Consider the following 57,671-nt stretch of genomic DNA (forward strand, 5'->3'; position numbering starts at 1 on the left):
AACCCACCAAATACTTATATAAATACTTACACAAATATTTATATTGTTTAATCCCTCTTTAAGTTTAATTGGTTATACTTTCATTTCCTTTTTTGAAAAAAGGACTTAAAATCTTTTAAATTATAAAGTTTCATTAGCTTACGTAGATTTTATAAATTAACTTTATTTTAGATTTTTTAAGTTTTTAAATTATTTGAGTTTTTAACTTTCTTAATTTTTTAATTTAAAGCTAAAAAGTTTTATTTATAAATCTTAGTTTTTTAATTTAAAAACTTTTCTTTTAAAAATGATTTTTTGTTTTGTTCTTTTAACTTAGTATTGTTATTCAAATCTTATTAGTCAATCTTTGAAATCTAAATAAGTGATCGATTGAGCCAGAAAGATTTAGGCATAAGCAATTATGTAAAATCTATTCAATCTAATTTAAAAAGATTAAAAGCTTTTCTTTTAATCTTTTATAACTTTTTCTTTGAAGAAAAAGATTAAACTATCTATAAAAGTAATAAGGTTTATCTCTTTAATACAATCTAAGTAGTTTATCTATTAGGTTGGCGGGGTAGGCCTTTAGCTTGCTTCTTAGTCAAGGCTTTGCCTTGATGCTAAAGAAGGTTTATTATGGAGAGTTTGATCCTGGCTCAGAGTGAACGCTGGCGGCGTGCCTAATACATGCAAGTCGAACGATGAAGCTTCTAGCTTGCTAGAAGTGGATTAGTGGCGCACGGGTGAGTAAGGTATAGTTAATCTGCCCTACACAAGAGGACAACAGTTGGAAACGACTGCTAATACTCTATACTCCTGCTTAACACAAGTTGAGTAGGGAAAGTTTTTCGGTGTAGGATGAGACTATATAGTATCAGCTAGTTGGTAAGGTAATGGCTTACCAAGGCTATGACGCTTAACTGGTCTGAGAGGATGATCAGTCACACTGGAACTGAGACACGGTCCAGACTCCTACGGGAGGCAGCAGTAGGGAATATTGCGCAATGGGGGAAACCCTGACGCAGCAACGCCGCGTGGAGGATGACACTTTTCGGAGCGTAAACTCCTTTTCTTAGGGAAGAATTCTGACGGTACCTAAGGAATAAGCACCGGCTAACTCCGTGCCAGCAGCCGCGGTAATACGGAGGGTGCAAGCGTTACTCGGAATCACTGGGCGTAAAGGGCGCGTAGGCGGATTATCAAGTCTCTTGTGAAATCTAATGGCTTAACCATTAAACTGCTTGGGAAACTGATAGTCTAGAGTGAGGGAGAGGCAGATGGAATTGGTGGTGTAGGGGTAAAATCCGTAGATATCACCAAGAATACCCATTGCGAAGGCGATCTGCTGGAACTCAACTGACGCTAAGGCGCGAAAGCGTGGGGAGCAAACAGGATTAGATACCCTGGTAGTCCACGCCCTAAACGATGTACACTAGTTGTTGGGGTGCTAGTCATCTCAGTAATGCAGCTAACGCATTAAGTGTACCGCCTGGGGAGTACGGTCGCAAGATTAAAACTCAAAGGAATAGACGGGGACCCGCACAAGCGGTGGAGCATGTGGTTTAATTCGAAGATACGCGAAGAACCTTACCTGGGCTTGATATCCTAAGAACCTTATAGAGATATGAGGGTGCTAGCTTGCTAGAACTTAGAGACAGGTGCTGCACGGCTGTCGTCAGCTCGTGTCGTGAGATGTTGGGTTAAGTCCCGCAACGAGCGCAACCCACGTATTTAGTTGCTAACGGTTCGGCCGAGCACTCTAAATAGACTGCCTTCGTAAGGAGGAGGAAGGTGTGGACGACGTCAAGTCATCATGGCCCTTATGCCCAGGGCGACACACGTGCTACAATGGCATATACAATGAGACGCAATACCGCGAGGTGGAGCAAATCTATAAAATATGTCCCAGTTCGGATTGTTCTCTGCAACTCGAGAGCATGAAGCCGGAATCGCTAGTAATCGTAGATCAGCCATGCTACGGTGAATACGTTCCCGGGTCTTGTACTCACCGCCCGTCACACCATGGGAGTTGATTTCACTCGAAGCCGGAATACTAAACTAGTTACCGTCCACAGTGGAATCAGCGACTGGGGTGAAGTCGTAACAAGGTAACCGTAGGAGAACCTGCGGTTGGATCACCTCCTTTCTAGAGTACAAAGTAATAAGTCTCACCACTATTACTTCAATATATAAACTCAATTGATTCTTGTTTAGATTTCAAAGATTGATGATAAAGCTAATTGTTTATGGGGAATTAGCTCAGCTGGGAGAGCGCCTGCTTTGCACGCAGGAGGTCAGCGGTTCGATCCCGCTATTCTCCACCATTTATTAAGGGCCTATAGCTCAGCTGGTTAGAGTGCACCCCTGATAAGGGTGAGGTCACAAGTTCAAGTCTTGTTAGGCCCACCATAAAAAAGATTTGAATAAAAAAGCTTTAAAATCTAAAGCAAGTATATAAAGTAGATTAAATATAAAATATAAACTCTATACTTAGATTTATTTTTATCTTTAGCTATAAAAGAATATACTTTAAATAGATATAAGTAGCATATACATTATGTATTTATATTTATAATGATTATATTAATATATATATATACTTCCTTTAGGTTTTAAACCTAAATGTTCTTTTTAATTATCATTGTTAAGAGTCACAAGCAAGTTTTAATAAAAACAATTTTACAGGACTTGTTAAAGGATAAAACCTATTTATCTTTTCTTTGGTTTAACTTATATCTTTTAATTATCTTTATTTCTATAATAAAGAGAATATTAGATTTAAGATTTGTAAATTAAAGACAAGTTTCAAACTCACAGCTTAGTTAAGACTAAATCATTTAGTTCTATATTAAGTGTTTGAATGCTTTCCGTCTTAAGATAAAGAAGTCTTATCATAAAAACTTTAACAAGGAAGTGATGCGTTTTAGAATCAATAAAAAAGGTAGAAGTTAGGTTATATCTAACTTTTATGCAAATTGTTTTTTTAGCGATTAAGAATTGAAGCTTTATCTACATTAATTTTTTAATGAATGTTTAGTTTATTTCGTTTTAAGCCTAATATCTTTTAGGTTGGCGGGGTAGGCCTTTAGCTTTGGTTCTTTAGGATGAGCTTTGCTCATCTGCTAAAAGAACATCAAAAGGTAAGCTACTAAGAGCGAATGGTGGATGCCTTGACTGGTAAAGGCGATGAAGGACGTACTAGACTGCGATAAGCTACGGGGAGCTGTCAAGAAGCTTTGATCCGTAGATTTCCGAATGGGGCAACCCAATGTATAGAGATATACATTACCTATATAGGAGCGAACGAGGGGAATTGAAACATCTTAGTACCCTCAGGAAAAGAAATCAATAGAGATTGCGTCAGTAGCGGCGAGCGAAAGCGCAAGAGGGCAAACCCAGTGCTTGCACTGGGGGTTGTAGGACTGCAATGTGCAAGAGCTGAGTTTAGCAGAACATTCTGGAAAGTATAGCCATAGAGGGTGATAGTCCCGTATGCGAAAAACAAAGCTTAGCTAGCAGTATCCTGAGTAGGGCGGGACACGAGGAATCCTGTCTGAATCTGGGTCGACCACGATCCAACCCTAAATACTAATACCAGATCGATAGTGCACAAGTACCGTGAGGGAAAGGTGAAAAGAACTGAGGTGATCAGAGTGAAATAGAACCTGAAACCATTTGCTTATAATCATTCAGAGCACTATGTAGCAATACAGTGTGATGGACTGCCTTTTGCATAATGAGCCTGCGAGTTGTGGTGTCTGGCAAGGTTAAGCAAACGCGAAGCCGTAGCGAAAGCGAGTCTGAATAGGGCGCTTAGTCAGATGCTGCAGACCCGAAACGAAGTGATCTATCCATGAGCAAGTTGAAGCTAGTGTAAGAACTAGTGGAGGACTGAACCCATAGGCGTTGAAAAGCCCCGGGATGACTTGTGGATAGGGGTGAAAGGCCAATCAAACTTCGTGATAGCTGGTTCTCTCCGAAATATATTTAGGTATAGCGTTGTGTCGTAATATAAGGGGGTAGAGCACTGAATGGGCTAGGGCATACACCAATGTACCAAACCCTATCAAACTCCGAATACCTTATATGTAATCACAGCAGTCAGGCGGCGAGTGATAAAATCCGTCGTCAAGAGGGAAACAACCCAGACTACCAGCTAAGGTCCCTAAATCTTACTTAAGTGGAAAACGATGTGAAGTTACTTAAACAACCAGGAGGTTGGCTTAGAAGCAGCCATCCTTTAAAGAAAGCGTAATAGCTCACTGGTCTAGTGATTTTGCGCGGAAAATATAACGGGGCTAAAGTAAGTACCGAAGCTGTAGACTTGCACACAACTTAGATTATTTAAGTTGAGAATATAAAAAACTAAGTTATATGTTTTAAGTTATATTTTTACTGATTTTTATAGAGTAAAGATAGAAATAAAACTTAGTAAAATCAATAAAAATATTCTTAGGCTAAAGTTAAGTAGTTTAAGTTGTGTGCAAGTGGTAGGAGAGCGTTCTATTTGCGTCGAAGGTATACCGGTAAGGAGTGCTGGAGCGAATAGAAGTGAGCATGCAGGCATGAGTAGCGATAATTAATGTGAGAATCATTAACGCCGTAAACCCAAGGTTTCCTACGCGATGCTCGTCATCGTAGGGTTAGTCGGGTCCTAAGTCGAGTCCGAAAGGGGTAGACGATGGCAAATTGGTTAATATTCCAATACCAACATTAGTGTGCGATGGAAGGACGCTTAGGGCTAAGGGGGCTAGCGGATGGAAGTGCTAGTCTAAGGTCGTAGGAGCTTATACAGGCAAATCCGTATAAGAACACTCCGAGAACTGAAAGGCTTTTTGAAATCTTCGGATGGATAGAAGAACCCCTGATGCCGTCGAGCCAAGAAAAGTTTCTAAGTTTAGCTAATGTTGCCCGTACCGTAAACCGACACAGGTGGGTGGGATGAGTATTCTAAGGCGCGTGGAAGAACTCTCTTTAAGGAACTCTGCAAAATAGCACCGTATCTTCGGTATAAGGTGTGGTTAGCTTCGTACTAGGATTTACTCCGAAAGCGAAGAAACTTACAACAAAGAGTCCCTCCCGACTGTTTACCAAAAACACAGCACTCTGCTAACTCGTAAGAGGATGTATAGGGTGTGACGCCTGCCCGGTGCTCGAAGGTTAATTGATGGGGTTAGCATTAGCGAAGCTCTTGATCGAAGCCCGAGTAAACGGCGGCCGTAACTATAACGGTCCTAAGGTAGCGAAATTCCTTGTCGGTTAAATACCGACCTGCATGAATGGCGTAACGAGATGGGAGCTGTCTCAAAGAGGGATCCAGTGAAATTGTAGTGGAGGTGAAAATTCCTCCTACCCGCGGCAAGACGGAAAGACCCCGTGGACCTTTACTACAGCTTGACACTGCTACTTGGATAAGAATGTGCAGGATAGGTGGGAGGCTTTGAGTATATGACGCCAGTTGTATATGAGCCGTTGTTGAGATACCACTCTTTCTTATTTGGGTAGCTAACCAGCTTGAGTTATCCTCAAGTGGGACAATGTCTGGTGGGTAGTTTGACTGGGGCGGTCGCCTCCCAAATAATAACGGAGGCTTACAAAGGTTGGCTCAGAACGGTTGGAAATCGTTCGTAGAGTATAAAGGTATAAGCCAGCTTAACTGCAAGACATACAAGTCAAGCAGAGACGAAAGTCGGTCTTAGTGATCCGGTGGTTCTGTGTGGAAGGGCCATCGCTCAAAGGATAAAAGGTACCCCGGGGATAACAGGCTGATCTCCCCCAAGAGCTCACATCGACGGGGAGGTTTGGCACCTCGATGTCGGCTCATCGCATCCTGGGGCTGGAGCAGGTCCCAAGGGTATGGCTGTTCGCCATTTAAAGCGGTACGCGAGCTGGGTTCAGAACGTCGTGAGACAGTTCGGTCCCTATCTGCCGTGGGCGTAAGAAGATTGAAGAGATTTGACCCTAGTACGAGAGGACCGGGTTGAACAAACCACTGGTGTAGCTGTTGTTCTGCCAAGAGCATCGCAGCGTAGCTAAGTTTGGAAAGGATAAACGCTGAAAGCATCTAAGCGTGAAGCCAACTCTAAGATGAATCTTCTCTAAGCTCTCTAGAAGACTACTAGTTTGATAGGCTGGGTGTGTAATGGATGAAAGTCCTTTAGCTGACCAGTACTAATAGAGCGTTTGGCTTATCTTTAATAAAGCATCACTTCCTTGTTAAGGTTTTTATAAAGCTTTGAATGTTTTATATGAAATATTTATATAAACATTATGTTTTTAAGCTAATAAAATCTTTCAAGTAAAGTTTATATTAGAACTTGCTCTTAACATTGTTTTTTAAGTATTCTATATAAAAACTTATCAAAGATAAAAGATAAGTAAAGAAGAAAGAAAAACAAAAGAAGAAAGAGAATAAAGAAAAAAGTAAAGAAATAAAAAGATTAAGCTTTATTTTTTAAATTCAATCTTTCAAAGAATATTTAAATAACAATGTCCGTGATTATACAGATGTGGAAACGCCTTGCTCCATCCCGAACCAAGAAGCTAAGCACATCGTGGGTGATGATACTACGCCTTACTGGCAGGGGGAAAGTAGCTCATTGCGGACTTGTTAAATGTCTTCATTACTTACTTTATATATAAATCCTATGTTTATTTTTATTGTTGTTTTAGATGACACTTAGAATAGTGTTTAAAAAAGAGTTTGTTGCTGGTTAGGGTTTTTTTGTATGAAAAGTAAAATAAATTAAATTTTATTCACACATTCTTTAAAGACTTTTCCACGCTCTGCGTAAGAGTTGAACTGATCTAAACTTGCACAAGCGGGACTTAAAAGAGCCACTTCATTGTCTTTTAAGTGATTTGAAATTTCATTTACAGCTTTAGATAAAACTTCACATTTATAGGCTTTCAAATTCGCTTTTTTTGCATAATCAAGCATTTTTTCGGTACTAATACCTATAGCATAGAGTTCTATATCAAATCCTTTCATAAAATCAAATAAATTGCTAAGATCTACACCCTTATCATCTCCCCCTATGATGAGATGAATTTTTTTCTCTTTATAGCGACTAAGTGCAGCCATTACCGCACTTTCATTTGTAGCTTTAGTGTCATTTACCCAAAGCCTATTTTGACTGTCTTTAAGCTCTTCGAGTTTATTTTTTTCCATTACAAAGCTATTTAAAAGCACATAGCTTAAAGTATCAAGTAGAATTTTTTCTATAGCTAAAGCCATGATAGCATCGAGTAAAAAAGGACTTTTAAAGGAAATTTTTTCCGTATCAATGCCAAATTTAACAGCTAGATCTTTTTCATCTTCATAGCTTATTTTATGAGCTTTTGTTGGAGTATTTGCATAAATTTTAGGCAGTATTGCTACATCACATTCATTCATTCTTTTTAAAACGCTTAGCTTATCTTGAACATAATTATCAAAACTTCCATGCCAAGAAAGATGATCAGGACTTATAGGTAAAAGTGCATAAATTTCAGGTTTAGCTTTATGAGTGTAGTGTAGGGTGAAAGATGAAGTTTCAAGTATCCAAAGTTTTGCATAAGGATCAAGCTCTGCTAAAGGAGTTCCAACATTTCCACCCATAACAGCACCAATGTGTGATAATAAATGTGTAGCCATTTGAGTGGTAGTAGTTTTGCCATTGGTTCCGCTTATCCAAACGGATTTTGGCATGATATCATAAAAAAAGTCATATTCGCTTTGTAAATTTTTTGCTTTTTGAATGAGTTTGTGCTTTGGTGGAAAACCTGGACTAGGAATTTCAATATCGCTTAAATTATCATCAAAATCATTAGGATTTAAAAGTAAATTTCCTAGTGTATCTTTTTTTGTTTCTGTAAAATGATCATCATAGATATCAAAAGGCCCAAATTTATCTACCAAATTTTCAGCAATAGCACGTGTGGTTTTTCCGTATCCAAAAAGTGAAATTTTCATTATCTTAGCTTTATTGATGCAAGTGCAAGTAAATTTGAAAGTAGGGCTATCATCCAAAAACGCACTATAATTTTATTTTCTACCCAGCCAACTTTTTCAAAATGATGATGAATAGGTGCCATTTTAAAGACTCTTTTATTAAAAATTTTAAAACTTCCAACTTGTAAAATTACAGAAACAGTTTCAAGAACAAAAACAAAACCTATGAGTAAAAGTAAAATTTCATTTTTGCTAATGATAGCTAAAAATCCTATGAATCCACCTAAAGCTAAACTTCCGCTATCCCCCATAAAAACCTGCGCAGGATAACAGTTGTACCATAAAAATCCCATTAAAGCACCGATTAATGCAGCGCAAATAATCACCACTTCACCAAGTCCTTGAATTTTTGGCAAAAGTAAATATTCACTATAATTTAAATTTCCGCTCAAATATAAGAATATCCCTAAAGTAGATAAAGAAAAAATACTTGGAACTGTAGCTAAGCCATCAAGTCCATCAGTTAAATTTACAGCATTAGAGCTAGAAATTAAAACCAAAATCCAAAAAGCAATGGCAAAAATTTCCATATCAAAAAGAGGGTGTTTGTAAAAAGGTATAAAAAGTTCCGTGCTAAGCTCTGAACTAAAATATAAAGGTAAGATGCAAATAAGTCCAGCGATGATTTGTGCTAAAAGCTTCATTCTTGGACTAAGTCCTGAATGATTGTCTTTTTTTAGAACTTTGCCTAAATCATCTATAAGCCCTATTAAACAAAAAAGTATCAAACAAAGTAAAGCACTTATAGCAAAAATATTATCAAATTTGATACAAAATAAACTTGCGATTACTGCAGAACTGATGAAAATAAGCCCACCCATGGTTGGAGTATGGCATTTGGTTTTATGAGTTTCTGGGGCGTATTCGTAAATAGGTTGACTAGCATTTTTAGCTTTTGCCCAAGTAATAAATTTAGGCATTAAAAATAAAGACAAACATAAAGCGATAAAAAATGCAAATCCTGCACGCACACTAATATAAGTAAAAAAAGCATAATGACTTAAATCTGAAAGATAATACAAAACCTAGCCTTCTTTTTGGTTTTTAAAAGTTTAATTTTAGTAAAATCTAACCAAAAAAATTCTTATAAAAGAGAGAAAAATGAAGCAAAAATGCGTTTTAATTATTACAGATGGAATAGGGTATAATAAGAATAGTAAGTTTAATGCTTTTGAAGCAGCTAAAAAACCAAGTTATGAAAAGCTTTTTAAGGAAGTCCCAAATTCTTTACTAAAAACGAGTGGTTTAGCTGTAGGTTTGCCAGAAGGACAAATGGGAAATAGTGAAGTAGGGCATATGTGTATAGGCAGTGGGCGTATTATTTATCAAAATTTAGTGCGTATTAATAAAGCCATTGAAAACAAAGAACTTGAAAAAAATGAGAATTTACAAAAACTTTTAGCAAAATGTAAAAGAGTGCATATTATAGGGCTTTATAGCGATGGCGGGGTGCATTCTATGGATACGCATTTTAAAGCCATGCTTGAAATTTGTGCGAAAAATGGCAATGAAGTTTTTGCTCACGCAATCACTGATGGGCGTGATGTAAGTCCAAAAAGTGGCTTAAATTTCATAAAAGATTTAAAAGAATTTTGTGAAAACCTAGGCGTGCATTTTGCTACGCTTTGTGGGCGTTTTTATGCTATGGATAGAGATAAGCGTTGGGATAGGGTGAAAGAATATTATGAGTGCTTGTTAGGTAAGGCTTATAAAGTGCCAAATTTATTAGAATACCTACAAAAATCTTACGATGAAAATATTACTGATGAGTTTATTAAAGCAGCTCAAAATGAGAATTACAAGGGCATGAGAGAAGAAGATGGCATTATCTTTATCAACTTTAGAAATGATAGAATGAAACAACTTGTTGAAGTGTTAAATTCCAAGGATTTTAAAGAGTTTGAACGCGAAAAAATCTTTGAAAATTTACTTACTATGAGTGTTTATGATGATAAATTTAAACTCCCTGTGCTTTTTGAAAAAGAAAAAATTGAAAATACTTTAGCTCAAGTGATTTCTAAAGCAGGACTTAGTCAGCTTCATACCGCAGAAACCGAAAAATATGCTCATGTAACTTTCTTTTTTAATGGCGGAAAAGAAGAGCTTTTGGAAAATGAAACAAGGGTTTTAATCCCAAGCCCCAAGGTAAAAACTTATGATGAAAAACCCCAAATGAGTGCTTTTGAAGTGTGTGATGTAGTGAAAAAAGGCATAGAAAAGGGTGAGGATTTTATAGTGGTAAATTTTGCAAATGGAGATATGGTTGGACATACAGGTGATTTTAATGCTGCTATAAAGGCTGTTGAAGCGGTGGATATTTGTTTGGGCGAGATTGTAGAATGTGTAAAAAAGCATGATTATGCTTTTATCATTACAAGTGATCATGGAAATTGCGAGGCTATGCAAGATGAAAAAGGAAATTTGCTCACCAATCATACCACTTTTGATGTTTTTGTTTTTGTGCAAGCAAAGGGAGTTTCAAAGATTAAAGATAATATGGGGCTTAGTAATATCGCTGCAAGCGTGCTTAAAATTTTAGACTTAGAAATTCCAAAAGAAATGAATGAGGCTTTATTTTAGTTTGTTTGCCTTTTTTATAAGAAATTTGTTAAGATTGCAATTTTTAAAATTAAACTTATTAAGGATAGATAATGAAATTTAGTGGAAAAAATGTTTTAATTACTGGAGCAAGTAGGGGAATAGGTGCTTCTATCGCAAAAACTTTGGCGGGTTTTGGACTTAAAGTTTGGATTAATTATCGTTCAAAACCTGAACTTGCAGATGCTTTAAAAGATGAAATTATTGCAAGTGGTGGCGTTGCTGCTGTGATTAAATTTGATGCAAGCAAAGAAGATGAGTTTGAAAATGGTGTAAAAACCATAGTGGAGAGCGATGGAGAGTTAAGTTATCTTGTAAATAACGCAGGCGTTACAAATGATAAACTTGCTTTAAGAATGAAATTAGAGGACTTTAGTGGCGTTGTGGATACGAATTTAAGCTCAGCTTTTTTAGGTTGTAGAGAAGCTTTAAAAACTATGAGTAAAAAACGTTTTGGTGCTGTTGTAAATATCGCTTCTATTGTCGGAGAAATGGGCAATGCTGGACAAGTAAATTATTCTGCTAGTAAAGGTGGAATGATAGCTATGACTAAATCTTTTGCTAAAGAAGGAGCAAGTAGAAATTTACGCTTTAACTGTGTAACTCCAGGTTTCATAAAAAGCGATATGACTGAAGTTTTAAGCGATGAAATCAAACAAACCTATCAAGATAATATCCCTTTAAAACGCTTTGCAGAACCTGAAGAAGTGGCTAATTGTGTAGCATTTTTACTTAGTGATTATGCCTCTTATGTGACAGGCGATGTACTTAAGATCAATGGTGGTTTATATATGTAAGGAAAAATGATGGATTTAAAAGAAATAGCACAATTTTTAGATGATAATGCACCGGCATTTTTAGCCACTTTAGGAACTTGTGGAAATCCTAGAGTGCGTCCTATACAAAGTCCATTGCTTGTGGGAGATAAAATTTATTTTTGCACAGCAAACACAAAAGGACTTTTTAAGCATATAAAAAATTATAATGGTATTGAATTTTGTTCTTGTGCAAAAGATGGGACTTTCTTAAGACTTAGAGCTAATGCAGTTTTTGAACCAAATTTAGAAGTTAAAAAAAAGATGTTTGAAAAATATCCTTATCTTGTAAATCTTTATGAAACTCCGCAAAATTCAAAATTTGAAGTTTTTTATCTCGATAATCTAAGCGCTAGAATGCAATTTATGAATGGAGAATTTAAGCTTTTTAAAGCTTAATGATTTGATAATTTTATTAACTATATATTAATTAAGATAAATATTATCTTAATTAATATTAACTTTTTGTTATTTTTTTAAGGTATAATCATTCCGTTTAATTTGCAAGGAATAGATTATGATATATTGCAAAAATTTTTTAATATTTATTTTATTATATTCATCTATCTTCTTTGATTACTTATCTTATGCTTTTTTATATTTATTAAATTATAAATTTATTTTTAATCCATTTTATATTGAAAGGAGAGTTTGTTTTTGGATTTTTGGCATGCGGTTATGTAAGATTGACTTACATTAAAAATTATTATTAATTTTTTAAATAAGGAGAATGATATGGGTGAATTTTCTAGAAGAGATTTTATAAAAACAGCCTGTATTAGTGTAGGAGCTTTAGCTGCAAGTTCAAGTGGAGTTTATGCTTTAGATGATTCATCTAAGATGGATAAAGATACAAATTTACCTTCTTGTGATGTTTTGGTAATTGGATCAGGTGGAGCAGGTTTGCGTGCTGCAGCCGCAGTGAGAAAAGAAAATCCAAAATTAAGCGTTGTAGTAGCTACAAAGATGATGCCATCGCGTAATGCAACTTGTATGGCAGAGGGTGGAATTAATGGAGTTACTGATTTTTCTAATGGAGATTCCTATAAATTACATGCTTATGATACTATCAAAGGCGGAGCTTATTTGGTAGATCAAGATGCGGCTTTAAAATTTTGTGAATTAGCTGGAAAGGCTATTTTTAATATGGATTTTATAGGAACCTTGTTTTCAAGAAATGAACAAGGTGGAGTAGCTCAGCGTTTAATGGGAGGAGCTTCTAAGAAACGCTGTAACTATTCTGCAGATAAAACAGGTCATATTTTAATGCATTCTTGTTTAGATGATGCTATTAGTAGCGGTGTGAAATTTTTAATGGATCATGAGCTTTTGGATATAGGTGTTGTGGATGGAAAATGTGAAGGTGTCGTTTTAAGAGATATACAAAGCGGTGGAATTTATCCTGTGTTATGTAAAGCTTTGGTAATTGCTACAGGGGGATACACAAGGATATTTTATAATAGAACTTCAACTCCTTTTATTGCCACAGGAGATGGTGTGGCAGCTGCTCTTAGAGCAGGACTTGGTTTTGAAGATCCTGAGATGATACAATTTCACCCAACAGGAGTTGCAAATGGTGGAACTCTTATTACAGAAGCGGCGCGCGGTGAAGGGGGATATCTTTTAAATAATCGTGGTGAGCGTTTTATGAAAAATTACCATGAAAAAATGGAGCTTGCACCGCGAGATGTGGTTGCGCGTGCTATAGAAACAGAAATTCGTGAAGGTAGAGGTTATGGTGAGGGACTTGGAGCTTATGTTTTGTGCGATGTACGCCACTTAGGAAAAGAAAAAATTTTAAAAGATTTACCAAAAATTCGTCACACTGCAATGCTTTTTGAAAATATTGATTTAGTAGATACTCCTGTACCTATCCGTCCAACGGCGCATTATTCTATGGGTGGAATTGAAGTGGCTAAATTTGAAGATATGAGTACTAAAATTGCTGGAATTTATGTAGGTGGAGAAGCTTCTTGTATTTCTATACATGGAGCTAATAGACTAGGGGGAAATTCTTTAGCCGATGCAGTTGTAACGGGGCATTTAGCAGGTATTGGTGCGACAAATTATGCCAAAGATGCAAGTTTTGGAAAAGGGGCAAAAACTCATGAACTTGCTCAAAAATGGCAGGCTAGATTTAAAGAAATTACAAATAATGGCGGAAATGGTCAAGAAATGTATGAATTGCGAGAAGAGCTAGGAAGTCAAAATTGGGATAATATGGGGATTTTTAGAACTCAAGAAAAACTCGATCTTCTAGCAAAAAATTTAGAAGATATACAAGCAAGATATGAAAAAATTCGTATTCCAAATCCTAATGAAGTGATGAATACTGCTTTTACAGATTATGTAGAGCTTGGTAATTTGATTTTACTTTCTCGCTGTGCTTGTTTAGCAGCTAGAAATAGACTTGAAAGTCGTGGGGCTCATACTAGAGAAGATTATCCAAAGCGAGATGATAAAAATTTCTTAAAACATAGCATTGTAAATTTAGAAAATGATGAATTAAAGCTTAGTTATAAAGATGTCGTGGTAACTGAGTTTTCACTTGATGGAAGGAGAGTACAATGAAAATCATCATAGATCGTTTTAATGGCAAGGAAAAATATGAACAAAGTTATGATATTGATGATAAGGATATACAAGGAAAAACTCTGCTCTCTCTTTTGCTTTTTATCAAAAAAACAAAAGATATTACTTTAAATTTTACCGCCTCTTGTCAATCTGCAATTTGTGGGGCTTGTGCAGTTCGTGTGAATGGGCATTCTTATCTTGCTTGTGATACTAAAATGCAAGATTTGTTAAAAGAATATGATAATCCTTCAAGTATACGCATTTCTCCGCTTGGAAATTTTAGAATAATTTCTGATTTAATTGTGGATTGGGAGCCTTCTATAGAAAATTTAAGAAAAATTCGTCCTGCCATGGTGGCAAAAAATGAATTTTCAGCGGAAAAGGGCTGTAAACAAAGTCAAGAAGAATTTGATCGTATTAGCAAGCAATGGGATTGTATTTTATGTGGTAGCTGTGCTTCAGAGTGTAATAAATTAGAAGCAGATAGTAGCGATTATATGCAACCTTTTGTTTTTACTCATGCTTGGCGTGCAGCGGCAGACTCTCGAGGTAAGGATCCTATGTTGCATGTAAAACCTAGTGTAATGAATGGACTTTGGCTTTGTGTTCATTGTCAAGAGTGCGCTGATCGTTGTCCAAAGGGTATAAGTTCAGTAAGTGATATAGCAAATTTAAGAGTGATGGCGATTAAAAAAGGTTTAAATGAAGGCTTAGGGCCTGATCATGCTGAAGCTTTTTATAAAGATTTAGTTGAAGGTTCAGGACGCTTGAATGAAATTTATCTTGCTTTGCGTTCTGAGGGTGTTATAGGTTCTATGGGCAAAACAGATATAGCTTTTAAACTTATGCGCGCAGGAAAAATGAATCCTATGCATGTTTTTGGTGAGGATGAAATAGAAGGGCATAAAGATTTGGTTAAAATGATAAAGGCGGCACAAGAAGCTGCTGTTAAGGAGTAAAATATGCAAAAAGAATACGCTTTTTTTCCAGGTTGTGTTTTATCTCAAGCTGCAAAAGAATCTAAAATTTCACTTGAAGCTATTGCACCTATTTTGGGTTGGAAATTAAATGAAATTAAGGGATGGAGTTGTTGTGGGGCTTCTCAAGCGCAGTGTGTTGATCCTATTGCGACTTTGGTAGCTAATGCAAGAAATATTGCTTTAGCAGAAGAGATGAAAATGCCAATGCTTACAACTTGTAGTACTTGTATGCTAACTTTAACTAAAGCAAAAAATACTCTTGATAAGGGTGCAAAAGAACGCATAAATACTTTTTTAGCACAAGGTGGAATGAAATATCAAGGTTCAACACCTATTACAAGTCTTTTGTGGGAGCTTTATGAGGATTTGGATAATTTAAAAAGCAAGGTGAAAAAGCCGCTTTCAAATTTAAAAGTAGCTTTATTTTATGGTTGTCATAGTTTAAGACCTGAAGATGCTTTCGGTAAAAAAGAAAGTTCAACCAATCCAAAAAGTTTTGAAAGTGTAGTAGAAGTTTTAGGGGTTAAAATAGTTCCTTTTGAAAAACGCCTTGATTGTTGTGGTTTTCATGCTTCTTATCCTGCAGAAAAATCTGTGAAAAAAATGTCTAGTCAAATTGTCAATAATGCAAGTGAAAATCAAGCTGATTGTGTTGTAACACCTTGCCCACTTTGTCAAATGCAGCTTGATATCTATCAAGAAAGATTTCAAGATTATACTAATTCTAAAGCAAGATTGCCTATTATTCATTTATCACAATTAGTAGGACTTGCATTAGGACTTTCTAAAGAAATGGTTGGTTTAGATTATAATATTATTGATGCAAGTAAAATTGCATAAAAACATGGGCAAAAAGCCCATGTTTAAAGATTTAATTCCATTCTTAAAGAATGCTCCCAAAAAGCCACTTCTAAGCGTGTTACAGTATGAAAAATTTCGCTGAGTTTTTGGAATTTTTGTGCACTAACACTTGAAGTATAAGAATTAACAAAATCTTCAAATTCTTTAGCTTCATTTTGAAAATTTTCACTTCCATAGGTCAAAATCCATTCCTTGTAAGGATGATCTTTTAAATTTTCATTTTTTAAACGATTTATAATTTCAGCACCTATTTTTGCATAGCCTATAGCGCAAGCACTAAGAGCAACTAATATATCTAAAAAATCTCCATTTTCACCTACGCTTAACATATAACGCGAATAGGCTATATTGACTAAACTTTCATCTTTTATATCGAGTTCATCTGCATTAATGCCAAGAGATAAAATTGCACGATGAAGCTCCATTTCTCCTTCAACTATATAATTTTGAAATTTTATAGCAAAACGAAGTTCTTTTGCGGTATTTGAGTTAAGTGCTAATCTTGCATAACATTTTGCGTAATTAAGCAAATAAATATAATCTTGCTTGAGATAAAAAAGAAAATTTTCTTGCTTTAGGCTTTTATCTTCCAATTTTTTAACAAAATCATGATGTAGATAAGCATTCCAAATTTTTTGATTTTCTTTGATTAAATTAGAGAAAAGCATCATTTTTCCTTTATGTTTTAATATTTTATTTTCAAGTATAATGAAAAACTATAAATATTTTAAGCTTTTTATAGTAAAATACGCTTTATTTTAATTTTTTGAAGGAGAACAAATGGCAACATTTGATGATGTAAAAGCGGTAGTAGTAGAGCAATTAAGTATTGATGCAGATGCAGTTAAAATGGAATCAAAAATTATTGAAGATTTAGGTGCTGATTCTTTAGATGTTGTAGAGCTTATTATGGCTTTAGAAGAAAAATTTGAAGTAGAAATTCCAGATAGTGATGCTGAAAAATTAATTAAAATTGAAGATGTTGTAAATTATATTGACAATCTAAAAAAATAATTTTTTTCTTGCAAGGAGCTTATTCTTGAAAAGAGTTGTAGTTACAGGTATTGGTATGATCAATGCCCTTGGTTTAGATAAAGAAAGTTCATTTAAAGCAATTTGCAATGGAGAAAGCGGAGTAAATAAAATTACTCTTTTTGATGCCACAGACTTTCCTGTTCAAATTGCAGCTGAAGTTAAAAATTTTGATCCATTAGAGGTTGTTGATGGCAAAGAAGTAAAAAAAATTGACCGTTTCATACAACTTGGAATTAAAGCAGCAAGAGAAGCAATGCAGGATGCTGGATTTAGTGAAGAATTAGACAAAGAAGAATTTGGCATTGTTTCGGCTGCTGGTATCGGAGGTTTGCCTAATATAGAAAAAAATTCCATTATTTGTTCCGAGCGAGGTCCGCGTAAAATTTCCCCTTTTTTCATACCTTCAGCACTTGTAAATATGTTAGGAGGTTTGATTTCTATAGAGCATGGACTTAAAGGGCCAAATATTTCTTGTGTTACAGCTTGTGCAGCAGGAACTCATGCTATAGGAGAAGCTTATAAAAGTATAGCTTTGGGAAATGCTAAAAAGATGTTAGTCATAGGTGCAGAAGCTGCGATTTGTCCTGTGGGTATAGGTGGTTTTGCTTCAATGAAAGCTTTATCAACTAGAAATGAAGATCCACAGCATGCTTCAAGACCATTTGACAAAGAAAGAGATGGTTTTGTCATGGGAGAAGGTGCTGGAGCTTTAGTTTTTGAGGAATATGAAGAGGCTAAAAAACGCGGTGCTACAATTTATGCTGAATTAATTGGATTTGGAGAAAGTGCAGATGCGCATCATATTACTTCACCAACTTTAGATGGGCCTTTAAGAGCTATGAAAAAAGCTTTAAATATGGCAGGGAATCCAAAGGTAGATTATATCAATGCACATGGAACTTCAACCCCTGTAAATGACAAAAATGAAACAGCAGCAATTAAAGAGCTTTTTGGCAATAATATCCCGCTTATAAGTTCCACCAAAGGACAAACAGGTCATTGCTTGGGTGCTGCAGGTGCAATTGAAGCAGTTGTTAGTGTTATGGCTTTAAGAGATGGGGTAGTTCCACCTACAATCAATCAGCTTGTAAAAGATGATGAATGTGATCTTGATTATGTTCCAAATATATCAAGAAAAGTAGATTTAAAAGTGGTGATGAGTAATTCTTTTGGTTTTGGTGGCACAAATGGCTGTGTTGTATTTAAAAAAGTAGATTAATATGGCTTCTTATTTAGATTTTGAAAAAAATATTCAGCAAATTGATGAGGACATTATCAATGCTCAGATTAAAGGAGATACTGAAGCTGTATCGATTTTAAAGAAAAATCTTGAAAAAGAAATTTCTAAAACTTATAAGAATTTAAGCGATTTTCAACGTTTGCAATTAGCGCGTCATCCAGATCGCCCTTATGCTCTTGACTATATTGAACTTATTTTAAATGACGCTCACGAAATACATGGTGATCGTGCCTTTAGAGATGATCCTGCTATTGTTTGTTTTATGGGTTATTTAGGAGAGAAAAAAATAATTGTAATTGGTGAGCAAAAAGGACGTGGAACAAAAGATAAAATCGCTAGAAATTTTGGGATGCCACATCCTGAAGGATATCGTAAAGCCTTAAGAGTAGCAAGACTTGCAGAGAAATTTCAAATTCCTATTTTATTTTTAATAGATACTCCAGGTGCTTATCCTGGAATAGGTGCTGAAGAAAGAGGGCAAAGTGAAGCTATCGCTAGAAATTTATATGAATTAAGTGATTTGAAAATACCGACCATTGCTATAGTTATCGGAGAAGGTGGTAGTGGCGGGGCGTTAGCTATAGGGGTTGCAGATAGACTTGCAATGATGAAAAATTCTGTTTTTTCAGTAATTTCTCCTGAAGGTTGTGCTGCAATACTTTGGAATGATCCTGCAAAAAGTGAAGCTGCAACCAAGGCTATGAAGGTAACGGCTGATGATTTAAAATCTCAAGGTTTAATTGATGATGTTATAGATGAGCCTACAAATGGTGCACATCGTAATAAAGAAGCTGCAGCAGTAGCTATTGCTGATTATGTAAAAAAATCTCTAAATGAACTTGAAAATATTGACGTACGAGAACTTTCTGCAAATCGTATGCAGAAAATTTTAAAGCTTGGAGCCTATCAAGAGGCTTAGGCTTTTACTTCGCTTTTTTAAATAATTTTATTATTTATAATTGTTATCAAAATTAAGTTAATTAAAAGTATTCTTTTTTTATACTTCAAAAATGATTTTAAATATCAAAATAATTATTTTTTAAAGGAATTAATTTGACTCAAATTAAAAATATGAAATTTAAAAAAAGTTTACTGTGTTTTTTAATTTTATCTGGAGCTTTGTTAAAAGCAGAAGAAAAATATCAACTTAATGATGTTGTGGTTAGTGCTAGTGGTTTTGAACAAGATTTGGTTGATGCGCCTGCTAGTATTTCTATCATTACAAAAGAAGAGCTTGAAAAAAAGCCAATTAAGGATATAGGGGAGGCTATAGGAGATATTCCAGGTGTAGATGTGACTATGAATAAAACAGGCACTTATGATTTTAGCATACGAGGTTTTGGTAGTTCTTATACTCTAGTTTTAATTGATGGAAAACGTCAAAGTGTTGCAAATGGGTTTTATGATAATGGTTTTAGTGGCAGTGAGTCAGGATATCTACCACCTTTGTCTATGATAGAGCGTATTGAGGTTATACGTGGTCCAGCTTCTACACTTTATGGCAGTGATGCTGTAGGTGGTGTGATAAATATTATCACTAAGAAAAATCCTGATAAGACTGAGGCAAATATAGAATTTAACACTCTTTTACAACAGCACTCTAATCACTATGGCAATGCTGGGGGATTTAATGCTTATGTGGCAACTCCTTTGATTGAAGATACATTATCAATTTCTGCAAGGTTGAAGTATTATGATAAGGCAACTTCTGATTTAAAATGGCCTACACCGGTTTGGAATAGTAGTCAACAAAGACCTGATAATTATCAAATTGCTAGTCATAGTCCAGGTGCTTTTACTAGTTTAGGTTTTGGTTCTAGGCTTAATTGGACAGTAAATGATAAAAATAATATATATTTTGATATAGAACGATATATTAATGAAATTTCAGTGAATTCTACAAGTAGTAGGGCTATTAAAAGCGAAAGACAACTTTTTAAGGATAATATTGTTTTAAATCATGATGGTAACTATGATTTTGGTTCAACTAACTCATATTTACAATATGGTAGTACTAAGGATAAAGAATTACATAGTCAAATTTGGGTAGGAGAAGGTAAGGTTGTTTTACCTTGGAATTTAGGTCAGTACGGTAATTTAGTAAATACCTTTGGTGTAAGGATTGATTATGAGATGTTAAAAAATGATCAAGCAAGCGCAGGTAGTCAAATAAGAGGTAAAAATCTTGATCAAACCACGGTTGCGCTTTATGGGGAAAATGAGTATTTTATAACAGATGATTTGATTTTTACTACAGGTTTACGTTATATTTATAGCGATTTGTTTGATTCTGAATTTACGCCTAGGGTTTATTTGGTTTATCACTTAAATGATAATATAGCCTTTAAAGGAGGTGTTTCAAAAGGCTATAAAACTCCTGCTGCTAAGGAGTTGACAAATGGATATTATAATTATAGCAATGACAATGCTTATTTTGGAAACCCTGACTTAAAACCAGAAGAAAGTATAAATTATGAATTGGGTGTTGATTTTAGGATATTTGATTTTGCACATTATTCTATCACAGGATTTATTACTGATTTTACAAATCAAATCAGTAGTGAAGATTTAACAGGTCTATTAAATGGTATTAATTGCGATGATAATACTTGTACGCGTCCTATTAATCTTGGAAAAACACAGACTAAAGGTGTAGAATTTGCATTTAATACCAAAACTTACAATGGCTTTAGCCTAAATTCAAGTTATACTTTTATGGATAATCACTACAAAGATGGTCAAAAAAATTGGTTTGGTGGTGATAGAATAGAAAATTTACCAAGGCATATAGCAATGTTAAAATTAAACTATGAGCGAGGTAAATTTAGTTCCTATATTAAAACACGGGCAAGACTTGATACTATAGCTAAAGCAAAAGGTGGTGGTAATGGTAGTCTGCCATGGCAAAAATATAAGCCTTTTTATATAGTAGATTTAGGGATAAATTATAAAATTAATAAGCAATCTAGCTTAAGTTTTGCAGTGCAAAATCTTTTTGATAAAAATTTCTTCGATCCTCAAGTTACTAAATGGGATGGGGCTAATCCTGCTGGATATGCAAATCGTTATCAAGACTATACAGAAGGAAGGAGTTTTTGGTTGAGTTATAAATATGATTTTTAATTTTTTAAGGCTTTAATCATCTTTATATTTTCAAAAAAGCAAAAATAAAGTACAATGTGAAAAATAAATAAAAGGTTTTATTATGGCGTTTAAAAATTTAAAAGAACTTTCTTTTGAAAAATCAAATTATATTAAGCCTAAGAGATTTGCTTATGAAAGTAATGGCAAGTTTTGTACTTGGGATTTTATAGAATCTAAAGATAGTGTTTCAGTGCTTTTGTATCATAAAGAATTAGAAAGTTTTATTTTTGTACGCCAATTTCGCATACCACTTTGGTATCATCAAATGCATGATAAAGATTATGTAAAAGATGATAATATGGGCTATACTATAGAGCTTTGTTCTGGGCTTGTGGATAAAAAATTATCTTTAGAGGAAATAGCAAAAGAAGAATGTATAGAAGAACTAGGATATGCTCCTAAAAATTTAGAAAAAATAGGAGATTTTTATACAGGGTTTGGTTCAGGTGTAAGCAAGCAAAGCTTTTATTTCGCAGAAGTTGATGAAAAAGATAAAATTTCTTCTGGAGGTGGAGTTGATGATGAAGAGATTGAAGCTGTTTATGTTAAGGTGCAGGATTTTGAAAAAAAATGTAAAAATATGATAAGAACGCCTTTGCTTGATTTTGCTTATATGTGGTTTTTAAAGGAAAAGTGGGGAAAATTAAAGATTATTTAGGTTAAACCTTAAAAAGGTTCAACCTAGGATTTTAATGATCTGACTCATCAAGCATTTCTTTAAATACATTGAAAAGATCAAGCGATGCATTTTCAGCAACTTCACATTTATTAATTATGCTGTGTTGAGTAATATCTTTGCTAATATCTTCTGTATTTGCTATTGTTATAGCATTATTCATATTTTCATGAACTTTTTCATGTGGCTCGTTAATTTTTAAGAAGCTTTTATTTTGCCCAAATCTTTCTTTTCCTGTGCTAGCAAGCCATTTTCCTAAGCGACAAGATGTATGATCGGCTAATTGCTTTCCTGATTTGGAAAAAATTTCTTTATAACCATTTAATTTAAAAGCTATATGATCTAGTTTTGCTAAAGATACGAAAGCTTCTGAAGCGATACCAACTGCATTTGAATTAGTAGAATGCGCTTCATTTACTAAGTGAGTAAATTTTTCGGAAAAACTCATAATATGAGCATTAGAATCTATAGAAATTTTTTCAACTTGCTCACTTTGAGTATACATTTCATTTGCATTTTGCTTTAGAAGGTTGATATTCATTTCAACTTCTGTGGTTGCTTTTTGTGTTTTTTCAGCTAGTTTTCTTACTTCATCGGCAACAACAGCAAAACCACGCCCATGTTCACCTGCGCGTGCAGCTTCTATAGCAGCGTTAAGGGCTAAAAGATTAGTCTGATCAGAAACATCTTTAATTAGATTAATTACATTAGTAATTTCATCTACACTTCTATGCAATGTTCCTGCAACATCTCTTGTTTTATTGGCTGATTCTGTAATATCTCCTAAGGAAGCATTGATAGAATTAGCAATATGGTTAAGTTCATCCATTTCAGCAAGAGAAGTTTTAGAATAGCTAGAGATAACTTCTGCCTTATTTACATTTTCTAACATATCGCCTTGAACAATAGTAATATTTTTTAAAACCCCAGTTAATAAAACATTTAAAAGATCTGTTTTAAGTTTAGACTCTAAAGCCGCTTGTTCTAATGATGTAATTTTATTTTTTAATTCTAAATTTTCCGATTGAAATTTTTCAATTTTATGTGCAAGATTTTTATTTTCTTCTTCAAGTTTTTGAAGATCAGAATGGTTTATTTTACTTCCAAACATTGTTTTGCCTTATTTTTTATAATTTGCTAGATATTGGCTAAGTTCATCTTTTACATGAAGCTTTTCTTTTTTTAAGGTTGAAATTTCCATGCTGCTAAGAGAAGTTCTACCTTCTTCTGCATCTTTAATCATGTCATCAAGTTCATTGTGACGATCAAATAGTTTATCAAAATGAGCGTCTTTTCCTTTTAGCTCTGACATTAATTCTCTATATTCATGTAGCATAAACTCTCCTTGTATTAGTGAAATTTAAAATTCATTTAATAAGGTATTTTACACTATTAAAAGATATTTTTGGCTTAAAAAATAATAAAATTAATAATAATTTTTAAATGTGTGTTATATAAGTGATTTATTAAAGTTTATTTTTAAATTTGAAATATTAAAATTGAGGAATAAATCCTCAAAATTATTTAGAATTTTGTTTTTTTAGAGTTCTTAGAGTAGAAGCTGCGATTCTCATTTTTCTCGTGGTGCCATCTTCTAAAGTTACACGAACTGTTCTGAGATTAGGTAAAAAGCGTCTTTTTGTTTTATTGTTAGCATGGCTGACATTATTACCCACCATTGGACCCTTGCCTGTGATTTGACATACTCTTGCCATTTTCTTGTCCTTATGAAAATTTTTAAATGGAGATTTTATCAAAATTAAGCTTAAAATATTCCATAATTTATAGTTTTTTTAATATATAAGTCGATAAAATATTATTTATCACATTTATATATAGTTTAAGGTTTTGATCATGTATGTAGCTCCAAGTTTATTGTCTGCAAATTTTTTGAAATTAGAAGAAGAAGTTAAAGCTATTGAAGCTGCAGGTGCGGATCTTTTACATATTGATGTAATGGATGGACACTTTGTTCCAAATTTGACTTTCGGACCTTGCGTGATCGAAAAAATTTCAACTATTAGTAAGTTGCCATTAGATGTGCATTTGATGGTTAAAGATGTAAGTAAATTTATAGATCTTTTTATCCCTTTGAAACCAAAATTCATTTCTTTTCATATGGAAAGCGAAGTTCATCCTATAAGACTTTGTGAATATATAAGAAGTCAAGGAATCCATCCTGCTATTGTTTTAAATCCACACACTTCTATTGATTCTATTAAACACATGCTAGAATTTGTAGATATGGTACTTTTAATGAGTGTTAATCCTGGATTTGGTGGACAAAAATTTTTACCTTTGGTACATGAAAAAATCAAAGAATTGCGCCAAATGATTGATAAAAAAAATGCTAAAGTTTTTATAGAGATTGATGGTGGTGTTAATGGTTTAAATGCTAGCGATTTAGAAGAATCCGGAGCTGATATTTTGGTGGCTGGAAGTTATATTTTTTCTTCTAATGATTATAAAACTGCAATTTCATCTTTAAAGCTTGAATTTTGAGTTTACAGCAAATTGATCAGATTATTTCTATATTAAATAAGCAAAGCAAGCCTTATGATTGGGTGATGCAAGAGTTTGCCAAAGTTGAAGAATTAAAAAATTTTGATTTAGATTTGGAAACTTTTGAGCTTTTGGGTTTGGGTTTAACTTTGAATAAAGATAATATTTTTACCCTTAAAACACGCACAACAAAAATTAAAGATGAAATTTTTTGCATAGTAGATATAGAAAGTACTGGCGGCGTAAGTAAGGGGGAAATTTTAGAAATTGGAGCAGTAAAAATTCAAAATTCTAAAGAAATTGGACGCTTTCAAAGTTTTATTAAAGTAAAAGAAATTCCAGAAAATATAACCGAACTTACGGGTATTATTTATGAGATGGTGGAAAATGCTCCAAGTTTAGCAAAGGTTTTAAGTGATTTTAGGCTTTTTTTAAAAGACAGTATTTTTGTAGCGCATAATGTGCGTTTTGATTATAGTTTTATTTCTAAGGCTTTAAATGAGTGTGGTTTTGGCATTTTGCTTAATCGTCGTATTTGCACTATAGAATTTGCACAATGTTGTATAGAAAGTCCAAAATATAAACTAGAGGTTTTGAAAGAATTTCTGGGCGTGGAAAATACGCATCATAGGGCCTTAGATGATGCTTTGGCAGCTGCTGAAATTTTTAAATATTGCCTTGGAAAACTTCCTTATCATATAAAAACTACAGAAGAACTTATAAATTTTACAAAGACTGCACGCATAAAGCAAAAATAAATATTTAAAGTGTATAATTAAAACATAAATGACGGGAGCTTGTGTAACAGGCTGAGAGTAAGCTAAAAGCTTAGACCGAACCGGATCTGGATAATGCCAGCGTCGGGAAGATTTATAAATTTCAATACTTTAAAAATTTATACTCACCCTTCATTTATCCAAATTTTTTAAAGGATAAATTTATGAAAACTCAAATGAATTATGCCAAAGAAGGTGTTTTTACTAAAGAAATGCAGATTGTTGCACAAAAAGAAAATTTAAGTAAAGATTTTTTGCTTGAAAATATTGCTTGCGGTAAAATTATTATCCCTGCAAATATTAATCATAAAAGTCTTGATCCAAATGGTATAGGTTTTGGACTGCGTACTAAGGTTAATGTAAATTTAGGAGTTTCAAATGATTGCGTTGATTATAGCGAGGAAATGAAAAAAGTAGAGCTCGCTCATAAATTTGACATAGAAGCGATTATGGACTTAAGCAATTATGGCAAAACAAGTCGTTTTAGAGACGAGCTTGTTAATGTTTCAAAAGCTATGATAGGAACAGTTCCTGTATATGATGCGGTAGGATTTTTAGAAAAAGATTTAAAACAAATTAATGCTAAAGACTTTTTAGATGTTGTATATCATCATGCTAAAAGTGGGGTTGATTTTATGACAATTCATGCAGGTATTAATTCTCGCGCAGCGCATATTTTTAAACAAAGTAAAAGACTTACAAATATAGTTTCAAGAGGAGGCTCTGTGCTTTATGCTTGGATGATGATGAAAGATGCTGAAAATCCTTTTTTTGAGTATTATGATGATTTGCTTGACATTTGTTTAAAATACGATGTAACTTTATCTTTGGGCGATGCTTTGCGTCCTGGCTCTACTCACGATGCAAGTGATGGGGCGCAAATTTCAGAGCTTATAGAATTATCACTCCTTACTCAAAGGGCTTGGGATGTTGGGGTTCAAGTAATGATAGAAGGTCCAGGGCATATGGCTATTAATGAAATAGAGGCAAATATGCAATTAGAAAAGCGTTTATGCAAAGGAGCGCCTTTTTATGTCTTAGGACCTTTGGTAACAGATATTGGCGCAGGGTATGATCATATTAGTGGTGCTATTGGAGGAGCTGTGGCTGCAGCTAATGGTGCTGATATGCTGTGTTATGTAACACCTGCTGAACACTTAAGACTTCCAAATTTAGAAGATGTTAGAGAGGGTATAGTTGCGACTAAAATTGCAGCTCATGCGGGAGATATAGCTAAACTTCCAAAAGAAAGAGCAAGAGATGATGAGATGAGTAAGGCTAGGCAAGAGATAGATTGGGAAAAAATGTTTAAACTCGCTATTGATGGAGAAAGGGCCAAAAAAATGTTTAATGAGCGTCGCCCTGATGATTTAAACTCATGTTCCATGTGTGGAAAAATGTGCGCAATGAATACTATGAATCAAATTTTAAAAGGTGAAGATGTGAGTTTAGCTTGAATAAACTTTGAGAGTAAGATCTATAGAGATGCCTTGCTCTCCTGCTTTAAGATTAAGTGGATAATCAAGCTTGATTAAGTTATTATAGTTTTTTAGAGCATCAATAAAATCATAAAGCCTTCTAGGATTGTTCATTGTCGCTTTAATGGCTAAGCGGTTTTTTAGATATTTTTCTTGTTTTTCGGACTTAGTTTCTTGAATTTTTACATTTTGAAAATATTTTTGTAAAAAAGTATCAAAATTTCCTATATTAAAATTTTGCTCAAATTGCTCTAAACTTTTGCTGTTTTCGCTTCTTAGAGTTGATATTTTATCTTTACTAAAGTCAAATTTTGATTTAGCGGCTTTTAAGATAGCAAGTTGTGAGTTTTCTCTAAGATTTGCTTGTTTGTAATTTTTTAATGTCGGTAAAAGTAAAAATAAGATCAAGGCTGTGCAAACGCTTATAAAACTTAATACGCAAATGATAAGCTTTAATAAATCAATTTCTTCTAGACTTTTATCTTTCATCTGCAACTCCTGGAATTTGTTTACTAATACTAACAAAACGATACCACCCATTATCTAAGCGATAATAGGTTGTATAGCTTTGATCAAAGATGCTTTTTAAAGGGGTTTCTAAAAGTAGAGTAAACATTTCTCTTGTAGGAGTGACTCCGATAAGTTTTAAGGAATATTCGTCTTGTTCAACACTTTCAAGAGTAATGTTATCAGTTTTTACAATAATATCAAATAGATTTCTTAAGCTTTCTTTAACAATTTGATTTTGAGTGTTAAAATTTTTCGCTATTTGGCTTTGATCAAATAAAATTTCATAAAGCATTTCATTTTGCTTAGTTTGATTTTGAAGCACTATAACTTGTTGTTTTTCATCATCGATAGAGCTATTGATTAATGCAATTTTTATTGTATATGTAAAATATACTAGCAAGATAAATAATATACTAAAACCAAAAAGTCCTAGCCAAATTTTATCAAAGAGTGTGAAAATAGGTTTTTTTCTTGGCTGTATGAAGCTATAAGTCATTTAAGCTCCTTTCGCATCAACTCTATCATAAGATCTAAGGTGTTGATTTGTTTTGTTTTTATCTCTAAAAAAGTTTCACTTTCTAAAAAATCAATAGCGCTTATGTTAATATCTGATTCGCTATATAATAAAATACCATTGATAAATACCCCAGCATATTTATCATCATTATAAAATTTTTCAATGCTCGTAATAATATAACGGCAAAGTTCCATATCATTGCTAAATTGATTTAATTCATCAAGATTAAAATTATCATTATTATCTAAAGTTTCAAGATTATTTTCTTGATCAAGTAGGTCAAATTTATTATTTAAGACTTCATTGAAGTTATCTAAGGTAACTTCAGTATCATCGTTGTTGTTTTGAATTTCTTGATTATCTTCTGATGGAAGTTCAAGCTCTAAACCTAATTCTTGCTCAAATATTTTAAAATCACCGTATAAAATAGTATTGCCTTTAGCAACAATAATTGCCAAAAGATGTCCTTGTTTAAATCCATAAAGTAAAATTTGATCATCAGGCTGTTTTTCTTTTTGTATATTGTAGTAAAGAAGGGCAAAAGGGGAATATAAAAAATCTAAACCTCTATATTCTTCAAAAAGCTCGCTATAATATTCCACATGTTCGGTAGCCGTATAAACAAGGGCATTATTAAACAAAATATGCTGTAAGCTGATTTTTCCTATATTAAAGTGCTCACAATCTTGAATATTTGTACTAGGTATTAATCCTTGTTCTTTGGCATCTAAAAATAAAGCAGTGTGGTAAAATAAGAAATGCTTGCTTAAATTTTTTATGTATTCTAATAAATTTTCACTTTTATCAAAAGTTTTTTCATTGCTACTGATTAGTTTATTTCCTCTGTAAATAGAAGCTTTTACAATATTTTTTTTATCTTCTAAAATAATACTAATAAAAAGTTGTGGAAATATTTTTTTAAGTAAAAATAACATTTCATTCCTTAAATTGATCAGCTAAGCTAATTTTATCAAATTGTTCCATTAGAAATTCTTTAGCTTTTTTTTTATCTAAAGATAAAATATCCAAAGGTTCACTTAGACTATAAGTAATCTTACTAAAAGGTTTTGGCAAGATCATCTTATCCCAACTTTTAAATTCCCAAAAACGATTTGCTTCATAGTTTAAAATTCTTATCTTTAGTCCTTTTTTTTGAGCTAAAATGATAGAACCATCTGAAATACTATGATAAGGCCCTCGTGGACCATCAGGCGTGATAACTATATCGTCATTTTGTTCTAAAACTTTAAATGCAGCTCTAAGTGCACTGCTAGCGCCCCTTGAAGTGCTTCCTCTTACAGTATCAAGACCGAAAAGCTTGATGATTTTTGCAATTTGTTCTCCATCTTTATGGTGAGAGATCATGACATAGGCTTTTTTATTTTTTTGTCTATAATGTCTAAACGCAAAAGGCATGAGTGCTAATTTTCCATGCCAAAAAAGTATCACACCAGCTTTATGGTCAACTTTTTCACCTTTATAGTGCTTTTTACAGCTTAAAAAAATAAGCCATTGCAAGATGAAAATTATATATGTTAAGCAATGGATTTTAAACGATTTCCCCATATAAAACCATACGCTTTGCATTAGTGATTTTTACTTCTTTAAATTGCCCTAAAAGTTCTTCGCTACCTTCAACTTGAACTAAAAAATTATTATCTGTTCTTCCAGCAATGCTATTGCCTGCTCTTAATTCTTCAAATAAAACTTTAAAAGTTTTATTTTCTTGTTTTTTTACAATTTCATCTAAAATTTCACTATGACGATTTTGTAAGGTGCTAAGTCTTCTTGAAGCTGTTTCTTCATCGATTTGATTAGGCATGGTTGCGGCTTTTGTTAAAGGGCGTTTGGAGTATTTAAAAGAAAAAATTTGTTCAAAACGCACTTTTTCCAAAACATCCATAGTTTCTTCAAAATCTTTTTCACTTTCCCCTGGAAAAGCTACAATAATGTCTGTAGAAATGCTAACATTTGGACAAAGTTCTCTAAGTTTTAAAGCTCTATTTAAATACCATTCTTTAGTATAGCCACGCTTCATAGCTTTTAAAATTTCACTTGAGCCGCTTTGTAAAGGCATGTGCATGGATTTGCAAACTTTTGGATTATTGGCAAAAACTTCTAAAAATTTATCATCCATATGCAAAGGATGTGGACTTGTAAAGCGAATGCGTTCCAAACCTTCTATAGTGCTAAATTCTTCTAAAAGATCTGAAAAGTCCATTTTTTTATGTTCGTTTCTAAATCTTTTGCCGTAGTTATTGACATTTTGTCCTAGCAAGAAAATCTCTTTAGCGCCTTTTTCAACGGCTTTTTGAGCTTCTTTATAGATAATATTAAAAGGTATGGAAATTTCATCTCCTCTAGTATGTGGCACTATACAATAAGTGCAGTGTTTATCACAACCTATGGAGATATTAATATAGGATTTATAAATACTATTTCTAAAATCTGCAAAAGCAAATTCACTTTCATCATAGTCTATGTCCACGCCCATAAATTTTGGAGTTTTTATAGCTTGAGTGATTTTAGAAATATTTCTTGCCCCTAGAACAAAATCCACATAAGGAGCACGTTTGAAAATTTCATTTCCCAAATGCGATGCAGTACATCCACAAACTCCTATTTTAGCACCTTCTTTTTTAACTTTTTCAAAACCACCTACTTCTGAGAAAAGTTTATGCACAGGTTTTTCACGCACTGAACAAGTGTTGATGAGAATAAGATCTGCTTCTTTGATATCTTCTGTTAGTGCGTAATTTTCTTTTTGTGTTAATTCTGCGATCATATGCTCAGAATCTCTGACATTCATCGCACAACCTAAAGTTTGGATAAAAAGTTTTTTAGCACTCAAAGAATATGTACCTCATACATAAAATCATTATCATCAAGTCCGTATTTTACGGTTCTATGATAAATGCTTACTCCTTTTTTTTCAAAATGATTTACAAGGGCAATGAGTTGTTTGTGTGTATTATCTTTATCAAAATAAAAAAACTTTTGTCCTTCTTTTTCTATAGCCTCTTCGATTTTTTCTAGGCTAATATTTTTAGGTTTTTCATTAATCAAAGTTCTTGCCAATTTTAATTCCATAGCTAAATCCTTAAGAATTTTCATTTTAATCTATAATTTTAGCAAATTTTACTTTTAATTAAACTTATTAAGGATATAATTTTTATCTACATTTTTAAATTTCCCACAAAAAAAGGTTTTATAAAATATGGAAAAGATAGCAGATATTATCGAATCTATTGCTAATGAAAAAAATTTAAACTTAGAGAATGTAAAAGAAAAAGTAGCTACCGCTTTAATCAATACTGCAAAAAGAATTTATGGACAAGAATATGAGTTTTTTGTAGATCCTAAAAATTTAAATCTTTATCAAAAAATTACCATAGTAGCAGATAATGACGAGAGATTACAAAATAAAAGTGAGAGTTTTATCGCGTTAAGTAAGGCAAAATCAGAAGCTCCAGATGTTGAAATAGGAGATGAATTAACTTATGAATGTTCTTTGGAAAATTTAGGAAGAACTGCGGTAAATACCTTGCATAAAGAACTTGAATATCATATACAAAAATTATTAGAACAAACTATTTTTGAAAAATATAAAAACAAAGTAGGGCAAATGGTTTTTGGTACAGTTGTTAGAGTGGATAATGAAGAAAATACTTTTATTGAAATAGATGAATTAAGAGCTTTTTTGCCAAGAAAAAATCGCATTAAAGGGGAAAAGTTTAAAATAGGTGATGTGGTAAAATCGGTGATACGCCGTGTTTATACAGATAAGGGTATTAAAATCGAGCTTAGTCGTACAAGTCCTAAATTTTTAGAATGTTTACTTGAAGCTGAGGTTCCAGAAATCAAAGATGGTTATGTCAATATTATAGGATGTGCTAGAATTCCAGGTGAAAGAGCAAAAATCATTCTTCAAGCCAATGGAGCAAATATCGATCCTGTAGGTGCTACAGTAGGTGTTAAAGGTGTAAGAATTAATGCAGTAAGCAAAGAGCTTCATAATGAAAATATTGATTGTATAGAATTTACAAATGAGAGTGAAATTTTAATTTCTCGTGCCTTGGCTCCTGCTATTGTAAATTCTGTAAAAATTGAAGATAAAAAAGCTATTGTAAGTTTAAATAGCGAACAAAAAAGTAAAGCTATAGGAAAAAATGGTATTAATATTCGTCTTGCTTCTATGTTAAGTGGTTATGAAATAGAGCTCAATGAATTAAGCTCGTCGCAGCTAAATAATGCCATCAGCAATGAAGAAGCAATGAAAAATCTTCAAGATTTGTTTAAAATTTAAAATATTTGTGAATTTTCACAAATATTTTTTATAAAACCACTTCCAATAAAATGCCGCAAAGATAAAAATCATACCCAATAAACTTGTAATCAGTTCTAAACTCAAGCCTATTTCAAATAAAAAGCCCATAAGCATTGAAATAATAGCGCTAAAACTAAGATAAATCATATCTGTATAAGCAATTACTCTGCCATGATATTCTTTGTCGGCATTTTTTTGTATCATAGTGTAGGTATAAGCCCAAAGCGCTGAGGTAAAAAAACCTGCACCAATTAAACCTAAAAAAGAAATATAAAAATTAAATTGAGTTAAAGCCCAAAGTATAATACCAAAACCTTGACCAAGATACATGTAAAATAAATTTTTATCATTAATAAATTTGCTTAAAACCATAGGTCCTATAGCTAAAGAACAAGCACGTACTGCATTTAAAAACCCTATTACTAAAGCAGCGGATAAAACTTCTTTATATTGATGTTGTGCTAAAAGCGTAACCAAGGTTTCATAAGCAGTTAAACCTATAAAAGCGTGAAGCAAGATAAGATGAAAAATTATCTTATTGTTTAAAACATAGAAAAATCCTTCTTTTATCATGGTAAAAAAGCGACTTTGTGTTTTTTGATGAAAATCAGGAATGCTTAATCTTACTAAAAAAGAAATGCCTATGAGTATAAGTACACAGTCAAATAAAAAAGCGGTTTTAACTCCTAGAAAATAAATAAAAATTCCCGCACTTGCCATACCTGCTGTATAAGAAATCGCCCAAATGACACTGTGCATTTCATTAGCAAGTTTAAGTTCTTGAGGGGTTAAAATTTTAGCCAATAAACTCATTTCAGCTTGAAAATAAATCGAAGCAACGCAAAGTCTTATGAAGATTAAAATAAACAAAAGCCAAAGCATGCTGAGACTTGTGACAAAAATAAGACAAAAAATAGAAATTAATTCTATGCTAATCATACTGAGTAAAAGTTTTTTAGGTTTATTTTTCTCTACTATGACGCCATTAATAGGAGCAAGTAAAACTCCAGGTAAAAAAGCAAGCATAGCACTTGTAGCTGTTGCCCAAGTAGGAGCATTAAGCTCGACTAAAAGGGTAAAAACTCCAGTTTGAGAAAACCATGCTCCAAAATATACTATAAACTGAACCGAAGCTAATATTCTGATATTTTTATTATTTTTTAATAGTTCAATGTAATTCATAAGCGAAACTATAGCATAATTTATATTTTAAATGCTATAATTATTTTAATTATGTAAAAAACAAGGAAAAATTTTGAAAAGACTGGATAAAAAAGAAGCTTTAGATTTATTACATCATGCGAGTTTAACAGAACTTGGAGAAATGGCTTATAAAAGAAAATTAGAACTTCATCCTGAAAAAATCACCACTTTTGTTGTGGATAGAAATATTAATTATACCAATGTTTGTTGTATTGATTGTTCTTTTTGTGCTTTTTATCGCCATCATAAAGAAGATGATGCTTATATTTTAAGCTTTGAGGAGATAGGCAAGAAGATAGAGGAGCTTGAAGCTATTGGGGGTACACAAATTCTTTTTCAAGGTGGGGTGCACCCAAAATTAAAAATAGAATGGTATGAAGAATTAGTTTCTTGGATAAAAGAACATTATCCAAATGTCACTGTACACGGTTTTTCAGCAGTTGAAATCGCTTATATTGCAAAGGCATCTAAAATTTCCATCACTGAAGTGTTGCAAAGACTGCAAGCTAAAGGTTTATTTTCTATACCAGGAGCGGGAGCTGAGGTGCTAAGCGATAGAGTACGTGATATCATTGCACCCAATAAATGCGATACATCTACTTGGTTAGAAGTACATCGCCAAGCTCATAAAATCGGTATGAAAAGTACAGCTACCATGATGTTTGGAACGGTTGAAAATGATGAAGAAATCATCGATCATTTTGAGCATTTAAGAAAGTTACAAGATGAAACAGGTGGTTTTAGAGCTTTTATTTTATGGAGCTTTCAAAGTGATAATACTGCTTTAATCCAAAAACATCCAAAGATTATGAAACAAAGTTCTAATAAGTATTTAAGACTTTTAGCTTTAGCAAGACTTTATTTAGATAATTTTAAGAATTTGCAAAGTTCTTGGGTAACTCAAGGCTCGCTTATAGGTCAACTTGCTTTAAAATTTGGGGCTAATGATTTAGGCTCAACCATGATGGAAGAAAATGTAGTAAGTGCCGCAGGAGCAAGTTATAGAATGAATCAAGATGAGATGATAAGGTTGATTAGAAGTTTAGGCGAAAATCCAGCTAAACGCAATACCGCTTATGAAATTTTAGAAAGGTTTTAATGCAGTATTTAGAGAGTAGGGGTGTTAAAATCCCTTTTATTTTTGAAAAAAATTCTGATTTTCCTATTGTTGTTTTAAAGCTTGTCTTTAGAAATTGTGCTAGAAGTTATGATGAAATAGCAGGCTTAGCTAAGATGTTTTCACGTATTTTAAATGAAGGCGTGGATGATAAATTTTTTAAGGATTTAGAATTTAGAGCGATAAATTTAGAGGCAAGTAGTGGTTTTGAAAGCTTGGAAATCAATCTTTCTTGCTTGAAAGAAAATTTTGATTTTGCTTTAAAGAGTTTAGAAAAATTGCTTTTAAAACCAAGAATAGAAGAAAAAACTTTGCAAAAATTAAAAATCAATGCCTTAGGTGAGCTCGCGAGTAAAAATAGTGATTTTGATTATTTAGCAAAAAATTTACTCAATGCTCAAATTTTTAAATGTAAAGAATTTCAAAGTCCAAATGATGGAGATGAAAAAAGTATAGAAACTTTGTCTTTAAAAGATTTGCAAAATTTTTATAAAAATTTTATCCATCTTAGTGATTTGGTTGTGATTTTAGGAGGAGATTTAGAAGAAAAACAAGCCAAGGAAGATCTTTTAAAACTCTTATCAAAACTTCAAATAGGTAAGAAAAATACTCCAAAAAAATATGAGTTAAGCAAAAACATCAAAGATGAAATTTTGCTACGCCCAGAAAGTGAACAAGCTTATATTTATTTTGCTACGCCTTTTTTTGCCGATTTTAAAGATAAGGATTTATATCTTGCAAAAATTACTTTATTTGTGCTAGGACAAGGGGGATTTGGTTCAAGGATTATGGAAGAAATTCGTGTTAAAAGAGGTCTTGCATACTCAGCTTATGCTATGCTTGATATGAATATGTCTTTTTCTAGAGTTTTTGGATATTTACAAACTAAAAATGAAAGCGCTAAAGAAGCTAAAAAAATTGTAAAAGAGCTTTTTGAAGATTTTATAAAAAATGGCATGACTCAAAACGAACTTGATCAAGCTAAAAATTTTCTCATAGGATCAACTCCTTTGCGTTATGAAAGCTTAAGCAAGCGTTTATCTATGGCCTTTAATGAATTTTATCAAGGTTTAAATTTGGGATATTATAAAGAAGAGTTAAAACTTATGGAAAAGGTTAAACTTGAAACCATCAATGCTTATATTAAAAAACATCAAGAGCTTTTAAATATAAGTTTTGCAAGCATACAAAATGAAAATTAAAGAAAGTGATTTTGAATTTTTTAAAAAATTAAAAATTAGAAGTGCTATTGATTTAGCGCTTCTTTTACCTAAAAAAATTGAAAATTTAAATCCAAGTAAAAATCCTAAAGAAAATGAAATTTGCACCCAAAAAATCACTATAAAAAGCGTTAGTTCAAGAAAAAATCAACTTTTTGGTTTAGGTTTTTGTGAAGAATGGCAAGAAAATATTTCTTTTGTATTTTTTCATCCTAGAGCTTGGCATTTTGGGGTTTGCAAGGTAGGAAAAGAGCTTGTTTTTAATGCTAAACTCTCGCGTTTTAATCACACTTGGCAATTTAACAATCCTAAAATTTTAACTTCTTTTGAGGGTTTTAGTCCAAAGTATCAAATTTTAGGTTTAAAAGATACAAAAATTGCCGCTTTTATACATAAATATCTTAATTATGAAAATTTAAAAGAAAGTGGCATAGAGGATAAATATATACATTTTCTTTTAAATTTACATGCTTATGATGAAAAAAGTTTTTTTATGTTTGAAAATTTGCAAAATTTTAGCAAAGATTTAAAATATATAGAAATATATAATTTTTTAAAGCGTTTAAAAGCTAAACAAACGCATTTTAAAGCTCATCAAATCAATGTTTTTAATATAGCTAATTGGCTTAAAGATTTGCCTTTTTCTCTTACTAAAGATCAGCTTAACGCCTTAAAAGACATAGAAAAAGATTTACACTCAAAAGAAGCTAAAAGGCGTGTGATTATGGGTGATGTGGGATGTGGTAAAACCTTGGTTTTACTCGGTGCTGCTTTGATGGTTTATCCTAAGCAGGCTATTTTAATGGCACCTACTAGTATTTTAGCGTATCAGCTTTATGAAGAGGCTAAGAAATTTTTGCCTGATTTTATGAATATTTTGTTTATTAAAGGGGGCAAAAAAGAAAAAGATTTAGAACAAAATATTCAAAAAGCAAATCTTATTATAGGCACTCATGCTTTAATTCATTTAGAAAGCCATAATGCCGTACTTGTAATGATAGATGAACAACATCGTTTTGGATCAGCTCAGCGTGAGAAAATTCATTCTTTAAATAAGCAAGAATTTGCCCCTCATTTTATACAGTTTTCGGCTACACCTATTCCAAGAACTTTAAGCATGATACAATCTGAACTTTTAAATTTTAGTTTTATTAAACAAATGCCTTTTAAAAAAGATATTACAACTTATTGTATACAAAATGAAGGTTTTTCTAAGCTTAGCGAGAAGATCAAAGAAGAAATTTCTAAAAATCATCAAATTATCATTATTTATCCCTTAGTGAGTGCTAGTGATAATATTCCTTATCTTTCTTTGGAGCAGGCTAGGGGGTATTGGCAGAGTCATTATGAAAAAGTTTTTGTAACTCATGGAAAAGATAAACAAAAAGATGAAATTTTAGAGCGTTTTAGAGATGAGGGAAATATTTTATTAAGCACTACAGTGGTGGAAGTGGGCATTTCTTTGCCAAGATTGAGTATGATAGTGATTGTAGGAGCGGAACGTTTAGGACTTGCTACCTTGCATCAACTTCGTGGTCGTGTAGGTCGTGTAGGGCTTAAAAGTACTTGTTATCTTTATACTAAGCTTAAAGAAATTCCAAGTCGTTTAAAAGACTTTGCTAGTACTTTAGATGGGTTTAAAATAGCAGAGCTTGATCTTAAAAATCGTTTGAGTGGAGATTTGCTCGATGGTTTTATGCAACATGGAAATGAGTTTAAATTTTTTGATTTTTCTAAGGATGAGGAGATTTTAGAAAAGGTAAAAAAAGATTTGGCAAAAAAATTGCCAAATTAATGTCCACCATACTTATAAAGCATATTTTGAAAATGTGAAGCTATCATTTGTGCACGCTGTAAAATGACATTTTTCATTTCTTCATTATAAACCATATTTAAACTTTCTTCAAAAAGTCCTAGCCAAACTTCAAAAAATTCTTGAGGAAAAGGAGGTAGATCTAGATGCTTTTTTAAGGGTTGTCCATTATAATCACCTTCTCCTAAAAGCATACCTGCCCAAAAATTTCCTATTTTTGCTTTATGTTCTTTCCATTCTTCATCACTTGTTCCAATAGCATTGTTAAAAATAGGACCTAAATCTTTATCTTTTCTAACTTTTTCATAAAATATTTCCATGAGTTTTGCTATGCTTTCTTGATTAATTGTTTCAAATTTCATATAAGCCTTTCTTAAATGTTAATTTTATGGCGTTAATATAGCAAAAATAAGATAAATTAAATTTAACATAAGTTAAGAATGGAAAATGTATATAATGAAAGATTATTTAGAACTTTTATCTAGTGTAGGAAAATTAAAAAAATTTCAAAAAAATAGTATTTTATTTTATGAGGGCGAAGAGGCTAAAAAATTTTTTATTTTACTTAAGGGAAAAATACGCATTTATAAAAGTACAGCAAGCGATAAAGAAATTACTTTGCATTATTTTAATCCTCCAAATTTTATAGCAGAAATGCCTGCTTTTAAAAAATTAAATTATCCTGCTAATGCTATTTTTGAAGAAGATGGAGAAATTTTGGAAATTGATTTTATTAATTTTCAAAATTTATGCAGTGAAAATAAAGAATTCAATTTTTTACTTATCAGTTCACTTTTTGATAAAATTAAAATTTTAGAAAAGAAATTATCTCAAAATGCATTAGATTTAAGGACGAGATTATTAAAGTATCTTTTGGAAAATGAAAAAAATTTAGATACAATTTCACAAAAACAAATTGCAATTGATTTAAATGTTAGAGCACAATCTTTATCTCGAGTGTTAAAAGAGCTTAAAATTTCAGAACTTATTGATACAAAAAAAGGTAGAATTGAAATTTTAAATAAAGATATGATCATGAAAGAACTTTGGTAAAAATTTAAGGTAGGGAATGGATTTTGATTTTATATTAGCTCAAGCTCCTGCTTTTTTAACGGCTGCTTGGCTTACGATAAAACTAAGCTTTTTTGGAATTATTTTTTCTTTGATAATAGGTTTGTTTTGTATTTTAATGAGTTATTTTAAAATAAAAATTTTAGAAAATATTTGCAAGCTTTATATAGAGTTTTCAAGAAATACGCCTTTATTAATTCAACTTTTTTTCTTATATTATGCTTTACCTAAATTTAATATACATTTAGAACAAATTCCACCGCTTGATTTGATTTGCTTAAGCGTAGAAGAAACTTTAAGGCCTTCTTTTGCTTGTGCTATAGTAGGACTTAGTTTTTTAGGAGGTTCTTATATGGCTGAAAGTTTAAGAGCGGGATTTGAAGCCATAAGAAAACAGCAGTTTGAAGCGGGACTTTCTTTGGGTTTTTCAAAATTTGGAAATTTGTGTTATGTGATTTTGCCGCAAGCTTTGGCTATTTCTATGCCAAGTATTAGTGCTAATATTATATTTTTAATCAAAGAAACTTCAGTCGTTAGTATTATTGCCTTGCCAGATTTGGTGAATTTAATGAAGAGTTTAAATTCCTTAACCTATAAGACAGATGAGCTATTGTTTTTGTTGTTTATGGGATATTTATGCATTATTTTGCCTTTGTCTTTTATTTTACTAAAGTTTGAAAAAAGGTTGCTTCATGCTTGAACTTTTAAATACCGATACGCTTTTAAGACTCTGGCAAGGGCTTTTTGTCACTCTTGAAATTTCATTTATCAGCATTATTATTACTTCGATAGGTGGGTTGTTTTTGGGAATTTTAATGAGTTTTAAAAATACCTATATCTATGCTTTTTGTCGTTTAGGTTTAGAATTTGTGCGTGTTATGCCACTTTTGGTATGGCTTTTTGTGGTGTATTTTGGTTTTCCTAGATGGTTTGGGTGGGATTTGAGTTCTGTAAGTGTAGCTATTATTGTTTTTAGCATTTGGGGTTGTTTTGAGATGATGGATTTGGTGCGTGTTTCCTTGCAGAGTATTCCAAAGCATCAGTATGAAAGTGCATCATCTTTAGGTTTAAATACGGTGCAAAGTTTTGTTTATATTATTATTCCACAAGCTATGCGTCGTTTAACTCCTATGAGCATGAATTTACTTACTCGTATGATTAAAAGTACAACCTTTGCTTATTTAATCGGCGCGGTAGAGCTTGTAAAAGTAGGACAACAAATTATAGAATTTCATAATAGAAATGATTTTGCACCTTTTATTATTTATGGTTTGATTTTTTTTATCTTTTTTATACTTTGTTATCCTATCACTTTATATTCAAGAAAATTAGAGAAAAAATGGAGCTAAAATGAGCATACTAAAAATAGAAAATTTACAAAAGTATTATGGTTCGCATCACGCCTTAAAAGATATTAATTTAGAAGTTAAGGCTAAAGAAGTTGTGGTGATTTTAGGTCCTAGCGGATGTGGAAAATCTACGCTTTTGCGTTGTATTAATGGGCTTGAAGAGATTGCAAGTGGTAATATTTATATTGATAATGAGAAAATAGATAAAGATTTTAAAGAATGGCCAAGAATACGTCAAAAAGTTGGTATGGTTTTTCAATCTTATGAGCTTTTTGAGCATTTAAGTGTTGAAGAAAATATACTTTTAGGGCCTATGAAAGTGCAAAAAAGAAAGAAAGATGAGGTTTTGAAAGAGGCTAAAATTTGGCTTGAAAAGGTGGGACTTTTGCATAAAATTCATGCTTATCCAAGAGAACTTAGCGGAGGACAAAAGCAAAGAATTGCCATAGTAAGAAGTCTATGTATGAATCCTGAGTTAATGCTTTTTGATGAGGTTACAGCAGCGTTGGATCCTGAGATTGTTAGAGAAGTTTTAGAAGTGATGTTAAATCTTGCAAAAGAGGGTATGACTATGCTTATTGTTACTCATGAAATGGGTTTTGCTAAAGCTGTAGCAGATAAAATTATTTTTATGGATGAAGGAAAAATCATCGAAGAAAATGATCCTAAAAGTTTTTTTGAAAATCCAAAAAGCGAAAGAGCAAAGAAATTTTTAAATTTGTTTGATTATCATAAATTAGATAAAAATAATATTGGTTTATGATAATAAACTTTACAAGACTAAAATTTTATAGAAAAACTAAAAAAGTCTTGACAAAATTTTTTTTTTGAGTTATAATCTCACTTTTATTTTTGCTGGTTTAGCTCAGTTGGTAGAGCAGCTGCCTTGTAAGCAGCAGGTCGGGGGTTCAAGTCCCTTAACCAGCTCCATTTATTTTAGCAGTGTTTGACCAGAATATTGAAAAAGCAATATTTTTATGGTGAGTTACTCAAGTGGCCAACGAGGGCAGACTGTAAATCTGCTGGCTTTCGCCTTCCGTGGTTCGAATCCACGACTCACCACCATGCTTTGCGGGAGTAGCTCAGTTGGCTAGAGCATCAGCCTTCCAAGCTGAGGGTCGCGGGTTCGAGTCCCGTTTCCCGCTCCAACAATTTAAAAGAACTGGGAGCTGTATTTTAAAACCTTTAACTTACAGTATATATCCCATTTAAGAGTTTTTGTTGTCTATTATTATGTATAATTTTTCTGAGCGCTCGTATGGCTCAGAGGTAGAGCACTCCCTTGGTAAGGGAGAGGTCGCGGGTTCAATTCCCGCTATGAGCTCCATGAATTGAAAAAATTATATAGATATAAGACTTGCTTTGCTCAATTTATTTTTTATACGGAGGAAAAAAATGGCTAAAGAAAAATTTTCACGTAATAAGCCACACGTAAATATTGGTACTATTGGTCACGTTGACCATGGTAAAACTACTTTAACAGCTGCTATTTCTGCTGTTCTTTCTAGAAGAGGTTTAGCAGAGCTTAAAGATTATGATAATATCGATAATGCTCCAGAAGAAAAAGAGCGTGGTATTACTATTGCTACTTCTCATATTGAATATGAAACAGACAATCGTCACTATGCACACGTTGACTGCCCAGGTCACGCAGATTATGTTAAAAACATGATTACAGGTGCTGCACAAATGGATGGAGCGATCTTGGTTGTTTCTGCTGCAGATGGCCCTATGCCACAAACTAGAGAACACATTCTTCTTTCTCGTCAAGTAGGCGTTCCATATATTGTTGTTTTTATGAATAAAGCAGATATGGTTGATGATGCTGAACTTTTAGAGTTAGTTGAAATGGAAATTAGAGAATTGTTAAGCTCTTATGATTTCCCAGGCGATGATACACCTATTATTTCTGGTTCTGCTTTAAAAGCTCTTGAAGAAGCTAAAGCTGGACAAGATGGTGAATGGTCGGCAAAAATTATGGATCTTATGGCTGCAGTTGATAGTTATATTCCAACTCCAACTCGTGATACTGAAAAAGACTTCTTGATGCCAATTGAAGACGTTTTCTCAATTTCAGGTCGTGGTACTGTTGTTACAGGTAGAATTGAAAAAGGTGTTGTAAAAGTAGGTGATACTATCGAAATCGTTGGTATTAAAGATACTCAAACAACAACTGTAACAGGTGTTGAAATGTTCAGAAAAGAAATGGATCAAGGGGAAGCAGGAGATAACGTAGGTGTTCTTCTTCGTGGTACTAAAAAAGAAGAAGTTATCCGTGGTATGGTTCTTGCTAAACCAAAATCAATTACTCCACACACTGACTTCGAAGCTGAAGTTTATATCTTAAATAAAGATGAAGGTGGTAGACATACTCCATTCTTTAACAACTATAGACCACAGTTTTATGTAAGAACAACTGATGTTACAGGTTCGATTAAATTAGCTGATGGTGTTGAAATGGTTATGCCAGGTGAAAATGTGAGAATTACTGTAAGCTTGATCGCTCCAGTAGCACTTGAAGAAGGAACTCGTTTTGCTATTCGTGAAGGTGGTAAAACTGTTGGTTCAGGTGTTGTTTCTAAAATTATTAAATAATTTAATAAAGCCAAGTTAAAAGCTTGGCTTTAATTTTTTAAGGAAAATTGAAATGAGAATTAAAGTTGGTTTAAAGTGTGAAGAATGTGGTGATATTAATTATAGCACCTATAAAAATAGTAAAAATACTACTGAAAAATTAGAATTAAAAAAATATTGCCCAAGATTAAAAAAACATACACTTCACAAAGAAGTTAAGCTAAAAAGTTAAGCTTGCGCCCTTAGGGCAATAGCTCCAACGGTAGAGCGCCGGATTCCAAATCCGATGGTTGGGGGTTCGAATCCCTCTTGCCCTGCCATAATTAAGGTTTAAATAAATGGAAAAATTAATAACTTATTTTAAATTATCAAAAGCCGAATTAAGGAAAGTAATTTTTCCTTTAAAAGAACAGGTAAGAAATGCCTATATTACAGTTTTTGTAGTTGTTGCGGTGATTTCTTTGTTTTTGGCGTTAGTGGATTGGCTTATGTCCTCTATTGTTTCTGCGATCGTATAAGGAGAGTAAATGAGTACTCATAAATGGTATGCAATTCAAACTTATGCTGGCAGTGAAATGGCAGTTAAAAGAGCCATTGAAAATTTAGTAAAAGATAACGGAATTGAAGAACAACTTAAAGAAATTGTTGTTCCAACTGAAGATGTTATTGAATTTAAGAATGGAAAGGAGAAGATTAGCGAAAGAAGTTTGTATTCAGGATACGTTTTTGCACTTCTTGATTTAAATACGGAGCTTTGGCATCGCATTCAATCTCTTCCAAAGGTTGGTCGTTTTATTGGAGAATCCAAAAAGCCAACCCCTTTAACAGAAAAAGATATTAATTTGATTTTGGAAAAAGTTCACAATCGTGCAGCGCCTAAACCAAAGATTTCTTTTGAAGAAGGGGAAAATGTGAGAATCACAGAAGGGCCATTTGCAAACTTTACTGCAATTGTAGAAGAGTATGATATGGTTCGTGGTTTATTAAAATTAAATGTTTCTATTTTTGGACGCTCAACTCCAGTGGAGATCTTATATTCTCAAGTTGAGAAAATAATTTAATTTATATCAAGTAAGGAGATTTGTTATGGCTAAAAAAGTCGTAGGCGAAATTAAATTGCAAATTGCTGCCACAAAAGCAAACCCATCACCACCTGTTGGTCCTGCTTTGGGTCAGCAAGGTGTTAATATTATGGAGTTTTGTAAGGCTTTTAATGAAAGAACAAAAGATATGGCAGGTTTTAATATCCCTGTTGTTATCACTGTTTATGCAGATAAAAGTTTTACTTTTATTACAAAACAACCGCCAGCTACGGATTTGATCAAAAAAGCAGCTGGAATTTCTAAAGGTACGGATAATCCACTTAAAAATAAGGTGGGTAGGTTAACTCGTGCTCAAGTTTTAGAAATAGTAGATAAGAAAATTGCAGATTTAAATACTAAAGATAGAGATCAAGCTGCTAAAATTATTGCAGGTTCAGCTCGTTCTATGGGTGTTGAAATCGTTGATTAATCCTTTCACCGCCAAGGTAAAAGGCGGTAGCACTTTAAAATGCGGAGAAAATAAATGGCTAAGATAGCAAAAAGATTAAAAGAATTATCACAAAAAATTGATTCAAATAAAGAGTATGCTTTAAGCGATGCAATTGATACAATAAAGACTTTAAAGTCTGCTAAATTTGATGAGACTGTAGAAATTGCTTTAAAACTTAATGTTGATCCAAGACATGCAGATCAAATGGTAAGAGGATCTGTTGTTTTACCTGCTGGAACGGGTAAAAAAGTTCGTGTTGCTGTAATTGCAAAAGACGCAAAAGCTGATGAAGCGAAAAATGCTGGTGCAGATATTGTGGGTAGCGATGATTTAGTAGAAGAAATTCAAAAAGGTAATATGAATTTTGATGTTTTGATTGCTACTCCAAATTTAATGGGACTTGTTGGTAAAGTTGGTAGAATTTTAGGGCCAAAAGGTTTAATGCCAAATCCTAAAACCGGAACAGTGACTATGGATGTTGCTCAAGCAGTTAATAATGCAAAAAGTGGTCAGGTAAATTTCCGTGTTGATAAGCAAGGAAATATCCATGCAGGTCTTGGTAAAGTAAGTTTTTCCAAAGAACAATTATGGGACAATGTTAGCACTTTTGTAAAGGCAATTAACAAACACAAACCTGCCGCAGCTAAAGGTAGATATATTAAAAATGCGGCTTTATCTTTGACAATGAGCCCTTCTGTAAAGCTTGAAACACAAGAATTGCTTGATATGAAATAAGAGTTGCTTTTTTGCAACTCTTTTGTTTTAAAATAAACATTTGAAAAAATTTTTGATTTTTTGAGATGTTTATTTTAGATTGAAGATAGTCGAGGCGTAAGCTTAATTGGATTTCCACTCTACTTGAAATCTCAATCGGAAAGGAGAAAATGTGACTAGAAGCGAAAAAGTTGAGATTATTGCTAAACTTGAAGAAGGTTTTAAAGCTAGTGAAGCTATTGTAGTTTGTAATTACAGAGGTCTTAGCACAAAAAAACTAGAAGAGCTTAGAAATAATGCAAGAGAAAACAATGTAAAAGTTCAAATTGTTAAAAATACTTTGGCTAACATTGCTCTTAACAATTCCGGTAAAACAGGTCTAGTTCTTAAAGATACAAATATTTATCTTTGGGGCGAAGATCAGCTAAGTGTTTCAAAAGTAGCTGCTAAATTTGAAGAAAATAACGATAAATTTGAAATCAAAACAGCTCATATTGAAGGCGAAGTTGCAGATGTTGCTAAGGTTAAAGCTCTTGCTAAAATGCCTTCACGCAATGAGTTGCTTGCTATGCTTTTGCAAGTTTGGAATGCGCCAATTACCAATTTCACAATAGGTTTAAATGCGCTTAAAAATAAAAAAGAATCTGAATAAATTAAATAAAAGGATAAAAAATGGCAATTTCTAAAGAAGATGTATTAGAATATATTTCAAATTTAAGTGTTCTTGAGTTATCAGAACTTGTAAAAGAATTTGAAGAAAAATTTGGTGTGTCTGCTGCTCCTGTAATGGTGGCTGGTGGTGCTGCAGCTGGTGCTGCTGCAGCTGCTGCTGAAGAAAAAACTGAATTTGATATCGTTTTAACTGATGGCGGTGCTAAAAAGATTGAAGTTATTAAAATCGTTCGTGCTCTTACAGGCCTTGGTCTTAAAGAAGCAAAAGATGCAGTTGAGCAAACTCCTTCAACTCTAAAAGAGGGTGTGGCTAAAGCTGAAGCTGAAGAAGCTAAAAAACAACTTGAAGAAGCTGGTGCTAAAGTAGAACTTAAGTAATTTTAAGCTTTAAAGTTAGAAGAAGATTTGCCAAGGCAAGTCTTCTTTTTTTATTTTTACCTAATTTTTAGGTCTTCTTTTTTAAATTTACAAAATTTACCATGAGGTATGTGCGATATGTTAGATAATAAATTAGGAAATCGTTTAAGAGTAGACTTCTCAAACATTTCAAAACAAATAGAAATCCCAAATCTTCTACAATTACAAAAAAAGAGTTTTGATTATTTTTTAAATCTTGATAATGGTGAAAGTGGTATAGAAAAAGTTTTTAAATCAATTTTTCCTATTCATGATCCGCAAAATAGATTGAGTCTTGAATATGTTAGTAGTGAAATAGGCAAGCCAAAATATACCATTCGCGAATGCATGGAAAGAGGTTTGACTTATTCTGTAAATTTAAAAATGAAAATCCGTCTTACTCTGCATGAAAAAGATGAAAAAACAGGGGAAAAAGTTGGCGTAAAAGATATTAAAGAACAAGAAATTTATATCCGCGAAATTCCTTTAATGACAGATCGTGTATCTTTTATCATTAACGGGGTTGAGAGAGTGGTTGTAAATCAATTACATAGAAGCCCTGGTGTTATTTTTAAAGAAGAAGAAAGTTCAACGGTTGCAAATAAGCTTGTTTATACAGCACAAATTATTCCTGATCGTGGTTCGTGGCTTTATTTTGAATACGATGCCAAAGATGTTTTGTATGTAAGAATCAACAAGCGTAGAAAAGTTCCTGTAACTATGCTTTTTAGGGCTTTAGGGTATAAAAAACAGGATATTATTAAGTTGTTTTATCCTATCCAGACTATACATGTGAAAAAAGATAAATTTTTAACAGAATTTAATCCAAATGATTTTATGGACAGAATAGAGTATGATATTAAAGATGAAAAAGGAAAAATTGTTCATCAAGCTGGAAAACGACTTACAAAGAAAAAAGCAGAACAGCTTATTAAAGACGGTTTAAAATGGATAGAATACCCTGTAGAAATTTTACTTAATCGTTATTTGGCAAATCCTATTATTGATAAGGAAAGTGGAGAGGTTTTATTTGATTCTTTAACTTTGCTAGATGAGAGTAAGCTTGCCAAGATTAAAGAGCAAAAAAGTTTTGATATAGCAAATGACTTGGCTAATGGCGTTGATGCAGCGATTATTAACTCCTTTGCTCAAGATGGAGAAACTCTAAAACTTCTTAAACAAAGTGAAAATATCGATGATGAAAATGATTTAGCTGCGATTAGAATTTACAAGGTTATGCGTCCAGGTGAACCTGTGGTAAAAGATGCAGCGAAGGCTTTTGTAAATGATTTATTCTTCAATCCTGAAAGATACGATCTTACCAAGGTAGGTCGTATGAAAATGAACCATAAGTTAGGTCTTGAAGTGCCTGAGTATGTTACTGTTTTGACTAATGAAGATATTATTAAAACTGCAAAATATTTAATTAAAGTAAAAAATGGTAAAGGACATATTGATGATAGAGATCATTTAGGAAATCGTCGTATCCGTTCTATAGGTGAACTTTTAGCCAATGAACTTCATTTAGGTCTTGCAAAAATGCAAAAGGCGATCAGAGATAAATTTACTTCTTTAAATGCGGATCTTGATAAAGTAATGCCTTATGATTTAATCAATCCTAAAATGATTACTACAACCATCATTGAATTTTTTACAGGAGGTCAGCTTTCGCAATTTATGGATCAAACCAACCCTTTAAGCGAGGTTACTCATAAGCGTCGTTTGTCAGCGCTTGGTGAAGGTGGACTTGTAAAAGAAAGAGCAGGTTTTGAAGTGCGTGATGTTCATGCGACACATTATGGTAGAATTTGTCCAGTTGAAACACCTGAAGGTCAAAATATTGGTTTGATTAACACTCTTTCTACTTATGCAAAAGTAAATGAACTTGGCTTTGTTGAAGCACCATATAGAAAAGTTGTAAATGGTAAAGTGACTAATGAAGTTGTTTATCTTACAGCAACACAAGAAGAAGGCTTGTTTATTGCACCAGCTTCAACCAAAGTTGATGCTAAAGGCAATATAGTAGAAGAATTTGTTGAGGCTAGACAAGATGGTGAAACTATACTTGCAAGACGCGAAGAAGTGCAATTAATCGATCTTTGCTCAGGTATGGTTGTTGGGGTTGCAGCTTCTTTGATTCCGTTTTTAGAGCACGATGATGCAAACAGAGCGCTAATGGGTTCAAATATGCAACGTCAAGCTGTGCCACTTCTTACTGCTTCAGCTCCGATAGTAGGAACAGGTATGGAACAAATTATTGCGCGTGATGCTTGGGAAGCTGTTAAAGCAAAGCGTGGCGGTGTGGTTGAGAAAGTGGATAATAAAAGCATTTTCATTTTAGGTGAAGATGATAAAGGTCCATTTATCGATCATTACACTATGGAGAAAAATTTAAGAACCAATCAAAATACAAATTATATTCAACATCCTATTGTTAAAAAAGGTGATATAGTAAAAACAGGACAAATTATCGCAGATGGTCCTTCTATGGATCAAGGCGAACTTGCTATAGGTAAAAATGCTTTAATCGCTTTTATGCCTTGGAATGGTTATAACTATGAGGATGCTATAGTTGTAAGTGAGAGAATTATTCGTGAAGATACCTTTACAAGCGTGCATATTTATGAAAAAGAAATTGAAGCAAGAGAACTAAAAGATGGTATAGAAGAAATTACCAAAGATATCCCAAATGTAAAAGAAGAAGATGTTGCACATCTTGATGAGAGCGGTATTGCAAAAATTGGTACCCATATTAAACCAGGTATGATTTTGGTGGGTAAGGTTTCTCCAAAAGGTGAGGTTAAACCAACTCCTGAAGAAAGACTTTTAAGAGCGATTTTTGGAGAAAAAGCAGGGCATGTTGTGAATAAATCCCTTTATGCAACTGCTTCTTTAGAGGGTGTTGTTGTAGATGTTAAAATTTTCACTAAAAAAGGCTATGAAAAAGACGATCGCGCAATAAAATCTTATGATAAAGAAAAAATGGCTTTAGAAAAAGAACACCATGATAGACTTTTGATGATGGATAGAGAAGAAATGCTTCGTGTTTGTGCTCTTCTTTCCAAAGCCCCTTTAAATAGTGATCAAAAAATTGGAGATAAAAATTATAAAAAAGGACAAACTGCAGATATTAGCGAACTTGAAAAAATCAATCGTTTTACTTTAACAACTTTGATTAAAGCTTATTCTAAAGAGATTCAAAAAGAATACGATGATTTAAAAAATCATTTCCAAAATGAGAAGAAAAAATTAAAAGCAGAACACGATGAAAAGCTTGAAATTTTAGAAAAAGATGATATTTTACCAAGTGGGGTAATTAAGCTTGTTAAAGTTTATATTGCTACAAAGAGAAAGCTTAAAGTTGGTGATAAAATGGCAGGACGTCACGGAAACAAAGGTATAGTTTCAACTATAGTTCCTGAAGTGGATATGCCTTATTTACCAAATGGTAAAAGTGTAGATATTGCACTTAATCCACTTGGCGTTCCAAGTCGTATGAATATAGGCCAAATTTTAGAAAGCCATTTGGGTTTAATTGGACTTAGACTCGGAGATCAGATTCAAGAAATTTTTGACAGAAAGCAAAAAGATTTTCTTAAAGAATTAAGAGCAAAAATGCTTGAAATTTGTTCTATTCCAAGACTTGCAAGCGAAAAAGAATTTATTAAAAGCTTAAGCGATGAAGAGCTTTTAAACTATGCTAGAGACTGGAGTAAAGGAGTTAAATTTGCTACTCCTGTTTTTGAAGGTGTAAATATAGAAGAATTTAGCAAGCTTTTTGAAATGGCCAAGATAGATATGGACGGCAAAACAGAACTTTATGATGGACGCACAGGTGAAAAAATTGCAGAGCGTGTTCATGTGGGATGTATGTATATGCTAAAACTCCACCACTTAGTTGATGAGAAAGTTCACGCAAGAAGTACAGGACCTTACAGCTTAGTTACCCAACAACCTGTGGGTGGTAAAGCACTCTTTGGGGGACAAAGATTTGGGGAGATGGAAGTTTGGGCACTTGAAGCTTATGGAGCGGCTCACACTTTAAGAGAAATGTTAACTATCAAATCAGACGATGTAGAAGGTAGATTTAGTGCTTATAAAGCATTGACAAAAGGTGAAAATGTTCCAGCAACAGGAATTCCTGAAACATTTTTTGTATTAACCAATGAGCTTAAATCTCTTGCTTTAGATGTTGAGATTTTTGATAAGGATGAAGATAATGAGTAAATTTAAAGTAATAGAAATCAAAGAAGATGCAAGACCTAGGGATTTCGAAGCGTTTCAACTAAGACTTGCAAGTCCTGAAAAAATCAAATCATGGTCTTATGGAGAAGTAAAAAAACCAGAAACTATCAATTATAGAACCTTAAAGCCTGAAAGAGATGGGCTTTTTTGCGCAAAGATTTTTGGACCTATAAGAGATTATGAGTGTCTTTGTGGTAAATACAAAAAAATGCGTTTTAAAGGCGTTAAGTGTGAAAAATGTGGTGTTGAAGTAGCAAATTCAAAAGTGCGTCGTTCTAGAATGGGACATATCGAGCTTGTAACTCCTGTGGCCCATATTTGGTATGTTAATTCTCTTCCAAGCCGTATAGGAACGCTTTTGGGTGTTAAGATGAAAGATCTTGAGCGTGTGCTTTATTATGAAGCTTATATCGTTGAAAATCCAGGCGATGCTTTCTATGATAATGAAAGCACCAAAAAAGTAGAATATTGTGATGTTTTAAATGAAGAGCAATATCAAAATTTAATGCAACGCTATGAAAATAGTGGCTTTAAAGCAAGAATGGGTGGAGAAGTTGTTCGTGATTTACTTGCAAATTTAGATCTTGTGGCGCTTTTAAATCAGCTTAAAGAAGAAATGGCGGCTACAAATTCAGAGGCTAAGAAAAAAACCATCATTAAACGCTTAAAAGTAGTAGAAAATTTCTTAAATTCAAATTTAAACGCCAATACCGATAGTGATGAAGCCGTACCAAATCGTCCTGAATGGATGATGATTACAAATCTTCCAGTTTTACCGCCAGATTTGCGTCCTTTAGTGGCTTTAGATGGTGGGAAATTTGCAGTTTCTGATGTGAATGACTTATATCGTCGTGTTATCAATAGAAATACACGTCTTAAAAAACTTATGGAACTTGATGCACCTGAAATCATTATAAGAAATGAAAAAAGAATGCTTCAAGAGGCTGTTGATGCACTTTTTGACAACGGTCGTCGTGCTAATGCTGTAAAAGGAGCAAATAAACGCCCATTAAAATCTTTAAGTGAAATTATCAAAGGAAAGCAAGGGCGTTTTAGACAAAACCTACTAGGTAAGAGAGTGGATTTCTCAGGTCGTAGTGTTATTGTTGTGGGTCCAAAACTTAGAATGGATCAATGTGGTTTACCTAAAAAAATGGCTTTAGAGCTTTTTAAACCACATCTTTTAGCTAAGCTTGAAGAAAAAGGTTATGCAACTACAGTAAAACAAGCTAAAAAAATGATAGAAAACAAAACCAATGAAGTTTGGGAATGTTTAGAAGAGGTAGTAAAAGGACATCCTGTTATGTTAAACCGTGCGCCTACTTTGCATAAACTTTCTATCCAAGCTTTTCATCCTGTTTTAGTGGAAGGTAAGGCTATACAACTTCATCCTTTGGTTTGTGCAGCATTTAACGCGGACTTTGATGGGGATCAAATGGCAGTGCATGTACCGCTTTCTCAAGAGGCTATTGCAGAATGTAAAGTGCTTATGCTTTCATCAATGAATATTCTTTTGCCAGCAAGCGGTAAGTCTGTAACCGTTCCATCGCAAGATATGGTTTTAGGAATTTATTATCTTTCATTGGAAAAAGCAGGTGCTAAAGGTTCGCATAAAATTTGTACAGGCATTGATGAAGTGATGATGGCACTTGAAAGCAAGTGTTTGGATATTCATGCGAGTATACAAACTATGATAGATGGTAGAAAGATTACTACTACAGCAGGAAGATTGATTATTAAATCCATTTTACCTGATTTTGTGCCTGAAAATAGTTGGAATAAAGTCTTAAAGAAAAAAGACATTGCCGCGCTTGTGGATTATGTTTATAAACAAGGTGGTTTAGAGATTACAGCAAGTTTCTTGGATAGACTTAAAAATTTAGGTTTTGAGTATGCAACGAAAGCAGGTATTTCAATTTCGATTGCAGATATTATTGTTCCTAATGACAAGCAAAAAGCTATCAATGAAGCAAAAAAACAAGTAAGAGAAATTCAAAATTCTTATAATCTCGGTTTGATTACTTCAGGGGAAAGATACAATAAAATCATTGATATTTGGAAAAGTACAAACAATGTTCTTTCAAAAGAGATGATGAAGCTTGTAGAAAAAGATAAAGAAGGTTTTAACTCTATTTATATGATGGCAGATTCTGGTGCTAGAGGTAGTGCGGCTCAAATTTCTCAGCTTGCTGCGATGAGAGGACTTATGACTAAACCTGATGGTTCTATTATCGAAACGCCTATTATTTCGAATTTCCGTGAAGGGCTAAATGTTCTTGAATACTTTATTTCAACCCACGGTGCTAGAAAAGGTCTTGCAGATACCGCTCTTAAAACAGCAAACGCGGGTTATTTGACAAGAAAACTCATCGATGTTGCACAAAATGTAAAAATTACCATTGAAGATTGTGGAACGCATGAAGGTGTTGAAATCAATGAAATCACCGCAGATAGTTCTATTATAGAAACTTTAGAAGAAAGAATTTTAGGTAGGGTTTTAGCTGAAGATGTGATCGATCCTATTACAAATTCTGTGCTTTTTGCAGAAGGTACTTTAATGGATGAGGAAAAAGCAAAAATTCTTGGAGAAAGCGGTATAAAAAGTGTCAATATTCGCACTCCTATTACCTGCAAAGCTAAAAAAGGAATTTGTGCAAAATGTTATGGTATCAATCTTGGCGAAGGTAAATTAGTAAAACCAGGTGAAGCAGTAGGAATTATTTCCGCTCAATCTATCGGCGAGCCAGGGACGCAGCTAACTCTAAGAACTTTCCACAGCGGGGGGACTGCAAGTACGGATTTACAAGATAGACAAGTAAGCGCACAAAAAGAAGGTTTTATAAGATTTTATAATCTTAAAACTTATAAAAACAAAGAAGGTAAAAATATCGTAGCAAATCGTAGAAATGCGGCGATTTTGCTTGTGGAGCCAAAAATCAAAACTCCATTTAAAGGTGTGATTAATATAGAAAATATTCATGAAGATGTGATTGTTTCTATTAAAGATAAAAAACAAGAAGTAAAATACATACTAAGAAAATACGATCTTGCTAAACCAAATGAATTAGCAGGTGTAAGTGGCAGTATAGATGGAAAACTTTATTTGCCATATCAAAGTGGTATGCAAGTAGAAGAAAATGAAAGTATCGTGGAAGTGATTAAAGAGGGTTGGAACGTTCCTAATCGTATTCCTTTTGCGAGTGAAATTTTAGTAGAAGATGGCGAGCCCGTGGTACAAAATATCAAAGCAGGAGAAAAGGGAACGCTTAAATTTTATATCCTTAAAGGCGATGGTTTAGATAGAGTAAAAAATGTTAAAAAAGGCGATATTGTTAAAGAAAAAGGATTCTTTGTGGTGATTGCTGATGAAAATGATAGAGAAGCAAAAAGACACTATATCCCAAGAGAATCTAAGATAGAATTTAACGATAGTGAAAAAATCGATGATGTAAATACTATCATTGCAAGTGCTCCTAAAAAAGAAAGAAAAGTGATTGCAGAATGGGATGCTTATAATAATACTATTATTGCAGAAATTGATGGTGTTGTAAGCTTTGAAGATATTGAAGCAGGTTATAGTGCCGATGAGCAAATTGATGAAGCTACAGGTAAGCGTTCTTTAGTGATTAATGAGTATTTGCCAAGCGGAGTTAGACCGACTTTGATAATTGCAGGAAAAGGTGATAAGGCTGTGCGTTATCAGCTTGAACCAAAAACCGTTATTTTTGTTCATGATGGCGATAAAATCGCTCAAGCAGATATTTTAGCAAAAACTCCAAAAGCTGCAGCTAAATCAAAAGATATTACAGGAGGTCTTCCAAGAGTTTCTGAACTTTTTGAAGCAAGAAAACCAAAAAATGCAGCTGTGATTGCAGAAATTGATGGTGTTGTTCGTTTTGATAAACCTTTGCGTTCCAAAGAAAGAATCATTATCCAAGCAGAAGATGGAACAAGTGCTGAGTATTTAATCGACAAATCAAAACACATTCAAGTAAGAGATGGCGAGTTTATCCATGCAGGTGAAAAACTTACAGATGGAGTTGTTTCGAGTCATGATGTGCTTAAAATTTTAGGTGAAAAAGCCTTGCATTATTATTTGATTTCCGAAATTCAACAAGTTTATCGCGGACAAGGTGTTGTGATTTCTGATAAACATATAGAAGTTATCGTTTCTCAAATGCTAAGACAAGTAAAAGTTGTAGATAGTGGACATACGAAATTTATCGAAGGTGATTTGGTTTCAAGACGTAAATTCCGTGAAGAAAACGAAAGAATCATTAGAATGGGTGGAGAACCAGCTATTGCCGAGCCTGTGCTTTTAGGTGTAACAAGAGCAGCGATTGGAAGTGATAGTGTGATTTCTGCGGCTTCATTCCAAGAAACTACTAAAGTTTTAACCGAAGCAAGTATAGCGGGTAAATTTGACTACTTAGAAGATTTAAAAGAAAATGTTATTCTAGGTAGAATGATTCCTGTTGGAACAGGGCTTTATGGTGAACAAAATTTAAAACTTAAAGAACAAGAATAAAACTCTATTTTATAGCCCTTCGGGGCTATATTTCTTCATTTTCAATCTTTTTAACTAAAATATAAGCAAAATTTAGATATCATCCAAAGTTTATTACATTTTTAAAGAAAGGAATTATTGTGCCTACCATAAATCAATTGGTTAGAAAAGAGCGCAAAAAAGTTTTAGAAAAATCTAAATCTCCAGCGCTTAAAAATTGTCCACAAAGAAGGGGAGTTTGCACTAGGGTTTATACTACAACACCTAAAAAACCAAACTCAGCGTTAAGAAAAGTTGCCAAAGTAAGACTTACTAGTGGCTTTGAAGTGATCAGCTATATCGGCGGTGAAGGTCATAACTTGCAAGAACACAGCATTGTTTTAGTGCGTGGTGGTAGGGTAAAAGACTTACCAGGGGTTAAATATCACATCGTTCGTGGTGCTCTTGATACAGCAGGTGTTGCAAAAAGAACAGTTTCTCGTTCTAAATATGGCGCTAAACGCCCTAAAGCAGGCGCTGCAAAATAATCATTCATACAGACAAATCCGTTAGATTTGATTTTGTTTGAGTAAAATTTAAAATTTGAAGGAAAAATAATGAGAAGAAGAAAAGCTCCGGTAAGAGAAGTCTTGCCTGATCCGATTTATGGTAATAAAGTAATCACAAAATTTATTAATTCTTTAATGTATGATGGTAAAAAAAGCACAGCTACAACAATTATGTATGGTGCTTTGGAAGCTATTGATAAAAAAGGTGGCGAGAAAAAAGGTATTGATATTTTTAATGATGCGATTGAAAATATTAAGCCTTTATTAGAAGTGAAATCTCGTCGTGTAGGTGGTGCAACCTATCAAGTTCCAGTTGAAGTTCGTCCTGCTAGACAACAAGCTTTAGCGATTCGTTGGATTATTTCTTTTGCAAGAAAAAGAAGCGAAAGAACTATGATTGATAAACTTGCAGCTGAGCTTTTAGATGCTGCTAATAGCAAAGGTGCTTCATTTAAGAAGAAAGAAGATACTTATAAAATGGCTGAAGCAAATAAAGCATTTGCTCACTATCGTTGGTAAGAAGGAGTGTGTATGTCAAGAAGTACTCCTTTAAAAAAAGTTAGAAATATCGGTATTGCTGCTCACATTGATGCGGGTAAAACGACTACATCTGAAAGAATTCTTTTCTTTACAGGTATGAGTCATAAAATCGGTGAAGTTCATGATGGTGCTGCTACTATGGACTGGATGGAACAAGAGAAAGAGCGTGGGATTACTATCACTTCTGCGGCTACAACTTGTTTTTGGAAAGATCACCAAATTAACCTAATTGACACTCCGGGTCACGTGGATTTTACAATTGAAGTTGAAAGATCTATGCGTGTTCTTGATGGTGCTGTTGCGGTATTTTGTTCAGTGGGTGGGGTGCAGCCTCAAAGTGAAACAGTTTGGAGACAAGCAAATAAATATGGTGTTCCAAGAATAGTATTTGTAAACAAAATGGATAGAATCGGTGCAAATTTCTACAATGTAGAAGATCAAATTCGTAACCGTTTAAAAGCTAATCCAGTTCCACTTCAAATTCCAATTGGTGCTGAGGATAATTTTAAAGGCGTAATCGATCTTGTAACTATGAAAGCTTTAGTTTGGGAAGATGATACTAAGCCAACGGATTATGTAGAAAAAGAAATTCCAGCTGAACTTAAAGAAAAGGCAGAAGAATATCGCACAAAAATGATAGAAGCAGTTTCTGAAACTTCAGATGAGTTGATGGAAAAATATTTAGGCGGAGAAGAATTAAGCCTTGAAGAGATTAAAACAGGGATTAAAGCAGGATGTTTAAGTCTTTCTATCGTTCCTATGCTTTGCGGTACAGCGTTTAAAAATAAAGGGGTTCAACCTTTACTTGATGCTGTTGTGGCTTATTTACCAGCTCCTGATGAAGTGGCAAATATCAAGGGTGAATATGAAGATGGCACAGAAGTTTCTGTAAAATCAACTGATGATGGCGAGTTTGCAGGACTTGCATTTAAAATCATGACAGATCCATTTGTAGGACAACTTACTTTCGTGCGTGTTTATCGCGGTTGTTTGGAAAGTGGTTCTTATGCGTATAACTCAACTAAAGATAAAAAAGAAAGAATTGGTCGTTTGTTAAAAATGCACTCTAACAAAAGAGAAGAGATTAAAGTGCTTTACGCAGGCGAAATTGGTGCTGTTGTAGGACTTAAAGATACTTTAACAGGGGATACTCTTGCAAGTGAAAAAGATAAGGTAATCCTTGAAAGAATGGATTTTCCAGATCCAGTTATTTCTGTTGCAGTTGAGCCAAAAACTAAAGCTGATCAAGAAAAAATGTCTATTGCTTTAAATAAATTAGCACAAGAAGATCCAAGTTTTAGAGTTTCTACAGATGAAGAAAGTGGTCAAACTATCATTTCAGGTATGGGTGAGTTACACCTTGAAATTATCGTTGATAGAATGCTTCGTGAATTTAAAGTTGAAGCTGAAGTAGGTCAACCACAAGTTGCTTATCGCGAAACTATTAGAAAAACTGTTGAACAAGAATACAAATATGCTAAACAATCAGGTGGTCGTGGTCAGTATGGACATGTATTCTTACGCCTTGAACCGCTTGAGCCAGGTAGTGGATATGAATTTGTTAATGATATCAAAGGTGGGGTAATTCCAAAAGAATACATTCCTGCAGTTGATAAAGGTGTTCAAGAAGCATTGCAAAATGGTGTTTTAGCAGGTTATCCTGTGGAAGATGTTAAAGTAACTGTTTATGATGGAAGTTATCACGAGGTGGATTCATCTGAGATGGCGTTTAAACTTGCTGCTTCTATGGGCTTTAAAGAAGGTGCTAGAAAAGCAGGTGCTGTGATCTTAGAGCCTATGATGAAAGTTGAAGTAGAAACTCCTGAAGATTATATGGGTGATGTTATTGGAGATCTTAACAAACGCCGTGGTCAAGTAAATAGCATGGATGAGCGTGGTGGAAATAAAATCATCACAGCATTTTGTCCTTTGGCTGAAATGTTTGGTTATTCTACTGATCTTAGAAGTCAAACTCAAGGTCGTGCGACTTATTCTATGGAATTTGATCATTATGATGAAGTTCCTAAAAATGTTGCGGATGAAATCATCAAAAAAAGAAACGGTTAAATTTTTAGCGGGATTTTTCCCGCTTTCTGTCCTCGTAGCTCAGCAGGATAGAGCGCAAAATTCCTAATTTTGAGGCCGTGAGTTCGAATCTCGCCGT

General features: G+C 33.3%; 50 protein-coding genes, 8 tRNA genes, 3 rRNA genes, 1 pseudogene and 1 riboswitch (1 of these 63 running past the window's edge). Of the genes and pseudogenes, 47 read left to right on the top strand and 15 right to left on the bottom strand.

Annotated features, from left to right (window positions below; genetic code table 11):
- Positions 1–612 precede the first annotated feature (612 nt).
- The 5 genes from AJ886_RS05755 (at position 613) to rrf (ending at position 6,587) form a co-directional block, all read left to right on the top strand.
- A 16S ribosomal RNA gene (locus AJ886_RS05755) occupies positions 613–2,125 on the top strand.
- Between the two features lie 102 nt (positions 2,126–2,227).
- Positions 2,228–2,303: transfer RNA gene (locus AJ886_RS05760), tRNA-Ala, on the top strand.
- A gap of 8 nt (positions 2,304–2,311) precedes the next feature.
- A tRNA-Ile gene (locus tag AJ886_RS05765) sits at positions 2,312–2,388 on the top strand.
- 729 nt (positions 2,389–3,117) lie between these two features.
- Positions 3,118–6,175, top strand: a 23S ribosomal RNA gene (locus AJ886_RS05770).
- A 295-nt stretch (positions 6,176–6,470) separates the two neighbouring features.
- Positions 6,471–6,587: ribosomal RNA gene (gene rrf / locus AJ886_RS05775) — 5S ribosomal RNA — on the top strand.
- Together the 16S, 23S and 5S rRNA genes with 2 tRNA genes alongside form the textbook arrangement of a ribosomal RNA operon.
- A 137-nt stretch (positions 6,588–6,724) precedes the next feature.
- Here rrf and murD read toward each other — a convergent pair.
- Complete coding sequence (gene murD / locus AJ886_RS05780; protein WP_070275099.1) at positions 6,725–7,933, bottom strand: UDP-N-acetylmuramoyl-L-alanine--D-glutamate ligase; 1,209 nt, start codon at positions 7,931–7,933, stop codon at positions 6,725–6,727.
- On the bottom strand, positions 7,933–8,994 hold the full coding sequence (gene mraY / locus AJ886_RS05785) for a phospho-N-acetylmuramoyl-pentapeptide-transferase (protein WP_002859004.1): 1,062 nt from the start codon (positions 8,992–8,994) through the stop codon (positions 7,933–7,935). The genes murD and mraY overlap by 1 nt, the downstream gene beginning before the upstream one ends.
- 79 nt (positions 8,995–9,073) lie before the next feature.
- On the opposite strand from mraY, the gene gpmI reads away from it, so the two are divergent.
- The 7 genes from gpmI to sdhE all read left to right on the top strand — a co-directional run bounded on the left by gpmI (position 9,074) and on the right by sdhE (position 15,779).
- Positions 9,074–10,552, top strand: coding sequence for a 2,3-bisphosphoglycerate-independent phosphoglycerate mutase (gene gpmI / locus AJ886_RS05790; RefSeq protein WP_070287355.1), 1,479 nt, complete (start codon positions 9,074–9,076; stop codon positions 10,550–10,552).
- On the top strand, positions 10,536–10,634 hold the full coding sequence (locus AJ886_RS10970; RefSeq protein ID WP_002869268.1) for a hypothetical protein: 99 nt from the start codon (positions 10,536–10,538) through the stop codon (positions 10,632–10,634). Before gpmI ends, AJ886_RS10970 begins: the two co-directional genes overlap by 17 nt.
- On the top strand, positions 10,624–11,367 hold the full coding sequence (gene fabG / locus AJ886_RS05800) for a 3-oxoacyl-ACP reductase FabG (RefSeq protein WP_070287357.1): 744 nt from the start codon (positions 10,624–10,626) through the stop codon (positions 11,365–11,367). The genes AJ886_RS10970 and fabG overlap by 11 nt, the downstream gene beginning before the upstream one ends.
- 6 nt (positions 11,368–11,373) lie before the next feature.
- A complete protein-coding gene (locus AJ886_RS05805) occupies positions 11,374–11,784 on the top strand; it encodes a pyridoxamine 5'-phosphate oxidase family protein (protein ID WP_074469337.1) in 411 nt (136 codons plus the stop codon).
- A 336-nt stretch (positions 11,785–12,120) separates the two neighbouring features.
- On the top strand, positions 12,121–13,956 hold the full coding sequence (gene sdhA / locus AJ886_RS05810) for an 8-methylmenaquinol:fumarate reductase flavoprotein subunit (RefSeq protein ID WP_002857383.1): 1,836 nt from the start codon (positions 12,121–12,123) through the stop codon (positions 13,954–13,956).
- Entirely contained in the window at positions 13,953–14,918 is a 966-nt protein-coding gene (gene sdhB / locus AJ886_RS05815; protein ID WP_070283338.1) for an 8-methylmenaquinol:fumarate reductase iron-sulfur subunit, read from the top strand. The genes sdhA and sdhB overlap by 4 nt, the downstream gene beginning before the upstream one ends.
- A gap of 3 nt (positions 14,919–14,921) precedes the next feature.
- Positions 14,922–15,779, top strand: a complete 858-nt coding sequence (gene sdhE, locus AJ886_RS05820; protein ID WP_070287361.1) for an 8-methylmenaquinol:fumarate reductase membrane anchor subunit — start codon at positions 14,922–14,924, stop codon at positions 15,777–15,779.
- A 23-nt stretch (positions 15,780–15,802) separates the two neighbouring features.
- Here sdhE and tenA read toward each other — a convergent pair whose 3' ends face one another.
- The gene (gene tenA / locus AJ886_RS05825) at positions 15,803–16,471 is read right to left on the bottom strand and encodes a thiaminase II (RefSeq protein WP_079860124.1); all 669 of its coding nucleotides are present in this window, start codon (positions 16,469–16,471) and stop codon (positions 15,803–15,805) included.
- Positions 16,472–16,580: 109 nt separating this feature from the next.
- Between tenA and acpP the strand changes: the two genes are divergently transcribed.
- The 5 genes from acpP to AJ886_RS05850 all read left to right on the top strand — a co-directional run bounded on the left by acpP (position 16,581) and on the right by AJ886_RS05850 (position 21,877).
- Positions 16,581–16,814, top strand: coding sequence for an acyl carrier protein (gene acpP, locus AJ886_RS05830; protein WP_002854831.1), 234 nt, complete (start codon positions 16,581–16,583; stop codon positions 16,812–16,814).
- Positions 16,815–16,839: 25 nt separating this feature from the next.
- Entirely contained in the window at positions 16,840–18,054 is a 1,215-nt protein-coding gene (locus AJ886_RS05835) for a beta-ketoacyl-ACP synthase II (RefSeq protein WP_002882383.1), read from the top strand.
- Between the two features lies 1 nt (position 18,055).
- The gene (locus AJ886_RS05840; protein WP_002854780.1) at positions 18,056–18,994 is read left to right on the top strand and encodes an acetyl-CoA carboxylase carboxyltransferase subunit alpha; all 939 of its coding nucleotides are present in this window, start codon (positions 18,056–18,058) and stop codon (positions 18,992–18,994) included.
- 152 nt (positions 18,995–19,146) lie between these two features.
- Positions 19,147–21,198: a TonB-dependent receptor domain-containing protein gene (locus AJ886_RS05845; protein ID WP_070287417.1), complete on the top strand. Its 2,052-nt coding sequence runs from the start codon at positions 19,147–19,149 to the stop codon at positions 21,196–21,198.
- A gap of 82 nt (positions 21,199–21,280) precedes the next feature.
- Complete coding sequence (locus tag AJ886_RS05850) at positions 21,281–21,877, top strand: NUDIX domain-containing protein (protein WP_002920998.1); 597 nt, start codon at positions 21,281–21,283, stop codon at positions 21,875–21,877.
- Positions 21,878–21,908: 31 nt separating this feature from the next.
- Here the strand turns inward: AJ886_RS05850 and AJ886_RS11015 are convergent, their stop codons facing one another.
- From AJ886_RS11015 to rpmB, 4 genes and pseudogenes are all read right to left on the bottom strand, one after another.
- Positions 21,909–22,343 carry a CZB domain-containing protein gene (locus tag AJ886_RS11015; protein ID WP_370651196.1) on the bottom strand — a complete coding sequence of 145 codons (435 nt, stop codon included), beginning with the start codon at positions 22,341–22,343 and terminating at the stop codon, positions 21,909–21,911.
- Positions 22,344–22,346: 3 nt separating this feature from the next.
- Positions 22,347–22,595 (bottom strand): annotated as a pseudogene (locus AJ886_RS11020) (methyl-accepting chemotaxis protein); the annotation flags it as partial.
- Positions 22,596–23,015: 420 nt separating this feature from the next.
- Entirely contained in the window at positions 23,016–23,231 is a 216-nt protein-coding gene (locus tag AJ886_RS05860) for a YdcH family protein (RefSeq protein WP_002855201.1), read from the bottom strand.
- A 184-nt stretch (positions 23,232–23,415) separates the two neighbouring features.
- A complete protein-coding gene (gene rpmB, locus AJ886_RS05865; protein ID WP_002854974.1) occupies positions 23,416–23,610 on the bottom strand; it encodes a 50S ribosomal protein L28 in 195 nt (64 codons plus the stop codon).
- 139 nt (positions 23,611–23,749) lie between these two features.
- Between rpmB and rpe the strand changes: the two genes are divergently transcribed.
- The 3 genes from rpe (at position 23,750) to thiC (ending at position 26,630) form a co-directional block, all read left to right on the top strand.
- The gene (rpe, locus tag AJ886_RS05870) at positions 23,750–24,397 is read left to right on the top strand and encodes a ribulose-phosphate 3-epimerase (RefSeq protein WP_070243547.1); all 648 of its coding nucleotides are present in this window, start codon (positions 23,750–23,752) and stop codon (positions 24,395–24,397) included.
- Positions 24,394–25,155: a 3'-5' exonuclease gene (locus AJ886_RS05875; protein ID WP_044794415.1), complete on the top strand. Its 762-nt coding sequence runs from the start codon at positions 24,394–24,396 to the stop codon at positions 25,153–25,155. Before rpe ends, AJ886_RS05875 begins: the two co-directional genes overlap by 4 nt.
- Positions 25,156–25,176: 21 nt before the next feature.
- Positions 25,177–25,281: riboswitch (TPP riboswitch) on the top strand.
- Positions 25,282–25,337: 56 nt separating this feature from the next.
- A complete protein-coding gene (gene thiC, locus AJ886_RS05880) occupies positions 25,338–26,630 on the top strand; it encodes a phosphomethylpyrimidine synthase ThiC (protein ID WP_070243546.1) in 1,293 nt (430 codons plus the stop codon).
- Here thiC and AJ886_RS05885 read toward each other — a convergent pair.
- Genes AJ886_RS05885 through AJ886_RS05910 form a run of 6 tightly spaced genes read right to left on the bottom strand, consistent with a single transcriptional unit; the run spans position 26,622 to position 30,768 of the window.
- The gene (locus AJ886_RS05885) at positions 26,622–27,140 is read right to left on the bottom strand and encodes a hypothetical protein (protein WP_044794411.1); all 519 of its coding nucleotides are present in this window, start codon (positions 27,138–27,140) and stop codon (positions 26,622–26,624) included. The two genes, thiC and AJ886_RS05885, sit on opposite strands and share 9 nt — an antisense overlap.
- Entirely contained in the window at positions 27,130–27,657 is a 528-nt protein-coding gene (locus AJ886_RS05890; RefSeq protein WP_002858498.1) for a hypothetical protein, read from the bottom strand. The genes AJ886_RS05885 and AJ886_RS05890 overlap by 11 nt, the downstream gene beginning before the upstream one ends.
- Entirely contained in the window at positions 27,654–28,613 is a 960-nt protein-coding gene (locus AJ886_RS05895; protein WP_070287363.1) for a clan AA aspartic protease, read from the bottom strand. The genes AJ886_RS05890 and AJ886_RS05895 overlap by 4 nt, the downstream gene beginning before the upstream one ends.
- A gap of 1 nt (position 28,614) precedes the next feature.
- Positions 28,615–29,244: a lysophospholipid acyltransferase family protein gene (locus AJ886_RS05900; RefSeq protein ID WP_070243545.1), complete on the bottom strand. Its 630-nt coding sequence runs from the start codon at positions 29,242–29,244 to the stop codon at positions 28,615–28,617.
- On the bottom strand, positions 29,228–30,529 hold the full coding sequence (gene miaB / locus AJ886_RS05905; protein WP_070287368.1) for a tRNA (N6-isopentenyl adenosine(37)-C2)-methylthiotransferase MiaB: 1,302 nt from the start codon (positions 30,527–30,529) through the stop codon (positions 29,228–29,230). The genes AJ886_RS05900 and miaB overlap by 17 nt, the downstream gene beginning before the upstream one ends.
- On the bottom strand, positions 30,526–30,768 hold the full coding sequence (locus tag AJ886_RS05910) for an HP0268 family nuclease (RefSeq protein WP_002851103.1): 243 nt from the start codon (positions 30,766–30,768) through the stop codon (positions 30,526–30,528). Before AJ886_RS05910 ends, miaB begins: the two co-directional genes overlap by 4 nt.
- A gap of 127 nt (positions 30,769–30,895) precedes the next feature.
- On the opposite strand from AJ886_RS05910, the gene nusA reads away from it, so the two are divergent.
- Positions 30,896–31,984 carry a transcription termination factor NusA gene (gene nusA, locus AJ886_RS05915; RefSeq protein ID WP_002871185.1) on the top strand — a complete coding sequence of 363 codons (1,089 nt, stop codon included), beginning with the start codon at positions 30,896–30,898 and terminating at the stop codon, positions 31,982–31,984.
- Positions 31,985–31,999: 15 nt separating this feature from the next.
- Here nusA and AJ886_RS05920 read toward each other — a convergent pair whose 3' ends face one another.
- Positions 32,000–33,187: an MFS transporter gene (locus tag AJ886_RS05920; protein ID WP_052858161.1), complete on the bottom strand. Its 1,188-nt coding sequence runs from the start codon at positions 33,185–33,187 to the stop codon at positions 32,000–32,002.
- Between the two features lie 73 nt (positions 33,188–33,260).
- Here AJ886_RS05920 and AJ886_RS05925 point away from each other — a divergent pair, with 73 nt between their 5' ends.
- From AJ886_RS05925 to recG, 3 genes are read left to right on the top strand one after another with little or no spacing between them, the layout of a single operon-like run.
- Positions 33,261–34,307 (top strand): dehypoxanthine futalosine cyclase, encoded by a 1,047-nt coding sequence (locus AJ886_RS05925; RefSeq protein WP_052949723.1) that lies wholly within the window; start codon positions 33,261–33,263, stop codon positions 34,305–34,307.
- Positions 34,307–35,527, top strand: coding sequence for a M16 family metallopeptidase (locus tag AJ886_RS05930; protein ID WP_070243544.1), 1,221 nt, complete (start codon positions 34,307–34,309; stop codon positions 35,525–35,527). The genes AJ886_RS05925 and AJ886_RS05930 overlap by 1 nt, the downstream gene beginning before the upstream one ends.
- Positions 35,517–37,340, top strand: coding sequence for an ATP-dependent DNA helicase RecG (recG, locus tag AJ886_RS05935; RefSeq protein WP_070275102.1), 1,824 nt, complete (start codon positions 35,517–35,519; stop codon positions 37,338–37,340). The genes AJ886_RS05930 and recG overlap by 11 nt, the downstream gene beginning before the upstream one ends.
- On the opposite strand, the gene ctb is transcribed toward recG, so the two are convergent.
- Positions 37,337–37,720: a truncated hemoglobin Ctb gene (gene ctb / locus AJ886_RS05940; protein ID WP_070240606.1), complete on the bottom strand. Its 384-nt coding sequence runs from the start codon at positions 37,718–37,720 to the stop codon at positions 37,337–37,339. The two genes, recG and ctb, sit on opposite strands and share 4 nt — an antisense overlap.
- 94 nt (positions 37,721–37,814) lie before the next feature.
- Between ctb and nssR the strand changes: the two genes are divergently transcribed.
- From nssR to AJ886_RS06055, 23 genes are all read left to right on the top strand, one after another.
- Positions 37,815–38,411 carry a nitrosative stress-sensitive transcriptional regulator NssR gene (gene nssR, locus AJ886_RS05945; protein ID WP_002868789.1) on the top strand — a complete coding sequence of 199 codons (597 nt, stop codon included), beginning with the start codon at positions 37,815–37,817 and terminating at the stop codon, positions 38,409–38,411.
- A gap of 16 nt (positions 38,412–38,427) precedes the next feature.
- The gene (locus AJ886_RS05950; protein ID WP_052834576.1) at positions 38,428–39,129 is read left to right on the top strand and encodes an amino acid ABC transporter permease; all 702 of its coding nucleotides are present in this window, start codon (positions 38,428–38,430) and stop codon (positions 39,127–39,129) included.
- Entirely contained in the window at positions 39,122–39,778 is a 657-nt protein-coding gene (locus AJ886_RS05955; protein ID WP_070287369.1) for an amino acid ABC transporter permease, read from the top strand. The genes AJ886_RS05950 and AJ886_RS05955 overlap by 8 nt, the downstream gene beginning before the upstream one ends.
- Before the next feature lies 1 nt (position 39,779).
- The gene (locus AJ886_RS05960) at positions 39,780–40,541 is read left to right on the top strand and encodes an amino acid ABC transporter ATP-binding protein (protein ID WP_070287373.1); all 762 of its coding nucleotides are present in this window, start codon (positions 39,780–39,782) and stop codon (positions 40,539–40,541) included.
- Between the two features lie 91 nt (positions 40,542–40,632).
- Positions 40,633–40,708 (top strand) — tRNA-Thr (locus AJ886_RS05965).
- A 49-nt stretch (positions 40,709–40,757) separates the two neighbouring features.
- Positions 40,758–40,843: transfer RNA gene (locus AJ886_RS05970), tRNA-Tyr, on the top strand.
- 6 nt (positions 40,844–40,849) lie between these two features.
- Positions 40,850–40,926: transfer RNA gene (locus AJ886_RS05975), tRNA-Gly, on the top strand.
- Between the two features lie 104 nt (positions 40,927–41,030).
- Positions 41,031–41,105 (top strand) — tRNA-Thr (locus AJ886_RS05980).
- A 68-nt stretch (positions 41,106–41,173) separates the two neighbouring features.
- The gene (gene tuf / locus AJ886_RS05985) at positions 41,174–42,373 is read left to right on the top strand and encodes an elongation factor Tu (RefSeq protein WP_002855271.1); all 1,200 of its coding nucleotides are present in this window, start codon (positions 41,174–41,176) and stop codon (positions 42,371–42,373) included.
- Between the two features lie 52 nt (positions 42,374–42,425).
- Positions 42,426–42,584 (top strand): 50S ribosomal protein L33, encoded by a 159-nt coding sequence (gene rpmG, locus AJ886_RS05990; protein WP_002793551.1) that lies wholly within the window; start codon positions 42,426–42,428, stop codon positions 42,582–42,584.
- 12 nt (positions 42,585–42,596) lie between these two features.
- Positions 42,597–42,672: transfer RNA gene (locus AJ886_RS05995), tRNA-Trp, on the top strand.
- Between the two features lie 18 nt (positions 42,673–42,690).
- Complete coding sequence (secE, locus tag AJ886_RS06000; RefSeq protein WP_002854985.1) at positions 42,691–42,870, top strand: preprotein translocase subunit SecE; 180 nt, start codon at positions 42,691–42,693, stop codon at positions 42,868–42,870.
- Between the two features lie 9 nt (positions 42,871–42,879).
- A complete protein-coding gene (gene nusG / locus AJ886_RS06005) occupies positions 42,880–43,413 on the top strand; it encodes a transcription termination/antitermination protein NusG (protein WP_002851098.1) in 534 nt (177 codons plus the stop codon).
- Between the two features lie 25 nt (positions 43,414–43,438).
- The gene (gene rplK / locus AJ886_RS06010; RefSeq protein ID WP_002861210.1) at positions 43,439–43,864 is read left to right on the top strand and encodes a 50S ribosomal protein L11; all 426 of its coding nucleotides are present in this window, start codon (positions 43,439–43,441) and stop codon (positions 43,862–43,864) included.
- A 54-nt stretch (positions 43,865–43,918) separates the two neighbouring features.
- Positions 43,919–44,620, top strand: coding sequence for a 50S ribosomal protein L1 (gene rplA, locus AJ886_RS06015; RefSeq protein ID WP_002854928.1), 702 nt, complete (start codon positions 43,919–43,921; stop codon positions 44,618–44,620).
- A gap of 151 nt (positions 44,621–44,771) precedes the next feature.
- Positions 44,772–45,251, top strand: a complete 480-nt coding sequence (gene rplJ / locus AJ886_RS06020) for a 50S ribosomal protein L10 (RefSeq protein ID WP_002858610.1) — start codon at positions 44,772–44,774, stop codon at positions 45,249–45,251.
- 20 nt (positions 45,252–45,271) lie between these two features.
- Entirely contained in the window at positions 45,272–45,649 is a 378-nt protein-coding gene (rplL, locus tag AJ886_RS06025) for a 50S ribosomal protein L7/L12 (protein ID WP_070287375.1), read from the top strand.
- Between the two features lie 108 nt (positions 45,650–45,757).
- The gene (gene rpoB / locus AJ886_RS06030) at positions 45,758–49,894 is read left to right on the top strand and encodes a DNA-directed RNA polymerase subunit beta (RefSeq protein WP_074497520.1); all 4,137 of its coding nucleotides are present in this window, start codon (positions 45,758–45,760) and stop codon (positions 49,892–49,894) included.
- Positions 49,887–54,440 carry a DNA-directed RNA polymerase subunit beta' gene (gene rpoC / locus AJ886_RS06035; protein ID WP_070240605.1) on the top strand — a complete coding sequence of 1,518 codons (4,554 nt, stop codon included), beginning with the start codon at positions 49,887–49,889 and terminating at the stop codon, positions 54,438–54,440. Before rpoB ends, rpoC begins: the two co-directional genes overlap by 8 nt.
- Before the next feature lie 119 nt (positions 54,441–54,559).
- Positions 54,560–54,946 (top strand): 30S ribosomal protein S12, encoded by a 387-nt coding sequence (rpsL, locus tag AJ886_RS06040; RefSeq protein ID WP_002782934.1) that lies wholly within the window; start codon positions 54,560–54,562, stop codon positions 54,944–54,946.
- A gap of 69 nt (positions 54,947–55,015) precedes the next feature.
- Entirely contained in the window at positions 55,016–55,486 is a 471-nt protein-coding gene (gene rpsG / locus AJ886_RS06045; RefSeq protein WP_002779471.1) for a 30S ribosomal protein S7, read from the top strand.
- 12 nt (positions 55,487–55,498) lie between these two features.
- A complete protein-coding gene (gene fusA, locus AJ886_RS06050) occupies positions 55,499–57,574 on the top strand; it encodes an elongation factor G (protein WP_002779472.1) in 2,076 nt (691 codons plus the stop codon).
- A gap of 28 nt (positions 57,575–57,602) precedes the next feature.
- Positions 57,603–57,671 (top strand) — tRNA-Arg (locus AJ886_RS06055) (it continues 8 nt past the right edge of the window).

This window comes from Campylobacter sp. BCW_6465 (genome assembly GCF_001762815.1).
Classification (GTDB): domain Bacteria; phylum Campylobacterota; class Campylobacteria; order Campylobacterales; family Campylobacteraceae; genus Campylobacter_D; species Campylobacter_D jejuni.

Bases quoted from the DNA above. Each gene is read 5' to 3' on its own strand.
- rpe (WP_070243547.1), top strand. From the start codon at position 23,750: ATGTATGTAGCTCCAAGTTTATTGTCTGCAAATTTTTTGAAATTAGAA.
- fabG (WP_070287357.1), top strand. From the start codon at position 10,624: ATGAAATTTAGTGGAAAAAATGTTTTAATTACTGGAGCAAGTAGGGGA.
- AJ886_RS05885 (WP_044794411.1), bottom strand. From the start codon at position 27,140: ATGAAAGATAAAAGTCTAGAAGAAATTGATTTATTAAAGCTTATCATT.
- rpsG (WP_002779471.1), top strand. From the start codon at position 55,016: ATGAGAAGAAGAAAAGCTCCGGTAAGAGAAGTCTTGCCTGATCCGATT.
- sdhB (WP_070283338.1), top strand. From the start codon at position 13,953: ATGAAAATCATCATAGATCGTTTTAATGGCAAGGAAAAATATGAACAA.
- murD (WP_070275099.1), bottom strand. From the start codon at position 7,933: ATGAAAATTTCACTTTTTGGATACGGAAAAACCACACGTGCTATTGCT.
- rplA (WP_002854928.1), top strand. From the start codon at position 43,919: ATGGCTAAGATAGCAAAAAGATTAAAAGAATTATCACAAAAAATTGAT.
- AJ886_RS05860 (WP_002855201.1), bottom strand. From the start codon at position 23,231: ATGCTACATGAATATAGAGAATTAATGTCAGAGCTAAAAGGAAAAGAC.
- fusA (WP_002779472.1), top strand. From the start codon at position 55,499: ATGTCAAGAAGTACTCCTTTAAAAAAAGTTAGAAATATCGGTATTGCT.
- rpoC (WP_070240605.1), top strand. From the start codon at position 49,887: ATGAGTAAATTTAAAGTAATAGAAATCAAAGAAGATGCAAGACCTAGG.
- rpmG (WP_002793551.1), top strand. From the start codon at position 42,426: ATGAGAATTAAAGTTGGTTTAAAGTGTGAAGAATGTGGTGATATTAAT.
- AJ886_RS05930 (WP_070243544.1), top strand. From the start codon at position 34,307: ATGCAGTATTTAGAGAGTAGGGGTGTTAAAATCCCTTTTATTTTTGAA.
- tuf (WP_002855271.1), top strand. From the start codon at position 41,174: ATGGCTAAAGAAAAATTTTCACGTAATAAGCCACACGTAAATATTGGT.
- AJ886_RS05890 (WP_002858498.1), bottom strand. From the start codon at position 27,657: ATGACTTATAGCTTCATACAGCCAAGAAAAAAACCTATTTTCACACTC.
- AJ886_RS05895 (WP_070287363.1), bottom strand. From the start codon at position 28,613: ATGTTATTTTTACTTAAAAAAATATTTCCACAACTTTTTATTAGTATT.
- AJ886_RS05840 (WP_002854780.1), top strand. From the start codon at position 18,056: ATGGCTTCTTATTTAGATTTTGAAAAAAATATTCAGCAAATTGATGAG.
- rpmB (WP_002854974.1), bottom strand. From the start codon at position 23,610: ATGGCAAGAGTATGTCAAATCACAGGCAAGGGTCCAATGGTGGGTAAT.
- gpmI (WP_070287355.1), top strand. From the start codon at position 9,074: ATGAAGCAAAAATGCGTTTTAATTATTACAGATGGAATAGGGTATAAT.
- rplK (WP_002861210.1), top strand. From the start codon at position 43,439: ATGGCTAAAAAAGTCGTAGGCGAAATTAAATTGCAAATTGCTGCCACA.
- recG (WP_070275102.1), top strand. From the start codon at position 35,517: ATGAAAATTAAAGAAAGTGATTTTGAATTTTTTAAAAAATTAAAAATT.
- AJ886_RS11015 (WP_370651196.1), bottom strand. From the start codon at position 22,343: ATGAGTTTTTCCGAAAAATTTACTCACTTAGTAAATGAAGCGCATTCT.
- AJ886_RS10970 (WP_002869268.1), top strand. From the start codon at position 10,536: ATGAGGCTTTATTTTAGTTTGTTTGCCTTTTTTATAAGAAATTTGTTA.
- secE (WP_002854985.1), top strand. From the start codon at position 42,691: ATGGAAAAATTAATAACTTATTTTAAATTATCAAAAGCCGAATTAAGG.
- AJ886_RS05850 (WP_002920998.1), top strand. From the start codon at position 21,281: ATGGCGTTTAAAAATTTAAAAGAACTTTCTTTTGAAAAATCAAATTAT.
- sdhE (WP_070287361.1), top strand. From the start codon at position 14,922: ATGCAAAAAGAATACGCTTTTTTTCCAGGTTGTGTTTTATCTCAAGCT.
- AJ886_RS05955 (WP_070287369.1), top strand. From the start codon at position 39,122: ATGCTTGAACTTTTAAATACCGATACGCTTTTAAGACTCTGGCAAGGG.
- acpP (WP_002854831.1), top strand. From the start codon at position 16,581: ATGGCAACATTTGATGATGTAAAAGCGGTAGTAGTAGAGCAATTAAGT.
- AJ886_RS05910 (WP_002851103.1), bottom strand. From the start codon at position 30,768: ATGGAATTAAAATTGGCAAGAACTTTGATTAATGAAAAACCTAAAAAT.
- ctb (WP_070240606.1), bottom strand. From the start codon at position 37,720: ATGAAATTTGAAACAATTAATCAAGAAAGCATAGCAAAACTCATGGAA.
- AJ886_RS05805 (WP_074469337.1), top strand. From the start codon at position 11,374: ATGATGGATTTAAAAGAAATAGCACAATTTTTAGATGATAATGCACCG.
- thiC (WP_070243546.1), top strand. From the start codon at position 25,338: ATGAAAACTCAAATGAATTATGCCAAAGAAGGTGTTTTTACTAAAGAA.
- nusG (WP_002851098.1), top strand. From the start codon at position 42,880: ATGAGTACTCATAAATGGTATGCAATTCAAACTTATGCTGGCAGTGAA.
- AJ886_RS05950 (WP_052834576.1), top strand. From the start codon at position 38,428: ATGGATTTTGATTTTATATTAGCTCAAGCTCCTGCTTTTTTAACGGCT.
- nssR (WP_002868789.1), top strand. From the start codon at position 37,815: ATGAAAGATTATTTAGAACTTTTATCTAGTGTAGGAAAATTAAAAAAA.
- tenA (WP_079860124.1), bottom strand. From the start codon at position 16,471: ATGATGCTTTTCTCTAATTTAATCAAAGAAAATCAAAAAATTTGGAAT.
- rplL (WP_070287375.1), top strand. From the start codon at position 45,272: ATGGCAATTTCTAAAGAAGATGTATTAGAATATATTTCAAATTTAAGT.
- nusA (WP_002871185.1), top strand. From the start codon at position 30,896: ATGGAAAAGATAGCAGATATTATCGAATCTATTGCTAATGAAAAAAAT.
- AJ886_RS05920 (WP_052858161.1), bottom strand. From the start codon at position 33,187: ATGAATTACATTGAACTATTAAAAAATAATAAAAATATCAGAATATTA.
- sdhA (WP_002857383.1), top strand. From the start codon at position 12,121: ATGGGTGAATTTTCTAGAAGAGATTTTATAAAAACAGCCTGTATTAGT.
- AJ886_RS05960 (WP_070287373.1), top strand. From the start codon at position 39,780: ATGAGCATACTAAAAATAGAAAATTTACAAAAGTATTATGGTTCGCAT.
- AJ886_RS05845 (WP_070287417.1), top strand. From the start codon at position 19,147: ATGAAATTTAAAAAAAGTTTACTGTGTTTTTTAATTTTATCTGGAGCT.
- AJ886_RS05900 (WP_070243545.1), bottom strand. From the start codon at position 29,244: ATGGGGAAATCGTTTAAAATCCATTGCTTAACATATATAATTTTCATC.
- rpoB (WP_074497520.1), top strand. From the start codon at position 45,758: ATGTGCGATATGTTAGATAATAAATTAGGAAATCGTTTAAGAGTAGAC.